This is a genomic window from Tenacibaculum sp. MAR_2009_124, assembly GCF_900105455.1.
Classification (GTDB): Bacteria; Bacteroidota; Bacteroidia; order Flavobacteriales; family Flavobacteriaceae; genus Polaribacter.
In genome coordinates, this window is sequence record NZ_FNSF01000005.1 from 519,042 (window position 1) to 576,712 (window position 57,671).

Annotated in this window: 50 protein-coding genes (2 of these 50 cut by a window edge); 25 read left to right on the forward strand and 25 right to left on the reverse strand. The window is 32.9% G+C overall.

Annotated features, from left to right (window positions below):
* Positions 1-182 carry the 5' end (the start) of a tyrosine--tRNA ligase gene (tyrS, locus tag BLW23_RS12950; protein ID WP_093670499.1) on the reverse strand. It extends 1,123 nt beyond the left edge of the window, so 182 of the gene's 1,305 nt are visible here — the first part of the coding sequence; the start codon lies at positions 180-182; its stop codon lies off the left edge, out of view.
* 61 nt (positions 183-243) lie between these two features.
* Between tyrS and BLW23_RS12955 the strand changes: the two genes are divergently transcribed.
* The gene (locus tag BLW23_RS12955; RefSeq protein WP_093670501.1) at positions 244-1,254 is read left to right on the forward strand and encodes an NAD-dependent epimerase/dehydratase family protein; all 1,011 of its coding nucleotides are present in this window, start codon (positions 244-246) and stop codon (positions 1,252-1,254) included.
* Between the two features lie 29 nt (positions 1,255-1,283).
* Here BLW23_RS12955 and BLW23_RS12960 read toward each other — a convergent pair whose 3' ends face one another.
* The 3 genes from BLW23_RS12960 to BLW23_RS12970 are packed head-to-tail and all read right to left on the reverse strand — an operon-like array spanning position 1,284 to position 3,797.
* Complete coding sequence (locus BLW23_RS12960) at positions 1,284-1,742, reverse strand: DUF4296 domain-containing protein (protein WP_093670503.1); 459 nt, start codon at positions 1,740-1,742, stop codon at positions 1,284-1,286.
* Complete coding sequence (locus tag BLW23_RS12965) at positions 1,742-3,076, reverse strand: dihydroorotase (protein ID WP_093670505.1); 1,335 nt, start codon at positions 3,074-3,076, stop codon at positions 1,742-1,744. The genes BLW23_RS12960 and BLW23_RS12965 overlap by 1 nt, the downstream gene beginning before the upstream one ends.
* Position 3,077: 1 nt before the next feature.
* A complete protein-coding gene (locus tag BLW23_RS12970; RefSeq protein ID WP_093670507.1) occupies positions 3,078-3,797 on the reverse strand; it encodes a polyprenol monophosphomannose synthase in 720 nt (239 codons plus the stop codon).
* Between the two features lie 212 nt (positions 3,798-4,009).
* Between BLW23_RS12970 and BLW23_RS23910 the strand changes: the two genes are divergently transcribed.
* From BLW23_RS23910 to arsM, 11 genes are all read left to right on the forward strand, one after another.
* Complete coding sequence (locus BLW23_RS23910; protein WP_176829823.1) at positions 4,010-4,651, forward strand: DUF4271 domain-containing protein; 642 nt, start codon at positions 4,010-4,012, stop codon at positions 4,649-4,651.
* A gap of 10 nt (positions 4,652-4,661) precedes the next feature.
* The gene (locus BLW23_RS12980) at positions 4,662-5,411 is read left to right on the forward strand and encodes a uroporphyrinogen-III synthase (RefSeq protein ID WP_093670511.1); all 750 of its coding nucleotides are present in this window, start codon (positions 4,662-4,664) and stop codon (positions 5,409-5,411) included.
* A gap of 126 nt (positions 5,412-5,537) precedes the next feature.
* A complete protein-coding gene (locus tag BLW23_RS12985) occupies positions 5,538-6,227 on the forward strand; it encodes a TIGR04282 family arsenosugar biosynthesis glycosyltransferase (RefSeq protein ID WP_093670513.1) in 690 nt (229 codons plus the stop codon).
* Between the two features lie 160 nt (positions 6,228-6,387).
* Positions 6,388-9,603, forward strand: coding sequence for a SusC/RagA family TonB-linked outer membrane protein (locus tag BLW23_RS12990; RefSeq protein WP_093670515.1), 3,216 nt, complete (start codon positions 6,388-6,390; stop codon positions 9,601-9,603).
* 12 nt (positions 9,604-9,615) lie between these two features.
* Positions 9,616-11,040 carry a SusD/RagB family nutrient-binding outer membrane lipoprotein gene (locus BLW23_RS12995; RefSeq protein ID WP_093670517.1) on the forward strand — a complete coding sequence of 475 codons (1,425 nt, stop codon included), beginning with the start codon at positions 9,616-9,618 and terminating at the stop codon, positions 11,038-11,040.
* Positions 11,041-11,133: 93 nt separating this feature from the next.
* Positions 11,134-12,483 (forward strand): sodium:solute symporter family transporter, encoded by a 1,350-nt coding sequence (locus BLW23_RS13000; protein ID WP_093670519.1) that lies wholly within the window; start codon positions 11,134-11,136, stop codon positions 12,481-12,483.
* Complete coding sequence (locus tag BLW23_RS13005; protein WP_093670521.1) at positions 12,459-13,292, forward strand: metallophosphoesterase family protein; 834 nt, start codon at positions 12,459-12,461, stop codon at positions 13,290-13,292. Before BLW23_RS13000 ends, BLW23_RS13005 begins: the two co-directional genes overlap by 25 nt.
* 40 nt (positions 13,293-13,332) lie before the next feature.
* Entirely contained in the window at positions 13,333-14,214 is an 882-nt protein-coding gene (locus BLW23_RS13010; protein WP_093670523.1) for a sterol desaturase family protein, read from the forward strand.
* Positions 14,215-14,237: 23 nt separating this feature from the next.
* On the forward strand, positions 14,238-14,846 hold the full coding sequence (locus BLW23_RS13015) for a TIGR04282 family arsenosugar biosynthesis glycosyltransferase (protein WP_093670524.1): 609 nt from the start codon (positions 14,238-14,240) through the stop codon (positions 14,844-14,846).
* A gap of 42 nt (positions 14,847-14,888) precedes the next feature.
* Positions 14,889-15,704: a purine-nucleoside phosphorylase gene (locus BLW23_RS13020; protein WP_093670525.1), complete on the forward strand. Its 816-nt coding sequence runs from the start codon at positions 14,889-14,891 to the stop codon at positions 15,702-15,704.
* A 60-nt stretch (positions 15,705-15,764) separates the two neighbouring features.
* On the forward strand, positions 15,765-16,733 hold the full coding sequence (gene arsM, locus BLW23_RS13025; RefSeq protein WP_093670526.1) for an arsenosugar biosynthesis arsenite methyltransferase ArsM: 969 nt from the start codon (positions 15,765-15,767) through the stop codon (positions 16,731-16,733).
* 110 nt (positions 16,734-16,843) lie between these two features.
* On the opposite strand, the gene BLW23_RS13030 is transcribed toward arsM, so the two are convergent.
* The 4 genes from BLW23_RS13030 to BLW23_RS13045 all read right to left on the reverse strand — a co-directional run bounded on the left by BLW23_RS13030 (position 16,844) and on the right by BLW23_RS13045 (position 21,402).
* On the reverse strand, positions 16,844-17,029 hold the full coding sequence (locus BLW23_RS13030; RefSeq protein ID WP_143032171.1) for a hypothetical protein: 186 nt from the start codon (positions 17,027-17,029) through the stop codon (positions 16,844-16,846).
* A 489-nt stretch (positions 17,030-17,518) separates the two neighbouring features.
* Positions 17,519-18,004, reverse strand: a complete 486-nt coding sequence (locus BLW23_RS13035; protein ID WP_093670530.1) for a hypothetical protein — start codon at positions 18,002-18,004, stop codon at positions 17,519-17,521.
* A gap of 366 nt (positions 18,005-18,370) precedes the next feature.
* On the reverse strand, positions 18,371-19,906 hold the full coding sequence (locus BLW23_RS13040) for a hypothetical protein (RefSeq protein ID WP_093670532.1): 1,536 nt from the start codon (positions 19,904-19,906) through the stop codon (positions 18,371-18,373).
* A gap of 11 nt (positions 19,907-19,917) precedes the next feature.
* Positions 19,918-21,402, reverse strand: coding sequence for a hypothetical protein (locus BLW23_RS13045; RefSeq protein WP_093670534.1), 1,485 nt, complete (start codon positions 21,400-21,402; stop codon positions 19,918-19,920).
* A 355-nt stretch (positions 21,403-21,757) separates the two neighbouring features.
* On the opposite strand from BLW23_RS13045, the gene BLW23_RS13050 reads away from it, so the two are divergent.
* On the forward strand, positions 21,758-22,669 hold the full coding sequence (locus BLW23_RS13050; RefSeq protein ID WP_143032172.1) for an rRNA adenine N-6-methyltransferase family protein: 912 nt from the start codon (positions 21,758-21,760) through the stop codon (positions 22,667-22,669).
* 238 nt (positions 22,670-22,907) lie between these two features.
* Here BLW23_RS13050 and BLW23_RS13055 read toward each other — a convergent pair whose 3' ends face one another.
* The 9 genes from BLW23_RS13055 to BLW23_RS13095 all read right to left on the reverse strand — a co-directional run bounded on the left by BLW23_RS13055 (position 22,908) and on the right by BLW23_RS13095 (position 32,379).
* Positions 22,908-23,819: a 2OG-Fe dioxygenase family protein gene (locus BLW23_RS13055; RefSeq protein ID WP_093670538.1), complete on the reverse strand. Its 912-nt coding sequence runs from the start codon at positions 23,817-23,819 to the stop codon at positions 22,908-22,910.
* 48 nt (positions 23,820-23,867) lie between these two features.
* Positions 23,868-24,686 carry an O-methyltransferase gene (locus BLW23_RS13060; protein WP_093670540.1) on the reverse strand — a complete coding sequence of 273 codons (819 nt, stop codon included), beginning with the start codon at positions 24,684-24,686 and terminating at the stop codon, positions 23,868-23,870.
* 42 nt (positions 24,687-24,728) lie between these two features.
* Positions 24,729-26,621 carry an AAA family ATPase gene (locus tag BLW23_RS13065; protein WP_093670542.1) on the reverse strand — a complete coding sequence of 631 codons (1,893 nt, stop codon included), beginning with the start codon at positions 26,619-26,621 and terminating at the stop codon, positions 24,729-24,731.
* An 86-nt stretch (positions 26,622-26,707) separates the two neighbouring features.
* The gene (locus BLW23_RS13070; protein ID WP_093670544.1) at positions 26,708-27,517 is read right to left on the reverse strand and encodes an ABC transporter ATP-binding protein; all 810 of its coding nucleotides are present in this window, start codon (positions 27,515-27,517) and stop codon (positions 26,708-26,710) included.
* A gap of 1 nt (position 27,518) precedes the next feature.
* Entirely contained in the window at positions 27,519-28,490 is a 972-nt protein-coding gene (locus BLW23_RS13075) for an ABC transporter permease (RefSeq protein WP_093670546.1), read from the reverse strand.
* A gap of 71 nt (positions 28,491-28,561) precedes the next feature.
* On the reverse strand, positions 28,562-30,109 hold the full coding sequence (locus tag BLW23_RS13080; protein ID WP_093670548.1) for a phosphate ABC transporter substrate-binding/OmpA family protein: 1,548 nt from the start codon (positions 30,107-30,109) through the stop codon (positions 28,562-28,564).
* A gap of 21 nt (positions 30,110-30,130) precedes the next feature.
* Positions 30,131-31,138: a PspA/IM30 family protein gene (locus tag BLW23_RS13085; RefSeq protein ID WP_218134053.1), complete on the reverse strand. Its 1,008-nt coding sequence runs from the start codon at positions 31,136-31,138 to the stop codon at positions 30,131-30,133.
* A gap of 2 nt (positions 31,139-31,140) precedes the next feature.
* Complete coding sequence (locus BLW23_RS13090; RefSeq protein WP_093670552.1) at positions 31,141-31,806, reverse strand: hypothetical protein; 666 nt, start codon at positions 31,804-31,806, stop codon at positions 31,141-31,143.
* A gap of 69 nt (positions 31,807-31,875) precedes the next feature.
* Positions 31,876-32,379, reverse strand: a complete 504-nt coding sequence (locus BLW23_RS13095) for a hypothetical protein (protein WP_093670554.1) — start codon at positions 32,377-32,379, stop codon at positions 31,876-31,878.
* A gap of 140 nt (positions 32,380-32,519) precedes the next feature.
* Here BLW23_RS13095 and BLW23_RS13100 point away from each other — a divergent pair, with 140 nt between their 5' ends.
* The gene (locus BLW23_RS13100; protein WP_093670556.1) at positions 32,520-34,295 is read left to right on the forward strand and encodes a chloride channel protein; all 1,776 of its coding nucleotides are present in this window, start codon (positions 32,520-32,522) and stop codon (positions 34,293-34,295) included.
* Positions 34,296-34,317: 22 nt separating this feature from the next.
* Here BLW23_RS13100 and radA read toward each other — a convergent pair whose 3' ends face one another.
* The 4 genes from radA to panC are packed head-to-tail and all read right to left on the reverse strand — an operon-like array spanning position 34,318 to position 37,908.
* The gene (radA, locus tag BLW23_RS13105; RefSeq protein ID WP_093670558.1) at positions 34,318-35,679 is read right to left on the reverse strand and encodes a DNA repair protein RadA; all 1,362 of its coding nucleotides are present in this window, start codon (positions 35,677-35,679) and stop codon (positions 34,318-34,320) included.
* A gap of 29 nt (positions 35,680-35,708) precedes the next feature.
* Positions 35,709-36,653: a lysylphosphatidylglycerol synthase transmembrane domain-containing protein gene (locus tag BLW23_RS13110; protein ID WP_093670560.1), complete on the reverse strand. Its 945-nt coding sequence runs from the start codon at positions 36,651-36,653 to the stop codon at positions 35,709-35,711.
* An 8-nt stretch (positions 36,654-36,661) separates the two neighbouring features.
* The gene (panD, locus tag BLW23_RS13115; RefSeq protein ID WP_093670562.1) at positions 36,662-37,012 is read right to left on the reverse strand and encodes an aspartate 1-decarboxylase; all 351 of its coding nucleotides are present in this window, start codon (positions 37,010-37,012) and stop codon (positions 36,662-36,664) included.
* Positions 37,013-37,062: 50 nt separating this feature from the next.
* The gene (gene panC, locus BLW23_RS13120) at positions 37,063-37,908 is read right to left on the reverse strand and encodes a pantoate--beta-alanine ligase (protein ID WP_093670564.1); all 846 of its coding nucleotides are present in this window, start codon (positions 37,906-37,908) and stop codon (positions 37,063-37,065) included.
* A 96-nt stretch (positions 37,909-38,004) separates the two neighbouring features.
* On the opposite strand from panC, the gene BLW23_RS13125 reads away from it, so the two are divergent.
* The 3 genes from BLW23_RS13125 to glmS are packed head-to-tail and all read left to right on the forward strand — an operon-like array spanning position 38,005 to position 42,400.
* Entirely contained in the window at positions 38,005-38,823 is an 819-nt protein-coding gene (locus BLW23_RS13125; protein WP_093670566.1) for a glycogen/starch synthase, read from the forward strand.
* Between the two features lie 9 nt (positions 38,824-38,832).
* Entirely contained in the window at positions 38,833-40,533 is a 1,701-nt protein-coding gene (locus BLW23_RS13130; RefSeq protein WP_093670568.1) for a DUF4270 family protein, read from the forward strand.
* Positions 40,534-40,543: 10 nt separating this feature from the next.
* A complete protein-coding gene (glmS, locus tag BLW23_RS13135) occupies positions 40,544-42,400 on the forward strand; it encodes a glutamine--fructose-6-phosphate transaminase (isomerizing) (protein WP_093670570.1) in 1,857 nt (618 codons plus the stop codon).
* 38 nt (positions 42,401-42,438) lie between these two features.
* Here the strand turns inward: glmS and BLW23_RS13140 are convergent, their stop codons facing one another.
* Entirely contained in the window at positions 42,439-43,407 is a 969-nt protein-coding gene (locus BLW23_RS13140; RefSeq protein WP_093670572.1) for an endonuclease/exonuclease/phosphatase family protein, read from the reverse strand.
* Positions 43,408-43,727: 320 nt separating this feature from the next.
* Here BLW23_RS13140 and BLW23_RS13145 point away from each other — a divergent pair, with 320 nt between their 5' ends.
* The 5 genes from BLW23_RS13145 (at position 43,728) to BLW23_RS13165 (ending at position 50,575) form a co-directional block, all read left to right on the forward strand.
* On the forward strand, positions 43,728-44,048 hold the full coding sequence (locus tag BLW23_RS13145) for a hypothetical protein (protein ID WP_143032173.1): 321 nt from the start codon (positions 43,728-43,730) through the stop codon (positions 44,046-44,048).
* A 235-nt stretch (positions 44,049-44,283) separates the two neighbouring features.
* Positions 44,284-45,480, forward strand: a complete 1,197-nt coding sequence (gene hflX, locus BLW23_RS13150) for a GTPase HflX (RefSeq protein ID WP_093670576.1) — start codon at positions 44,284-44,286, stop codon at positions 45,478-45,480.
* Positions 45,481-45,843: 363 nt separating this feature from the next.
* Complete coding sequence (locus BLW23_RS13155; protein WP_093670578.1) at positions 45,844-46,560, forward strand: energy transducer TonB; 717 nt, start codon at positions 45,844-45,846, stop codon at positions 46,558-46,560.
* Between the two features lie 371 nt (positions 46,561-46,931).
* Positions 46,932-47,723, forward strand: a complete 792-nt coding sequence (locus BLW23_RS13160; protein ID WP_093670580.1) for an energy transducer TonB — start codon at positions 46,932-46,934, stop codon at positions 47,721-47,723.
* Positions 47,724-47,758: 35 nt separating this feature from the next.
* Positions 47,759-50,575, forward strand: a complete 2,817-nt coding sequence (locus BLW23_RS13165) for a TonB-dependent receptor (protein WP_093670582.1) — start codon at positions 47,759-47,761, stop codon at positions 50,573-50,575.
* 66 nt (positions 50,576-50,641) lie between these two features.
* Here BLW23_RS13165 and BLW23_RS13170 read toward each other — a convergent pair.
* The 3 genes from BLW23_RS13170 to aspS form a co-directional block, all read right to left on the reverse strand.
* A protein-coding gene (locus BLW23_RS13170) for an IS3 family transposase (protein ID WP_410529754.1) occupies positions 50,642-51,870 on the reverse strand; the annotation gives its coding sequence in 2 pieces (ribosomal slippage) (positions 50,642-51,510 and positions 51,510-51,870; 1,230 coding nt in all).
* A gap of 101 nt (positions 51,871-51,971) precedes the next feature.
* Positions 51,972-52,415 carry a hypothetical protein gene (locus tag BLW23_RS13175; protein WP_093670586.1) on the reverse strand — a complete coding sequence of 148 codons (444 nt, stop codon included), beginning with the start codon at positions 52,413-52,415 and terminating at the stop codon, positions 51,972-51,974.
* Positions 52,416-52,590: 175 nt separating this feature from the next.
* On the reverse strand, positions 52,591-54,345 hold the full coding sequence (gene aspS / locus BLW23_RS13180; protein ID WP_093671798.1) for an aspartate--tRNA ligase: 1,755 nt from the start codon (positions 54,343-54,345) through the stop codon (positions 52,591-52,593).
* 161 nt (positions 54,346-54,506) lie between these two features.
* Here aspS and BLW23_RS13185 point away from each other — a divergent pair, with 161 nt between their 5' ends.
* From BLW23_RS13185 to BLW23_RS13195, 3 genes are all read left to right on the forward strand, one after another.
* A complete protein-coding gene (locus tag BLW23_RS13185; RefSeq protein ID WP_093670588.1) occupies positions 54,507-55,220 on the forward strand; it encodes a M50 family metallopeptidase in 714 nt (237 codons plus the stop codon).
* A 172-nt stretch (positions 55,221-55,392) separates the two neighbouring features.
* Positions 55,393-55,743, forward strand: coding sequence for a HopJ type III effector protein (locus tag BLW23_RS13190; RefSeq protein WP_093670590.1), 351 nt, complete (start codon positions 55,393-55,395; stop codon positions 55,741-55,743).
* A 42-nt stretch (positions 55,744-55,785) separates the two neighbouring features.
* A protein-coding gene (locus tag BLW23_RS13195) for an ATP-dependent nuclease (RefSeq protein WP_093670592.1) crosses the window boundary here: on the forward strand, positions 55,786-57,671 show its 5' portion. The gene runs 37 nt beyond the window's last position; the window shows 1,886 of its 1,923 coding nt (coding positions 1-1,886); the start codon lies at positions 55,786-55,788; its stop codon lies off the right edge, out of view.

Below are 57,671 nucleotides of genomic sequence, written 5' to 3' on the forward strand. Positions count from 1 at the left end.
GCTTTTTCAATGTGAACTAATAAAATGATAGGCACTAAACTACCGATATGCAATGAATCTGAAGTTGGATCAAAACCGATATACGCTGTCGTCATTTCCTTTTGTAATTGGTCTTCCGTTCCAGGCATAATATCGTGAATCATTCCACGCCACTGTAGTTCTTCAACTAAATTCTTGGTCATATCTTTCTGTTTTAAGTGAACAAAGATACATTTATCAAACAAAAAATTCTATTTTCGTGCTATGATTTTAGTTACCGGCGGAACAGGATTAGTTGGCTCTCATTTATTATATCATTTAGCTTTGTTAGATGAACCAATTATAGCTATTTACAGAAGTGAAGAGAAAATAAAAAGCACCAAAAATGTATTTTCTTATTATTCTGATAATACGGATACTCTTTTTGAAAAAATACAATGGGTTCAAGCCGATATTACAGACATCCCTTCCTTAAATAAAGTTTTTGAAAAACCTGTTTCTAAAGTTTATCATTGTGCCGCTTTAGTGTCTTTTGACCCGAAAGATTACAAAAAGATGCGCCGAGTAAACATAGATGGAACCGCTAATATTGTCAATTTTTGTGTTAGCCATAATGTAGAAAGACTTTGTTTTGTTAGCTCCATTGCAGCGGTGGGCGACTCGATAAATGGTCAGTTAATTCATGAAGAAAACGAATGGATAGATGCCGGGGATCAGCATGGATATGCCATTACCAAATATGGAGCTGAGATGGAAGTATGGCGAGGAAGCCAGGAAGGCCTAACTGTCGTTATTGTAAATCCAGGTGTTATTTTAGGTAGTGGGTTTTGGCAAGAAGGTTCGGGAAAGTTATTTACTCAAGTCTATAACAACTTTAAGTTTTATACAGAAGGTGTTACTGGGTTCGTAGACGTAAACGATGTGGCAAAAGTAATGATCTCTCTTATTAATTCACCCATACAAAATGAACGTTTCATTTTAGTCTCGGAAAATAAATCATTCAAAGAAGTTTTGACTGAAATTGCTCTAACTTTTGACAAAACCGCTCCTTCTATAAAAATAGGAAAATTTTTGACTGAAATTGTTTGGAGACTTGATTGGTTCCTAACCAAAGTAACCGGAAAGACACCGTTATTAACTAAAAATTCGGCAAGGTCATCGCATCATAAATCATATTATACTTCCAAAAAAATTCAGCAAACATTAAATTTTGAATTTATGTCAATTTCTAAAAGTATTACCTCGGTTTGCGAAGATTATAAAAAGGATCTCTAATGTTTTACTCATGCCCGTTAACGGTATTACTATTCTCTCCCCTCTAGCTCCTCCATTTTAGGACGATCTAGTGAAAGCGAAGGCTTTTCTTCCAATACTTTTCCATCCTTTAATTTTGTTATTTCAGGTCGGTTTAAAGAATCTTTAGCTCTTTTTGCATTGCGATAGAAGGTACTCAAACTATCAATTTTTTTCTTCACCTTCTTTAAAATTTCAGAATACTCGTCTGCCTTCGAAGTATAATACATATTGCTACGATCAAATCTTGTAGTATCAATTTTATACTTTTCATAAATTAAAAACACATAATTTGACTCCTTTTTTAAAGACTTATTTTTAATGTTTTTAGCAGAAGACGCTAAATACATATCTGTTAAAAAAGAAACCATGGTATCTTTAGGTATTAAATCTTTTGGCTTCTCGTAAATAGTATTACTTGTGCAAGAAGCCAAAAGAATTAACAAGAAAACGTATAAAATTTTATTCATTATCTATTAAATGCTAATCGTTTTCCTTTAATTTCATCGTTAAATTCACCTTTATTATAAATTAGGTTACCACTAACGAATGTGTGTGTTATTTTGTTAGAAAATTCTTGTCCTTCAAACGGTGACCATCCACATTTATAAAGAATATTCTCCTTCTCTACTTTCCAAGATTCATTAGGATCTACTAATACTAAATCTGCATAATATCCCTCTCTAATATATCCTCTTTTTTCTACTTTAAAAATGATTGATGGATTGTGGCTCATTTTTTCAACAGCCTTTTCAATTGATAAAACTCCTTCTTTTACCTTTTCTAAAATAGCAACAACAGCGTGTTGTACTAAAGGGCCTCCACTTGGTGCTTTGGTATATACATTATCCTTTTCTTCAAGAGTGTGAGGAGCATGATCTGTAGCTATAATATCAATTCGATCATCTAATAATGCTTCCCACAAAGCATCTCTATCTTTCTCGCCTTTTACCGCTGGATTCCATTTAATATGTGTTCCTTTTTTATCATAGTCTTTATCTGTAAACCATAAATGGTGCACACAAACTTCAGCTGTTATTTGCTTTTCCTCTAAAGGAATGTCATTTCTAAACAACTCCATTTCCTTTGCTGTTGATAAATGGAAAACATGTAAACGTGCTCCAGTTTTCTTAGCAAGTTCTATTGCTTTTGAAGATGATAAATAGCAAGCTTCTTCACTACGAATAACTGGATGATATTTAATAGGAATATCGTCTCCATATTTTTCAACAAATTCCTGAGTGTTTTTTCGAATCGTTCCTTCATCTTCACAATGAACTGATATTGGAAGTTTCGTAGAAGAAAAAATTCTTTCTAAAACTTCTTCATCATCTACCAACATATTCCCCGTTGAAGATCCTAAAAACAATTTTATTCCAGCTACATTCTTAGAATTGGTTTTTAACAATTCTTCCAAATTGTCGTTGGTTCCACCAAACATAAAAGAATAGTTTGCATACGATGTTTTACTAGCTATTTCAAACTTGTCTTCTAACAACTCTTGAGTTGTTGCTTGCGGAATAGTATTTGGCATTTCAATAAAAGAAGTAATACCACCAGCAACAGCTGCTTTACTTTCGGTTCCAATATTGGCTTTATGTGTTAAACCTGGTTCACGAAAATGTACTTGATCGTCTATCATTCCAGGAATTAAATACTTCCCTTCCGCGTTAATAGTTATCGCTTCATCCGATTCAATATTCTGAGCTATTTGCTTTATATAAGCTCCTTCAACTAGAACATCGCCCACAAAAACCTCATTTTCATTAACGATCTTAGCTTTTTTTATTAAGTATGATTGCATTTTATTTAGGTAATCCGTTTAATCTCATTTTTATAACTCCGAAAAGTGCTTCGTAAACAATGCCTCCGCTCATTTTAGATTCTCCTTTCGTTCTATCGGTAAATATTACCGAAACTTCATTTATTTTAAAGTTATGCTTCCAAGCTTTATATTTCATTTCAATTTGAAAAGCATATCCTACAAATTTCACTTTATCTAGTTTAATTGTTTCTAAAACCTCTCTTTTCCAACAAACAAAACCGGCGGTAGTATCATGAATAGGAATTCCTGTGATAAAACGTACATATTTCGAAGCAAAATACGACAACAGTACTCTGTTCATAGGCCAATTAACAACATTTACTCCTACAGAATATCTTGATCCTACTGATACATCACCATCCTCTTCTGCACATGATTTGTACAATCGTATTAAATCATTTGGATTATGAGAAAAATCGGCATCCATTTCAATGATGTAGTCATATCCTTTAGATAACGCCCATTTAAAACCATGAATGTAAGCAGTACCCAATCCATTTTTACCAGGTCTTTCCTCAAGGAATAGCCGTCCTTCAAACTCTCTTTGCAGTTCTTTCACAATAGAAGCGGTTCCATCGGGAGAATTGTCATCAACAACCAAAACATCAAACTTCTTTTCTTGACTAAATGTAGTTCTTATTATAGCCTCAATATTTTCTTTTTCATTATATGTAGGAATAATAACTACGGTGTCTGACATCATATATTTGTATAAATATGCGCAAAGATACACTAAAATATTCCTAATATTCTTTGCTAAAAAACTAAATTTTTCTAAAAAACACACATAATTAACAAACCTGTTCTCCTTAAATTCCCACTACTAAGTCTCTTTATTGAATCATACTATTCAATATTCTCAAGTGAAAAAAATCATGTATTTTTGTTTAAATAGATTTAAAAATATATCCCTTGCAAGCAATTGAACTTATTAATAATAAAGAAGGCTGGTTTACTATAGTCCTTTTAGTTTCCTTTGTTCTTATTGCTCTTTTAAAATTATTAAAACCAAAACAGCTTGTTGGTTATAGTATTTCTTTTTTTAGCCCAGGTTTTTTTCAAAAAAAAGCGGAGGAATTCATCAGTGTTTTTACACCTTTTAAACTCACATTACTTGCGTTTAGCATTATTATACTTTCGTTGGTATTTTACTCATCTTTTAACAAGTTACTTTTTGATAGCCAAGATTTTCAATCGTTCTTAAAAATATTAGCAACTGTTTTTTGTTATATCTTTTTTAAATACATCATAGACATTTTCCTTGCTAATGTATTAGCTCTTAAAGAGAACGTTAACTATTTTTTACAACTTAAATACGGTTATTTATTTACAGTTTGCTTATTAATTTTCCCGATACTCATAGTGAACAAATATGCCATTAAAAGTGGCTATTTTCTGCTATTCACATTCGCTATTCTTCTTATTTTCAGAACCCTTTTGATTTTATTTAATAATAAAAGGCTCATTCTAGGTAAGTTGTTTTATTTTATTTTGTACTTTTGCACACTTGAAATAGCTCCGCTATTAATTCTTTATAAAACAACAACTACGTAAAGAGAAATTTATGAAAGTGAAAACTATTTTAGTATCCCAACCAGCCCCTAAAACCGAAACTTCTCCTTATTTTGACTTAGCCGATAAGCTGAAAATTAAAGTTGATTTTCGTTCTTTTATTCATGTTGAAGGTATTCCCGGAAAAGAAGTAAGAGCGCACAAGATTGACTTAAACAATTACACAGCTATTATTTTAACGAGTAGAAATGCTGTTGATCACTTCTTCAGAATTGCTGAAGAAATGCGTTTTACAGTACCAGATGACATGAAATATTTCTGTCAATCTGAAGCGGTTGCCTACTACTTACAGAAATACGTTGTTTATAGAAAGCGTAAAATTTATGTAGGAACCAGAACTTTTCCAGAGTTAACTAAGTTAATTAAGAAGCACAAAGATGAGAAGTTCTTATTACCTTCATCAGACAAGCTAAAAGCTTTAATCCCTAACGAATTAGATAAGTTAGGTGTTACTTGGACGAGAGCTGATCTTTACAGAACGGTAGTAAGTGATCTATCGGATTTAGAAAATGTTTTTTATGATGTTTTAGTATTCTTTAGTCCTTCAGGGATTGAAAGTTTATACAGAAACTTTCCTAATTTCAAGCAAAACGATACTCGAATTGCTGTTTTTGGAAACTCTACTAAAAAAGCGGTAGAAGACAGAGGGTTAAGAGTTGACATTGCTGCTCCAGCGCCAGAAACTCCTTCTATGACCATGGCACTAGAAAAATACATTAAATCCAATAATGGGAAAAGATAGTACGATATAGTCTATCTAAGAAATTCATTAAGCCACCAAATTACTTGGTGGTTTTTTTATTTTTTAGTGTAATGATTAATTTTTGAATTCGACTCTACTTATCATAACTTTATTGAAAAGTAATTAATGTTGGAAAACACAGATAAAACAGCCATATTAATATTTGCTAATTCTTCAAAAAAAGAAATACTTCGTAAATCTTTTTTAAAAGATGAAAAGCTGGTTGATTATCTAAACTCAAAAACAGTAAAGATTGCAAAGAAGGCTTGTTCAAACGTAATTGTTTACGACGAAAACCTTCAGGTCGGCGCTAATTTTTCCGAGAAATTTGCTAATGCTATTACAGATGTTTTTAGTAAAGGTTTTAATCATATAGTAACTATTGGAAATGATAGCCCTGAACTTAAAGCAACTGACATTACCAATGCCATCATCAACTTACAAAAAGGAAAGAATGTTATCGGTCCGTCAAAAGATGGTGGAGTTTATTTAATTGGATTACACAAAAAACAATTCAACCGAGAAGAATTTACTTCTCTTTCTTGGCAAACAAACTTTTTGGGCAATGATCTGGAAGATTTATTAAAATCAAAAGGCGCCAAAATTGAAAAACTTCAGCGCCTAAAAGATATTGACTGCTATGATGATTTGATATATTTCAGTACTTGTTTTTCAGTATCAAAAAACTTAAAAAGCTTCATTACGATAATTATTGGTATTCTTAAAGAATCTATTAGGAGTAGATTCATTTTTACCTATAAATATCATTATTCAGCTCAGTTTTACAATAAAGGCTCACCTCTTAGTCCTTCATAAACTACTCCGCACAAACACGAGGGTTATCTAGTTGAAAACATTTTTAAAATCTTCGATGACAGCATCAGGAGAATTGAACTTTTGGTTATTGCTACGCGATTAAACCAACCAAAGCTATACTTCCTTAAATAAAGGAAAATTTCATTACAATATTTTACACATGAAACAAATCTTACTAGGATTGATTTTGTTTATTGTTCACAATGCCTATTCGCAACAATTGGTAAAAGGAACAGTGACATCAAAACTTGACGGAACTCCCATTCCATATATAAACGTAACACTCAAAAACACTAAAACAGGAACTGTCACCGACCTCGACGGTAGTTACTCAATCAAAACTAGTGCTTTAGAAGACATACTTGTTTTTTCATCTATTGGTTACATTACAAAAGAAGTTGAGACTCGAAACAAAACAAATATAAATGTAATCCTTTCCGAATCATCAACAGGATTGAGCGAAGTTGTTATCACAGCCCTAAATAAAAAAAGAGAATCAAAAGAGCTAGGATATGCCATTCAGAGTATTCAACAAAAAGATATCTCTGAGGTTAAAGCAGTAAACTTTTTAGACAATCTTACTGGTAAACTTGCTGGCGTTTCGATCACTTCAGGAAGTGCGACAGGTGCCGGTTCATCTTCAAAAATAGTGATAAGAGGAGAACAGTCATTTACCAATAACAATCCACTGTTTATTGTTGACGGAACACCTATCAACAACAATACTGTTTTTAATTTTACGAATGAGGCCGCTGCTGGTTTTCAGGAGGTAGATTTCGGAAATGGTGCCATGGAAGTAAATTCTGATGATATTGAATCCGTATCCGTTTTAAAAGGCGCAAGTGCTGCTGCACTTTACGGAACAAGAGCTTCTAATGGTGTTATTATTATCAATACTAAAAAAGCAAAAGATAAATTCTCAGTAAGTCTTAACTCTTCTTTATTTATCGATACTGCTTTCCAATTGCCTCAATTTCAAAATTTATATGGACAAGGAAATTCTGGGAATTTCGAGTTTGTAGATGGGCTCGGAGCTGGAATTAACGATAACATTACTTATAGTTGGGGCCCAAGGTTAGATCAAGGAGCTTTAATCCCTCAGTTCGACAGTCCCGTTACCTTACCTAATGGAACCGTTGTAAGAGGTGGAGATACTTCACTTTACAATAGCCTACCGATTACACCTACACCTTTTGTTTCAAATCCTGACAATCTTAAAAATTTCTATCAAACAGGAATCACCACCATTAATAACATTGCTATTGGCTCTGGTTTTGATAAAGGGAATTACCGACTTTCTTTTACAGATTTGAACAGTGAATCTATTATTCCTGGAGTGAATTTAAAACGTAAAACAATAACTACTAATCTTCAGTTTCTTCCATCAGATAAAACAACAGTTTCGGCTCATGTCAATTATGTAAATAGTAATAGTGACAACAGACCATCAAATGGATACGGTTCTGAAAACGTGAATTACTCGCTAGTCGCATGGGGACCCAGATCTTTAAACATTGATAACCTGAGAAATTATTGGCAACCTGGATTGGAAGGAAGACAACAATATGCATTTAACTATACTTTTTTCGATAACCCTTATTTTATTCTGCACGAGAATAGAAATGAATTTAACAGAGATCGTCTTTTTGGGAATATATCTTTAAAGCAACAAATCACTAAGAATTTATCTGCAACGTTGAGAACAGGAATGGATTACTCAACAGAAAGAAGAAGATTTTTAAGAAACTTTAGTACCAACCGATTTAGAAATGGTGCTTATGCAGAACATGATGTAAGTTATCGAGAAATTAATACAGACTTCTTACTGAACTATACCAAGAAAATAACAGATTTTGATTTTGATGTGTCTTTAGGAGGAAATCAACTTCGTCAAAAAGCGACTACAAAACAAACACAAACAACGCAATTAGCACAACCTGGAATTTTCAGTTTTAACAATGCTGCTTCTCCTATTGAAACCTTTGATTTTTCTTCTGAAAAAAGAATTAATAGTTTGTATGGATTATTAAAAGTTGGATACAAGAACACGTTGTTTATTGATATTACAGGTAGAAATGATTGGTCAAGTGCTTTGGCCACGCCTTTTTCTGCTGAGAACACCTCTTTTTTCTATCCTTCAGCTTCAACAAGTTTAATTCTTAACAATTTGTTTCAATTACCAAAAGCAATATCATTTGCAAAGTTAAGAGCTAGTATTGCTCAAGTAGGAAACGATACAAATCCATATCAAACTTCAAGAACGTTTCTTCCAACAACAAATGTGAATTCTCAGCCTAGTTTTACGAGTCAGAACTTTATTCCAAATCCTAATTTAAAACCTGAGAAAACTACTTCTTTTGAAATAGGAACAGATCTACGTTTTTTCAACGACAAACTTAACTTTGATATTACCTATTACAATGCCTTAACTGAAGATCAAATTTTATCACTCCCAATTCCAATATCATCTGGTTTTAACCAACAAGTAGTGAATGGAGGAAAAGTACGATCGGAAGGAATTGAAATTGTAATGAACAGCACTCCTGTAAAAACTGGAAACTTTAAGTGGAACACTACCGTAAACTTCAGTCGAAATATTTCAACTATCGAATCATTACCTCAAAATAGTGGTAGAGTAACTTTGGCATATTCGAGAGTATACAACAATCCTGATCAAACAGTTTGGTTTCAAGTAGAAGAAGGTGGAAGAATTGGAGATTTTTACGGTACGGGATATCTTAAAAATGAAAATGGAGATTTCGTTTTAACTCCTGAAGGAAGATTTATTGCTGATCCAACCTTGAAAAAACTAGGAAATTACAACCCTGATTTCACACTTGGTTTTAATAATGAATTTAACTACAAAAACTGGAGCCTAAGTTTTTTGTTTGACTGGCGTCAAGGCGGAGAATTAGTTTCCCGAACTTTGTCCCTTGCCGGTGTTGGCGGGCAATTAGAAGAAACTGCGTACAGACCTGAAGAAGGAATTGTTGCGCAAGGTGTTGTTAACACAGGAACCGCTCAAAACCCGATATACACTCAAAATACTACAGCGGTGACTCCTGAAAGTTATTACCGTCAGTTTTACGATAGAAACCATGAGGAAAATAATGTATACGATGCTTCATTTTTAAAGCTTCGACAGTTTTCTTTAGGCTACACTTTCCATTTAAAAAACAATGCTTTCGGCTTTGTAAAAAATGGAGCTAAGGTAAACCTTTCTCTCATCGGAAGGAATCTGTTTGCTATTAGTGATATTCCGCATTTTGATCCCGAACAATTAGCTGTTCAAGGTCAAGGTATTGTTGGTGGAGTTGAAGACATGTCTTATGCTTCTTCCAGAAGTTTTGGTTTTAAACTTGGTGTTAACTTCTAATTTAATTACAAAATGAAACGTTTTATATATATTCTTATTGTCTTTACTAGCTTTGGATGCACCAATGACTTCCAAAACATTAATACAAATCCTAATTTCCCTGTGGATGTAGAACCTAGTTTATTATTTAGAAAGGTGATTTACAACTACGGAGAAGCGATGTCGTACGAAGGTTTTGTTGCTGGTAATTTACTAAGTCAGCAACTTACTGCATTAGACTTTAACTTGTTTGACCGCCATGCTTTGAAGTCGCCACAGCTAGGCGGAAATCCTTGGTCTATTTTTTACACCAATTTACGTGACAATGAAATTGTTTTAAACAAAGCTAAGAACGAGTCTACTTTTTCAGTTTATGAAGGCCCCGCTTTAATTTTTAAGGCCTATATGACTATGGCACTAACCGATCTTTTTGGCGATGTTCCTTACAGTGAAGCTTTTTCTGGAGATCAACAAACAGTAACTCCAAAATACGATTCACAACAGAGTATTTACCTTAATGAAGAAGGCATACTCGACAACCTACAAAAAGGAATTGCTGCCATTGAAAACTATTCGGGAAGCCTGCCTCTTGAGGGAGATGTTTTGTACAATGGTAACCTTTCAAACTGGATTAAATTTGCGAACTCACTTCGAATAAAAGCTTTGTTAAGAATTTCTTCTAAACAAGATATTTCTTCAGATTTACAAGCAATTGTTTCTGATGGAAATTACATTTCTGCAAGCAATGAAAATGCGATTTTCCAATTTACAGATGGTGAACCCAATAATTTCAGAATGGCTCGTTTACGTGCCGGGGACTTCAACAATTTTGTGCTTTCCGAAACCTTAGAAGATGTGCTCAAAAACTTAAACGATCCGAGAATAGAAACATTATTTCAACCCTTTGGAAATTCCACTAACGAATACAACGGTTTAATTAACGGAATTGACGCTTCTCAAACGACCATTTCTTTAAGTGATTACTCTTTAGCAGGAACTATATTTAGAGAAGAAACAGGTAAGCTAAAGGCAAATTATATGACACATTTTGAAACTAAGTTCTTATTAGCAGAAGCTGCTTTGAAAGGATTTATTACTAATAATCCTCAAGAAATCTATAATGCAGCGTTGGTAGATGCCTTCGAATATTGGAATGTTAGTTTACCTGATGATTACTTAATGGGAACGGCGGCTTACAATACAGCCAACGCTTTAGAACAGATCATTACACAAAAATGGATTGCAAACTTTATCAATGGGTATGAAGGTTGGATTGAATACAGAAGAACAGGGTTTCCTAACTTAAAATCTGTTTCCGCAAGTTTAAATAATGAACTAATTCCGGTTCGAATGCCTTATCCAGCTGAAGAAGAGACATTAAACAACGCAAATTATTCTATCGCTGCGGAGGCCACTGATAATAACAGCATTAATTTTAAAGTTTGGTGGGCACAATAATACATAAGTCAGAAATCGAAAGTCGAAAGGCGAAAGTCAAAAGTCAAAAGGCGAAAGGCGAAAGTTGAAAGTTGAAAGTCTATATAGAAAACTATGAATGAACATATTGAAATATGGCAATGGGCATTGCTCTTAATACCGAGTTTAGCATTTATAATCTTTTCACCTTTAGCGAAAACAAAGGAAGTATTCTTTAAGGCAACTCAAAAAAACAAAACTCCTAATACCTTGTTATTAACAGGTAGTTTGGTAATCTCTTGGATTTTTGCTAAAAGTATTACAAATGCAGCTAACTTAGGTCAACAATTTGGTTTAGCTGGTGGAGTGGCGTACGCTATGTATTATCTGTCATTTGCCGTTGCAGGGGTTATTGTTTATCAATTAAGAACAAAAGGTAATTTTAAAAGTATACACCACTTTTTAGAAACACGATTTGGTCATTTCGCTATTCTTATTTTTTCCCTTTTAATAATAATCCGCCTTTTTAACGAAGTATGGTCAAACACCATGGTTATAGGTAGTTACTTTGGTGAAATAGGTAGCAATCCTTACTACTACTCCATCATTGTATTTACTGGGCTCACTTTGTTTTACGCTTTAAAAGGAGGCTTAAGTAGCAGTATATTTACAGATGCCATTCAAATGATTTTTTTTGCTGTTTTATTAATAATAATCTTATGGAAGCTTTTCTCTTTTGATAATTTTAGTTTCTCAGACATTTCAACATCAAGTGATTGGAGTATGGCTTTAGGCGGTAATTTAATTTTTGCTGCTTTTATTCAATCTTTTAGTTATCCTTTTCATGATCCTGTTTTAACCGACCGCGGATTTATCAGTAATCCAAAAACCACTTTAAAAAGTTTTCTTTGGGCTACAATTATAGGCTTTCTATGCATTCTTTTATTCAGCTTTGTTGGAATTTTTGCAAAAGCCAATGGACTTGTCGGACAAGCTACAGTAGCCATAAGTAAATTGTTTGGTACAGTAATACTGCTGTTGATTAACTTTATCATGATTAGCTCAGCTGCGTCTACATTAGATTCGACTTTTGCTTCAGCGTCAAAATTGATTGCCGTAGACTTAAACATAAAACCTACACTTTCCTTTGGTAGAATAATAATGATTGCTATTGCAGTTATTGGTACTATTCCTGTATTTTTAGACGCTTCCATTTTATCTGCTACCACCATTAGTGGTACCATGGTTATTGGATTAGCTCCTGTTTTTATTCTTTGGAAATTAAAAGCTCCAAAAACAAGTTTTTACCTATCTGTTTTTGCTGGAATTTTTTTCGGCTTTTTGTTAATCTTTAAAACCTTTCCATCATCTTTAATTCTAACAACTGGAAAATATGCCGATTTGTTATGGATTAATATCTGGGGAAGTTGTATTTGTTTCATTTTATATTTAATACCCATATGGATAAAAAAAACATTCAATTAGATTCAATAACTGGGAACACAATTCTTTTTGGAGGTGTCTATAGTAATCTCCAGGCTTTAGAGGCATTAATTCAAGTAGCGAAAGAAGAAGGTATTGCTCCCGAAAATTGCTTTTGTACAGGTGATATTGTAGGCTATTGTGCCCAACCCGAAAAAACTGTGCAAAAATTTATCGACTGGGGAGCGAATAGTATTATTGGTAATGTCGAGCTACAATTAAGAAATGGAGATGAAGATTGTGGATGCGATTTTAAAGCAGGTTCTCGCTGTGATACTTTTTCGAAGTCATGGTATCCATATGCTCAACATTTACTATCAGAAGAATCCATTAACTGGATGCAATCGTTACCTGATCACATATGCTTTACGTATGCTGAAAAAAAAATGACACTAGTGCACGGAAGTTATGAGAACATTTCCGAATTCATATTTAAATCTACTCCTTGGAAACAAAAAGAACCTTCTTTTACTATAACTGATAGTGATGTTATTATTGCAGGGCATTCTGGACTTCCGTTCGTTGACAAATTTCAAGATAAACTTTGGCTAAACCCTGGTGTTATTGGAATGCCTGCCAATGATGGCCATCCACATGTTTGGTATGCCATTCTGGATGATTCCAATGGTTTCTCTTTCGAATTTAAAACATTGAAGTACGATCATTCAAAAGCTAATAAGCTTATGATAAAAAACAACCTTCCGAAAGAGTATGCTAAAACCTTACTTACTGGTTTTTGGGATAACATGGAAATTTTACCTCAGCAAGAACAACTATGGAAAGGGCAATATTTAAATAAAATCATGTACTAATAATAATTCATTATTTTTATAATGACGATGAGAATGTAATATGACTAAATATTTAGAGCTAATAAAAAACTCCTATACTGGATATTGGAATTACTTAAAACAATCCGTTTTATTCGAAGTTCAATGGGAAAATTATTTTTACGGATTAATAATCATTTCTTTATTAGTATGGGGACTAGAATTGTTATTTCCATGGCGCAAGAATCAACCGGTTTTTAGAAAAGATTTTTGGTTAGATACCTTTTATATGTTTTTTAACTTCTTCCTTCTAAATTTGATTGTTCTTATAGCCTTGTCAAATACTACGGAGCAATTGTTAAACGATGCCTTAGCAATCTTCAATTTAGCTGTTTCAAACTTTCAATTGTTTGACATTAATACTTTTCCATATGCCGTAAAATTATTGGTATTTTTTATTTCATTAGACTTTATTCAATGGTTCACACATACTTTGCTACATCGATATGAATTTTTGTGGAATTTCCATAAAGTACATCACTCAGTAAAGCAGATGGGATTTGCAGCTCATTTACGTTACCATTGGATGGAACCAGTGCTATACAATTCAATGAAATATGTAGTTTTAGCTATCATAGGAGGGTTTACCGCTCAAGATGTTGCCATTGTTCATTTCTTTAATATTAGTATTGGCCATTTAAATCATGCAAACATTAATGTCGATTATGGCTTTTTAAAATATGTTTTTAACAATCCCAAAATGCATATTTGGCATCATGCTAAAGAACTTCCTCCTGAGAGAAAAAACGGGGTTAACTATGGAATTACGCTAAGTATTTGGGACTATCTTTTCAAAACAAACTACATCCCTTATGATGGTAGAGACATTGAAATTGGTTTTGAAGGAGATGAAAAATTTCCGAAAAATTTCTTAGGTCAAGAGCTCTATCCTTTAAAAAAATAAATTACACTTTTTTAAAAACAACTATGTCAAAAAACTTACTGTTAATATTTACGCGTAATCCTGAACTTGGTAAAGTTAAAACTCGTTTGGCGAAATCTATTGGTGATTATGCCGCCTTAGATGTTTATAAATTCTTACTAAATCACACAAAGAAGGTCACTGAAAAAGGACTTTTTGATATTGCCGTTTACTATTCTGTGAAAATTCGAGAAAACGATATTTGGGACACTCCAAAATTCAAAAAATATGCTCAACATGGTAATGATTTAGGAGAACGAATGCAACATGCTTTTGAAGAAGGATTTGAAAACAATTATGATAAAGTCGTTATTGTTGGAAGTGATTTGTATGATTTACAATTGGAACATATTGACAAAGCTTTTGACAAACTTGAAACAAACGATGTGGTTATAGGACCAGCCGAAGATGGTGGATATTATCTATTGGGATTAAAAAAGGTTATTCCAGAAATTTTCAAAAACAAAAATTGGGGTACGGAAACGGTAAGACAAGACACTTTAAATGATTTACAAAACCTTTCTGTACATTTGCTAACAACGCTTAATGATATTGATATTTTTGAAGACATTCAAAACAATCCAATATTTGATCAATTTTACAAAACCTCTTAAACATTAAAACTAACTTTATAATCATATTAAAACAGACTAACATTGAAAAAACAACAATTACAAGAAACAAAAGCATATCTTCAAAATAACGGTATTACGGATCCTGAAATTGGAATCGTATTAGGTACTGGACTTGGAAAATTGGTTAATGAAGTAAAAATAGAAAAAGAAATTCCGTATTCAGAGATCCCACATTTTCCTCAAGCTACTGTTGAGTTTCACTCGGGTAAACTAATTTACGGAACCCTATCTGATAAAAAGGTAGTAATTATGTCTGGACGTTTTCATGTATACGAAGGATACAACCTTTGGGAAGTTACTTATGGAATTCGCACCATGCATCAATTAGGAATTAAGAACTTGTTAATTTCAAATGCAGCAGGAGCTATAAATCTGAATTACAAAAAAGGAACCCTAATGCTTATTGAAGATCATTTAAACCTTCAAGGAGGTTCTCCTTTAGCCTTCAAAGGTTCAGGGGAATTTGGTGATTTATTTGCGGACATGCTTGAACCATATTCGAAAGATTTGAACGGGAAAATGAAAGCAATTGCAAAAGCAAACGACATAGATTTGAAGGAAGGAGTATATGCAAGTGTCGTTGGTCCTCAATTGGAAACCAGAGCAGAGTATAGAATGCTTCAAATTTTAGAAGTTGATGCCGTTGGAATGAGCACAGTACCAGAAGTTATTGTAGCGAAACATTTGCAATTACCATGTGCTGCTATTTCCGTTTTAACGGACGAATGTGATCCTAAAAACTTGCAACCTGTAAATATTGAAGAAATCATTGAAGTAGCTGGTAAAGCAGAACCAAAAATGATTACACTTTTTAAAGAATTAATAAAAACAATTTAGTTCGCAGTCATTTTCTGAAAAGTAATTGAACACTGAAAACTGATTAATGATAATTGATATATGAGTTATTTAGATACCACCAAAGATGTATATAAACAGGCGGCTTTAACGCCAGATGTAGGACTTTGTTGCACCACCAATCCTATTTGGGAATTGCCCGGTTTGAAAATTCCGAAAATCATGCAAGAAATGAACTATGGCTGTGGGTCTACGGTACATGCAAGGGACTTAACCAATAATCCGAATGTTTTGTATGTTGGTGTTGGTGGCGGTATGGAATTATTACAATTTTCCTATTTCTCTCGTCAAAAAAATGGTGTTATTGGTATTGATGTTGTTGATGAAATGTTAGATGCTTCCAAAAAGAATTTCGTGGAAGCCGAAGCCCAAAACGATTGGTTTAAGAGTGACTTTGTTGATTTACGAAAAGGAGACGCCTTAAACTTACCTGTTGAAGATAACTCCATTGATGTTGCGGCTCAAAACTGTCTGTTTAATATTTTTAAAGCCGAAGAGTTAAAAAAGGCTATTGCCGAAATGTACCGTGTATTAAAACCTCATGGTCGTTTGGTAATGAGTGATCCTACTTGTGAACAACCGATGAATGACACTTTGAGAAATGACGAACGATTGCGTGCTTTATGTTTAAGTGGTAGTTTACCTATTACTGAATATGTAAAAATGTTAACGGACGCAGGCTTCGGAACTATTGAAATACGCGCCAGAAAACCGTATCGAATATTAGATCCAAAGAACTACCCTACTGATGAGTTAATATATATTGAATCAATAGAGGTCGCTGCGATTAAAGATCCGATGCCAGAGGATGGGCCGTGTATATTTACAGGAAAAGCAGCTATTTATTTTGGAGAGGAAGAATACTTTGATGATAAAAAAGGCCATACACTATTAAAAAACCAACCCTTAGCTATCTGCGACAAGACAGCAAAGGCTTTAGCTGATTTAGGAAGAGATGATATTTACATCAGTGAATCTACCTTTCATTACGATGGTGGTGGATGCTGTTAAGCTCTTCATTTAAATTAAAAAAGAATAGGCTCAATTAATAGATAAAAAACACCCCAGTAAATTAAAATTCACTGGGGATTTTTTAATTCATAAATATGAATATGCTTTGATTAATACCAAAAGCATCCAAATCTACCACATCGTCCAGCATCACAGAACTCTCCGTAACCTTGAACATTGTGACAGCATCGAGAACCTTGTTGTCGGCAATATCCATTCCATCTACCTCCTCCATTGATTTCTTTTTGATCTTCTTTCTTGATGATTTTTCCAAGATTTAAAATTTGTTTTTTCATAATATGTAAGTTAAAATTGGTTAATCCTTGAATTATTTATAGACACTCAAGTGATATGTCTGTTCTTTTCTAGAAAAGTCGTATTTTAATACTACCAATCGATTTTAAGACTGATAATATTTTTAATGATTATCAGTAATTGACAACAAAAAGTAACTGTCAACCTGAAACAAGTTCGGGATGACGCTACTACTATAATTGCGGCCAATAATGGACAATCAACTATTTTTTAACAAACGAGCTCAATTATTTAGGGTAAATCAATTAACTGTTTGTTCTCATAGAAAGCATTTGCTTTAACTATACACCAAAATGTACTTCATTCAACGGAAAATATCCAGCAACAATTTTATTAATGAGAAAATAGTACCTCTCATAATTCACTTCCTCAGCAAATTACAATAATTTTACGAAACAAAAAACCTCAAAGATTTTAAAATCTTTGAGGTTTTTTCGCATTATTTCTCAAATACCTGTAATCTTCTAGTATTATTTTGAGTTTTTTGTTTTCTTACTTTCTTTTTCTATTTCTTTCGAAGTTTCTTTTATTCGTTTTTCTAGTTCAATAATATTATTGCTAATACTTTGCAATTTCTCAGTATTCTTAGCAACCTTATCATTTATTTTCGCTAAAGTTTTAAGCAGTTTTTTCTTCTTCTTTTGCTGCTTTTTATCCAACTTCACATCAGTATTTTGTAGTGAACGCAGATCTTCTTTAGTTGTTGACAATTCTTTTTTTAGATTACGAATCTTACTCTCTATTCTTACTTTCTTCCCATTGGCTTTATCTAACTTTTGTTGATCTGTCACAAAGTTTCTTTGTAACATTCTCATCATTTGCTGTTGTTGCATCATCATCTGATGGTGCTGTGATGCAATATTATTGATTTGAGCGGCACTAGGTGGACTCGGAAAACTCTGAGAAAACACCACTAATGGGAATAACAATAAATAAAATAGTAGTTTATTTTTCATATAATCATTAATTTAAAAAAACCTATTCTTACCATTTGTAACACTATTTTTAGGTTTTCGTGTATTTCTATTGTAGAAATGTCAGTTCGAGTGTTTTTTACTAAGTGTTAACGAAGTGAAAAATGTATCGAGAACAGCATATAGTATTAGGGAGCACTTCTCGATACAAAATCATTCTTCATTTTATTTCAAATAATTTTACTCGAAGTGACAACCCTAATTACCCTAAATCAATATTTTAAAATGGTATAACACTAACATAATAACCTGAGTTCGATTTAACTTTAACTCATTCCGATGTTTCACTCACAAGTAGACAAAACTTATGAGAGTTAGATCAAGGGGATGAATCCCTTGGCTATATATTTAGTTTTTATTTATCAATTTCTCCAATTGATTCACTTTTTCTAACAAGGTTTTTAAAATCTTGTTCTCTTTTTCAAGTTTATCAATTCTTTCTTCTTGAGATTTTAATGATTTAATTTCCTTATTCTGATTATTGATTTTCTTTTCTTGCTCAATGGTATACAAGGTTAACTCTTCAATTTTCTGTAATAGTTTTGCATCCATTTCACCTAAATAGAAACCATTTTTTTCAACCTCTTTAGCACTAGGAATATCTTTTAAATGCCCTTTTTCTTTGATATGATTTTCTACTTCAGTTAAGGATGGTAATTGATAATCTTCATAAAAAACAAAATCAGACCAGTTCGGAAATGCTTCTACCTTAATTTCTCTTGCTCCAATTGAACCTTCAACGGCTAGTTTATGATTCCCCATGGTGTTTGTACCTATACCAACTTGACCACCATTAAAAACAACGTTTCTATTTGCTCGGTTAACATTCATAACATCATAATACACTCCAGAATATTGGACTCTATGTACTACATTAATATTTTCATTTGCCCATTTGATCTCATAAGATGCAGCATCTTCACTTGTTGGCATTGATAATCTTAAGGCGACCTTATCAGTTTTTGATAATATATCTAATTTCGCATTCGGGCTTGTTGTACCAATACCAATATCTCCTCCAGTAAAAATTACATTTCTATTTGTTCGGTTCATTGTCATCACGTCATAATAAGTATTGGCGTATTGAACTCGATGGACTATATTATTATTCTGATTAGCCCACTTAATCTCATAAGAAGCTGCGTCTTCACTTGTTGGCATTGATAGTCTCAAAGCAACCTTATCAGTTCTTGATAATATATCTAATTTCGCATTCGGGCTTATTGTTCCTATCCCTAAATTGCCATCAATTATTACACCATGTTCAGTTTTACCATTACTATGTGAGGCATTTTTAAAATATGTAGTTTGTTTTGCAATACCACTTCCTGGCATAGTTTTCGGGATAATTTCAAATACACCGTTTGTCCCAGAAAACGGCGTTCCAGTTTTAAAGATTAAATCATTATAAACCCCACCATTTCCAATTCTAAAATCACCTTTTACTTCTAATTTTGAACTAGGATTTGGAACTCCAATACCAACATTACCATTCGCTAAAATCCCTACTTTTTCCGAAAGAACACCATTTAAGGCTGTATGGAATTTAAGATCAAAAGAAGCACTTTGATTTTGTCTAGCAGCCTCAATTCTCGCCGTAGCCCCCCAAGGAAATCCAGAAGCACCTGCAAAATACCAGTCTAATCCCATTGCATTATCACCATTGTTACTTAATTCTTTAAAACTTAATAAAGATTTATAACCTACAATAGAACTCGCTATTGTTAGTTTTTCAGTAGGAGAATTAGTTCCTATCCCAATTTCCCCGTTCTTATAAATAAAATCGGATTTCGATCCGTTTTCAGTTGTAATTTTCTCTTGTGCTGACACTAAGGAATTAATCCCCAACACAGCTAGTACTGCAATTTTTATCCTTGTTTTCATAATCTTTTATTTTAGTTGTTTTTGTTAAGTTCTAATACTTTTTTCAATAGACTTTTCAACTCTTTAATTTCTTTTGCTTGACTATCTAACTGGGTTTTATATTTTTTTAGGTCTTCGATTTTCTTTTCTTGCTCAATCGTATACAAGGTTAACTCTTCAATTTTCTGTAATAGTTTTGCATCCATTTCACCTAAATAGAAACCATTTTTTTCAACCTCTTTAGCACTCGGAATATCTTTTAAATGACCTTTTGCTTTGATATGATTTTCTACTTCAGTTAAGGTTGGTAGTTGGTAATCGTCATAAAAAACAAAATCAGACCAGTTTGGAAATGCTTCTACCTTAATTTCTCTTGCTCCAATTGAACCTTCTACGGCTAGTTTGTGGTTGCCCATAGTGTTTGTTCCTATTCCAATTTTACCATCAGTATTAACTACAAAATCATTCTCACTACTAACTTGAAGTTTTAGTATTTGCGGTGTATTATCAAGTTTTCTACTATAAATAATATTTCTGTTTGTTACAGCTCCTAAAATCATCTTTGAGTTTCCTCCAGTATTCTCTATTGTACTATATGTAGAAGTACTTCCTTTAATATGTAATTTTGAATCAGGATTTTGTTCTCCAATTCCAACATGACCGTTCTTTAAAACATTCAATAAATTACTAAAAGCACCATTATATCCCTCTAAAGAGAAGCGATCATCACGTGCTGTAAATTGCCATCCAGATTTTGCAGTATCAAAAATCTCACCAGTTTTAACACTTCTATTAAAACCAACTCCTACCCAATCGTCACTTGCATCAAAACTTATCCCATCATTTCCATTCATCAATTGAAGTTTAGAACTTGGATTTGGCACACCAATCCCTACTCTTCCAGCACTTGAGATGATCATTTTATCTGTTCCATTCGTTTGGAGTTTTAAATTTTCATCTGCATTAATTTTGAAATTATAATGACTAACTCCATCTGTACCTAAATAATGGCTCGAGTTTAGTCCTGTTGTTCTTTTCCCTTGAAAAAGGATCCCAGTAGAACCCGTAGTCGAAGTAGTTACTACCTTAATTTTGGTCCCTTCATCACTTGACAAATGTAGTTTTTCATTAGGCCCATTCGTTCCAATTCCGACATTACCTTCAGCGTTAATTCTCATTCTTATTTGTGCTATGGAGTTTAAGCCATCCCATGTAAGTAAACTAATTCCTTTATTATAATTTCTTCCATGTGATGTTCCTTGAATCATTAACTCACCATATTCGTTAAAGGGGAAAACTCCATTTGATTCTCTTTTAGATCTATAAATTAAGGGCGAAGCCCAATAAGCGTTAGTAGAAGACCAACCACCATCGTTATCAATACCAGAAGGAATTTTATTTGAAGCACCACTTATCGCATTCACAGAATTATCTGGTGATGAAGAAATTTGACTATAGAGGTTACTAGTGATAATTACTGAAATAGCAATAACCGCAATTTTAATTTTTGATTTCATAATAATTCAGTTTTTAATGATATTAAATAGATAGATTCAAGCAATTGCAAAAGAAAACAAACCAAGTGGAGAGTAATTCACATAGCAACATTAGTAGGTTTTCTTAACAATTAATTTTTGGCAAAGTTAAAAAAATTGTGATACTAATTTTTGATTTTTCTGGGATGTAGATAAACTTCTCTTTTCTATGGACTCTTCGTCACTGCGAAGCAAATACTTTTGCTGTGGCAGTCTCTTTTTAATAGGTAGATTGCTTCATCATTACATTCTTCGCAATGACATTGTAAGAAATCTTCCTTACACCTATAAGTTCTGAAAACTATGGGGTTATATAAAGAATTCTAAAATTGTACCTTTGAGAAAACTCAGATTCTATTTACTCATGGATAAAAAATTGTTCGCATCTATTATTGATAATTATGAAAATTTAAAATACGGTCTCTTAAACGCTCAAACCTTTGATGAAAATCATTTCGGTTTCCCTGAAATCTATTATAAAATCATGGAAAGCGACGAGCAACGTGTGAATGCCTTTAAAAAAGCTTTTGAACTTCATAACAACTTTAAAGATGCCGTTGTTTGTGAAATAGGAGTCGGAACTTTGCCTTTAACCAAATTGTATATGCCTTATGTAAAAAAGGCGTATTTAATAGAGAATAATCCCGATTTGATTCCTTTTATCAAAGAAGAAGTTGCCAAATATGATTGGGCAGATAAGGTTGAAGTCCTTTTTGCAGATGCGCTAACTGTTGAACTTCCTGAAAAAGTAGATCATATTATTGGCGAGTTAATGAGTATTTATTGTGCGAATGAATTTCAGGTTCAAATTTTTCAGCACATGCGAAATTATTTGAAACCTGATGGACACTTATTTCCTAATAGAATTGTAAACTTTGCGCGACTTTGCGAAGCGGAAATAGATACTGATATTCATCATTATCCTGTAATGTTTACGAGACACCAACCGATGTTTCTATCACAACAATTTTTGGTAAACGAAATTGAATTGTTAAAAGAGAAAAAACAAGGTGTGAAACTAAGTTTTTCGGTACCAGTTCTTTTTTCAGGAACCATCAATGCTTTGTATTTAGAATCGTATGTTGAAGTTAGTGAAGGAGCCAACTTTACTGGAACCGATAGTTTAATGCCTCCTACTGTATTAAAAACAACGAATACTTTGGAAGTAAAAGCAGGAGATCTTATTCATATAGATTTTAGCTTCAATTATGGCTGTTCTTTGGATAAGATTAGTTGTGTATTGTCTTAAAATAAGTTCGATGTAAGAATTATTAAACTTAAAAAGTGTCAATGAATTAGTTAACCTTTACAGAAATGACAAAGAACACAAAATTAAACACTAAACATTGATCATTGAACACTTAAAATTCCAGTTGCGTCATTTCAAAGGAGGTAACGACTGAGAAATCTGAAACCAATATTGATTTCTATCTGAAATATTATAATCGTTATTTACAAGGGGGTGAATCCCCTTGGTTTTTTTCAATCTATAAGGAATCTAAAAGCTGAATATCAAAACCGATAATATCTCTAACACCTATTTCCGTCTTATTTATAGATTGGATAGGTGTTACATAGTGCCATAAATCGTTTCCAAAAGTCTTTTCTTCTCCTGTATCCGCCTGAAAAGCAAATTCCCCTACTTCGAGTTCTTTCTGAAAAATGAGCTCATTTTCATCGTTTCTTTTTTCAAAAATTTGTGTTTCACCTCCTGTTATATTCCTTCGATTCACCACCAATGCAGAAATAATATAGTTTGCACCATCTTCATGGACTCCTTCAGGCGAATTTTCACCTTTTACTATTCCTGCGGCAATAGTTCTCATAAAATGAGAAGTAATTTTAAGCTTTTGAATACTTGGATGGATTACAGCCACCATTTTAAAAGCTTCCTGAAGTAATTGGTTAAAAATTGAACGCTTTAATACTTTTTCATCTGCTTCTTTAAAAACACGTTGCCAGCTTCTAAAATCATCTACATTTTGCTCAAAACTACTCTCGGATATTCTTTCGATAACAAATTCATTATCCTTCTTTTCAATTGTAAAAGAGGCTATACTCCTTTGACGAGTGACCATTGAGCTATTTTCAAATTGAGTTTTTTGTTCGCGACCTAATTGCCTTATCCAAGGTTCAAGAATCTCGGCGGTTACTTTTCCGTAGAAATAAGCTTTTCGAATTTCGTTAATCGCGACTACATCTTCCGGAAAAGCAGTTTTAAGATACTTTATCTGATTTTCTCTCACCAAATAACAATCATCTTCAAGGTTTTCAAAAAAAGGCTGAAAACACTTTAAAAAAGCTTTTGTATCAATATTTAAATCGACAAGATTTCCAATTCGAATGGGAGATTTTATTTCTCTCTTTAATTGTTGAGATATTTGTTTTTCGGTGATCATCAATTTTTAAATGGCATCACATAAAATGGTTCAAACTTATGCTCCTTTTTAATATGTGAGATGTAAACTAAATTTCCTGTTCTTTTGAGTTTCTTCTTTATCTATTATAGCAATACCTTGTTGGTACATATCAATTGAAAAATTAACATCTTTATCATTCGTTATAACTTCCCAAGCTTCCTTCATTCCTTCATTCCAATAAATATCATCAAAAATAAATACTGCCTTATTTTCCATTTTTAGTTTTAGTTCATGAAAGTATTCAAGTGTCGGATCTTTTTGATGATTTCCATCGATAAAAAATAAATTATATGTTTCTTCTCGTTCTTTGATGTCCGAAAATGTATCGTCATATAAGCCCTGAACTATTTCATATTTAGAATTAGAAACAATCTCAGAGAACTTGTTTCTAGATATTTCACACAACTTAGGCAATCCTTCCATGGTTGTTAACTTCCCTTCCTTCGTTTTTAAAGCTTCTAGTATATAGGCCCCTGAAACACCTAAGTTTGTTCCTATTTCCAAAACTTTTGGGGAATCCGTTTTATTGACAATATGATATATTAATCTGCACCATTTTGATTTAGAAGAAGCTTTTTTACAAATATCCTTAACGGTACTTTTTGTATCTAATGAAAATATCTCGTATGTAATTTCAGTCGTATCTTCTAATAATTTTTTTCGATAGTTTTCACAATTCCTAAACGAATCTACATCTACTTTTTGATGAGAGTTTGTTTTTACAGATATAAATGCGGTTAATATCTGTTGAAGCGTTTTATTTTCTATTTGAGATAGTTGTTTTAATACAGAAGACTGACGTAGTCTTCTATTTAAAATTAAAAGATGTTTAATAATCTTATTCATTTTCAAATTTGAGTTGTTTCTTTTCTGTAGTTTAAATTGAATTTATTCTTCCTGAAACTGTAAATATTTCTCAACTGTTTTATTTATGGGTGGAATATCTTCTTCTTGAATTGTTTTCAAAATTTCAGCCGTTATTGGCGTGATACTCACAATTCTGTTTGCTTGATATTCGATAATTTTTTCAAACAAATTCCTCGCTACTCTAGCATTTCCAAAATGAGCATCCTTTTTTTCATAAAATTTATCAAATATAAAGTGTAGCTTTTCACGAGCATCTTCGGTTAGAATAAAATCATTCTTCTTGCAGAATAACTCAAATATTCCAAGAAGCTCCGAAGGCTTATAGTGATCAAACGTAAAATAGCGATTAAAACGTGATTGCAACCCTGGATTTGATGTGATAAAGTCTTTCATTTCATCTGGATATCCCGCTACAATAACCACCAGTTCCTTTCGATGATCTTCCATCTTTTTAAGTAACACTTCAATGGCCTCGTTCCCAAAATCTTGTTTATTTTCTTTTGCAAGCGCGTATGCTTCATCAATAAATAACACTCCATTTAGCGAAGTATTAATTATTTCTTCAACTTTTAATGCTGTTTGTCCGACATATCCTGCTACCATTCCACTTCTATCAGTCTCTACCAAATGCCCTTTTTCAAGGTAACCTAAATGCTTGTATATTTTAGAAACCAAACGAGCAACCGTTGTTTTTCCAGTTCCTGGAGGTCCCATGAATACAGAATGTAGTGAATTGTTTACTGTTTTTAATCCTTCCTTTTCACGAAGCTTTTGTACTTTTAAAAAGTTAGTCAACTCTTCTATAGCCGTCTTTATCGGTTCCAACCCAATTAACTCATTTAACTCTTCTAAAACATCATCTAAAGTTTCATTTTCATCAACCTCCGTTTGCTTTACACCTTGAAGTTTTTGCTTAGGATGTAATACATTATCATTAATTTCTTTAAGAGTGCTTTGTTCTTCATCTGAAATGGTTCCATCTGCTTTCGCTATCAATGAAGCTATTCGATATAAAAATGCTCCTGAATTTGTGAAGTGCTTATTATCTAACTTTTTTAGAATGAGCGGTAATAAAAACTCATCCTTAAATTCATTTCCTAAATTGAACAGTGAAGCCTGTTGGATGATTTCAATATTTTTATCGAAGCTTTGCGTTGTCACAAAGCTATTTATGCGTTCAATGGTTAAACTACTGATAATATCGTTCCCTTGTAACTTTTCAAATAAAAAGGCCAGTAAAAACTTTACTCTTAAAGTTGCCTCTTCATTCTTAATATCATGTAAAACAGCAATTTTATTATATACTTTAATGATGTCCTGCAATACAACATGCTCTGCTTTAAATTCGATAGCATCATCGGTTTTCTGAACAATGGTATTGATTACATTTGAAAAGTGTTTATTGCGATTTAAATCTTCAATCAAATCTTGGATTTTCTCCCCTTCATCTTTTAAAATTCCCAAAAACCCATGGTTTATGGCATATTCTTTTTCGGAATTTTCTTTTTGATTTACAAAATCTTTAAACTTATTGGTAAAATCATCTAAGTTCTTTTTCTCTTTGTTGTTCTGAAGTGTTAAATCTTCTATTACAGATTTAAAAATCTCTAAATGATTTTCTATTGTTTTTCTCAGATTAGAATCCCTTAAGGAATCCAAATGAAGAGGTAATGAGTTTGTTTTACTATGTATCTTTTTAGAAGTAACCAAAACATCTATTTCATCTATCGTTCTTTTGGAACTATATATTAATAATACATCTTCCTCTTTCAATTTTAATTGAGGAAAGTTTTTAGATAATTGAAATATTCTAATAGGGTTGATGGTTTTTCCTTTAAAGAAAAACTGACGATCTTCTTGCTTCAGTTTAACTAAAAACTGATCGATCAATCTGTATTGTTTTGCGTTGTACATAGCTGTTTTAATCGTTGTTTAAACCGTTTCGACACTAGACCTCACAGATTTAAAAACCTGTCAGATTTATTCTTTCATTTGAAATATTAACTCCCAGTATCTATCTGCATCATAGAGTCTTCAACATGGTGCACTAATTCATCAAAATGAGCCAATCTCTTGGTTTCTCTGTTTCGATTAAACGGTAAATCAACATTAATATGTTTTACAAAATTAGAAGGTGCATGCTTCATGATGTAAATATCATCTGCCAAATAAACCGCCTCTTGAATGTCATGAGTTACAAATAAAATAGTAGGACTAAACTTTTCCCAAATACCAATCAATAAATCCTGCATTTGCAACCTTGTTTTAACATCTAGTGCTCCAAAAGGTTCATCCATTAATAAAATCTCTGGATTCGACATTAAACTTCTGGCAATAGCAACTCGTTGCAACTGACCTCCTGATAAGTTCGGATATTGAGCATATTTCTTTTCGTGCCCGTCCAAGCCTACCAATTGGATCATTTCCATTGCTTTTTCATCTCTTTCCTTCTTAGAAACTCCCTGAAACTGCAATCCTAAACCTACGTTTTCTAATACAGTCATCCATGGTAAAGATGAGTATTGTTGAAATACCATACTCACTCTATTCTCTTTACTTACAGGTTTCCCTTTTACCAAAACCGTACCCGAAGTTGGTTCTTGCAATCCAGCAATATATCGAAGCACTGTAGATTTACCACAACCAGACATTCCAAGAATAACAGCAAATTGCCCTTGCATTGGTTTATCTTCAATTAGCAAATCTAAGTTTTCTATAATTTGAGTTTTTCCATTATTATACGACTGATGCACTCCACGGAGTTCAATAATATTTTGCGATTGTGGGTTATCAAAAAAATCTAGTGCCATGCTAATGTTTGTTGCCTTTATTTATGTGTTTATATGGAAAAAGCACTTTATCAATCATTACAAATAAACGATCTTGTAGTACTCCTATGATAACTATGATAATTAAAATAGCAAACGCCTTATCTATTCTACTTTGTCTTTTAGCGGTCCATATTAATTCTCCGATACCTCCACCTTTATTCAACATTTCAACAATGGTTATATAGGTCCAAGAAATTGCTGTTAAAACGCGAATATCATCAATCAATTTTGACAATACATATGGGATATAAACTGTTTTTATTGTTTGCCAAGGAGAAGCTCCTAGTGTAAAGACTGTATTTAAATATACCTTTTGAACCTCATCTATTCTTTGAACCACAACAGGAATAAGGTATACAATAATTCCAAAGGCCAGAAAAGATACTTTCATTTGACTTCCTAATCCTAACCACATAATAAAAATACCGGTAACTGCTGTAAGAGGTATAAAACGATAAGAATCGATAATTTTACTAAACAAGCCTCTAAATAAAGGAACTAACCCAAGTAAGAAACCAATTGGAATAGCAATAGCAATTGCCAATAAATAACCGAACACATTTAACTTTATTGAAAAAAAGGTATTTCCAATAACATCGTCGTCTTTGTTTAGTTCTGGAAAAGCTTTAATTACCTTAATAGGAGAAGGTAATAATGGATAAACCTTGTTTTTTACTAAGCCAAAGTCGTTCAATTCTTCCTTACTTAAAAGCTCTAGCTTATCGTAATTCGCTACTAAAATCGAATCATTTTCATAATACGACCTATTTTCTTCTTTTAGCGATGAGGGTTGAATTGTATCATTTTGTGTAACCACATTTTTCGACAAAACTTCCGCCATTAAAAACCATACTAAAACAAGAATTACGCTTCCCAAAACGGTAAGCGTAATTTTTTGTTTAGATTCAAGCTCACCGCGTAACTCGAATAATTTTTTGAAATTATCTTTCACTTGTTTAATTTTTTATAATTCCACACAAAACTCTCTTCATGCAAGAATCAAAGCCCTTTAAAAGGGGTTTATTAGTCTACAACTAATTCAAAATCTGTTCTTCTATTCTTTGCTTTACAATCAGCATTTTGATTGCGTGCACATCCAGGAACAGGTTTGTCTGGACCATTACCAATAATGATAAATCTATTTTTTGGCATGCTATGTTCCGATATCAAATAATTAGCCACTGCTTGTGCTCTTTTCTTTGAAAGTGTTATGTTAGAGTTTCTGTTTCCTACATTATCTGTATTCCCTTCTATTCTAATTCTAGCATTCGCAAATGCTCTGGCTATAGATGTAAACTGAATATCAATCAATTGCTTCGCGTTTTCACCTAGTTGGTACTCACCAGTATTAAATGAAATACTTACTTTTTTTGATGATAACGACTCTTTATCAACCAATTCAGGGTTAACAGCTGTAAACACTTTTTGCTTTTCTGGTGTGTGATTAGCTCCTGTTAACGACTTTGTTTTCGTAACTAAATCTTTTGTAGAAAGTAATCTCCAACTCTTTGCACCCGCTGTACTATACCCTAAATTATTGTACTTAACTTTCATTTTGTTATATAAGTCCTCACCAGTAACACCGTTATAACTTTGATTTAAGCCAAAGAAATTTTCATTATCACCATGAGTTGCTAAACGAACATTGTTAATAGCATCATAACAAAAGTCTTCTGGCTGTGATAATCCTTCCGCCAAAATTTTGGCTGCTTTTCTTTTATTTGCATCAGAAGCATTTAACTCTGAAGCGCCGATCATCCAACCTTCATATAAATCTTTCAACTGATCTTTATGAGTTTCCACAAACTCTTTTTTAGCCACAAAAACATCAGCAATAATATGCGTAGCGTTTTTAGTACTTTCTAATACTCTTGCTCCTGCAACTTTACTTACACAGTCAGCATCATCCGGACTCCAAACTACAGCAGCATCAACAGTTCCACTTTTAAAGGCATCAGCAGCATCAATTGCACTTGGCACCTCAACAATAGTAACATCTTTCGGAGTTAAATCTCCAGCTTCTAATAACCAAATTAAAAATGAGTGTGATGGCGTCATTGGTGCTACCGCAATTTTTTTACCTTTCAAATCACGCACCTTATTGATTCCTCTTCTCGAAACAATAGCATCTCCACCACGACTCCAATCTGCTTGGAATACAACTTGAGGTTGATACTGAGCTAATCCAGCTACTTCTGTTGGAAACGCATCTATCGTTGCCCACATTAAATCTATATCTCCATTTTTAAAAGCATCACGCGAGGCATCAAAATCATCAATTACCTTAAAATTTACTTTGAATCCATAATCTTTATAAAATCTCGATTGCGCGTTTTCTTTAAAACCTTCATTGAAATACTGTCCTCCGGCATAACCACCCCAAGTTACTACTCCAATGTTTAAAACATTGTTGTACCCTTTTTTAGGGGCTTCCATTTCTTCCGTTATTTCCTCTAATTTTTCTTTCACTTTAGGATTTGCGACCAAATTTGTCAGCAAATAATATCCTAATCCCAGAATAGCTCCTACGATCAGTAATTTAGATAATGGAGTTAACCTTTTTCCTGCCATAATTAATAGTTTGATATTTTGTTAAAAATTGAATAAATCTGAATATTGATTATTTTGGTTATTTCTGTTTTGTTTTAGTATTGGTGCATCTAAATCAACACTATGACTATCATTAACTAGTAAGTCTTTTTGATTTCCAAGAATTAAAGAAACGCCTTCTTTTTCCCATTTATCTAATAACTCAAGCCCTTCTTCTTCAAAAACACCATTTTGTAAGTCAATTGAATCCATAAAATTATTTGACATTTCCATAAAACGTTCCATTTCGCCAATTTTCATGCTCACATCATCTGCAATTGCTTCTAAAGCTCTGTCGAACATTTCCTTTTTATCAGAATTCCCTGCTATAATATTCATCGCTGACTTCATTGCCGAATGACTTGCTCGAATTGCTTTTCTTTCTTGCTCTTTTACCATTACTTGATCTTCGATATCCTCCAGTAAAATTTCTGAATTTTCGTACATTTTAGTAAGAACTCTGTATAAAATTTCCATTTTTCTATACAGTTCGTCTAACTTCATATTCGACTCTTGCAAACGTCCAGCTTTTCTAGATTTAAGGATCATAATTCCCTTCTTATCCTTTTCCTTCGCGGCACTTGCGAGTTTAAGATTGTTATTGATACTTTTTTTGTTATCGTTCATGATTTGTTGCAACCTTCTCATCTGCCCCTTTAAAACAGCAATCTGTTTGTTCATCTTCTTTAAGTTGCTCTTTAAATCATCTACATAACTCTTTAAAATACCTATTGGATCTATTTGAATAAAAAGACCCGTAATCCATCTCATAAAGGATTTATACATATAGAAAATAAGGCTGCGCATTTTAGGATCTAGAATCATGTAAATTAACGCCCCTAAGACCGCCAATAAAACACCTAAATACAACGTGTTTTCAACTATCGTAATTAAGTAAGGAAGCACTTTATATAATCCATACAAAGCTCCAGCTCCTAATAACCCAGTAAACAACATTCCAGTTTTACCTTCGGGTCTTTCCCAAAACGATTTTGGTGTTAAGTTTTCCATTTTTATTTTAAATATTGTTTCATTTTTTCAACATCCTGCTCAAGTTGAGTTCGCAAATGTAGATATGATAATTTAAAGTCGTTTCTTGTTTTATCTATCTTTGTTTTACTCTCATCTACCACTTTTCTTAGCTCTGTTATTTGAACCTGATGCTTGGTAATTTCTTCGGTTAATTGCTTAATCTTTTCAGATTTTTCTTTAATGATTGCATCAAATTGAACGATTTCTTTCTCTTTGTTACCAACTTTAGATGTTAACTGTCCTTCAAAAGCTTTCGTGAATGTATTATTCTCTTTATCTAAGACTTTTATATAATGAGTTGTCGATTCAATAAGATTCTCTAATGTAACTCCCATTGTTGAAGCCGTTGCAAAAGTAGAACGATATTTAGTTGATTCATCCATCGGTATTTTTTCCAAAGCCTTTAGTGCTTTTTTAAATTCCAGATAATCAAATCCATCTAAATTATTCTTTTCTATCGCTCCTAATAACTTATCGATAATACCATTATCAACCTTTCCTGCATTTGTTGTTGGTTGTTGATTTGTGATATTCTGTTTATTAGCAACTACTTCTTTTTTCGGTTGCTCTTTCTTTTTTTCTGTAGGCTCTTTCTTTTCATCAGTCGAATCATCTACAATAAATAGTGATTTTAGGTTTTTAAGCATAATATATTAATCGAGTTTCAACAAATTTAATAAAAATAAGCAATTGCTTATTCCTTCTTTATACATAAGCTATTTCACAAGCCTTTTCCAACCTATTTTTAAAACAATTAGCAACACCACAAAAAGTCCAATTAAATAGGTTACGCTTCCAATAAAAAACACTCCAATAAATATTTTTTGCACAAAATATGTAATGATCAATGTCACGAAAATCAGCAAAAACAATCCAGAAAGTCTATCGAAACCTGGAATTCGTTTCAATGTAACTGTCTTTTTTATAATCATTAAAAGCACAAGCATTGCCGCTACAGGTAAGTAATAAGTCATTACAGGTAAGCTTAAAAGGTTTACCTTCAAAAAAAACAGATTGTAAACTATTAACATCAAAGACAACAAACCAGGTATAACAGCAGCGTAGATTAAAAAAGTGTATACATAGCGAATTGGGTTCTTGAAATTGTCTTCATTTACAATCAACAACCCCACTAACGAAATAACTCCAAGGATAATATAATAATTAAGAATAGCACTTGAATTATTCGCTATAAGATCAATGATATCCTGTACTGTCATTGTTTTTCTTTTTTATTTACCATAATAGTAACACTTATATGTGTACTTTTGACATATTTTGTTACTTTTATTTTGTTATAAATTTAACTTTTTTCGAACTTTTCGTTTATTCGCAGTTTTTCCGAAAGAAATCAAGGAATATGCCCAACACCAAGAAAATATTTAAAAAAATTCTTATTTGGAGATATAAAAACATCTCTGAACGCCAATTTGTTTATTTACTCAGTATCCTAGTAGGATTTCTATCTGGATTAGGAACCCTGCTTTTAAAAAACTTGACGTTCTTTTTTCATTATATTCTGGAAGGTAAATTTATTAAGGATCTACATCACTCCTTGTATTTTATTTTTCCTATTATCGGGTTGGTTATTGTCTTTTATTTGAAGAAAAAAATAATTAAAAAAGATATTGGCCATGGTATTTCAACAACCCTGCATGCTATTTCACAACGAAGCGGAATTATTGAACGTTATAAAATTTATGCTTCTTTATTAACTGCTCCAATTACCGTTGGTTTTGGTGGTTCTGCCGGATTGCAAGGACCTGCCGTTAGTACTGGAGCTGCACTCGGATCGGGTGTTGCTCAATTATTTCATATGAACACCAAAACGCGTATGCTTTTAATTGGTTGCGCAACTGCTGGTGCTATGTCGTCAATGTTTAAGGCTCCTGTTGCCGCCATTATTTTTGCTGTAGAAATATTTAGTTTAGATTTAGCTTTTGCTTCATTAGTTCCTCTTTTATTGGCGTCGGTTTCGGCTGTAATCACTTCTTACTTCTTTTTAGGAAAAGATATTCTATTGGGTTTTGAATTACAAGACGACTTTATTATTAAAGACATTGTTTTTTATATATTTTTAGGTATTGGAACGGGAATTGCCTCTGTTTACTTCTCAAAAATGTACTTTAAAATCACTCGATTTTTCAACCTTTTTAAAGACCCTTTCCATCGTCTTATTTTGGGAGCTATAGCTATTGGTATTATGCTCTATTTTATTCCGCCTTTGTATGGTGAAGGATATGACATTATTAATAATTTATTAGAAGGAAATGAAGAAAAAGCTTTAGAAGGTATTCACTACTCAGTGAACTTTAATAATGTTTGGATGGTTATTCTCTTTTTATTGTTAATTACCATTTTTAAAGCTATTGCCATGACCACAACTTTTGCAGCTGGAGGAGTCGGGGGAATATTCATTCCTACTTTGGTAATGGGAAGTGCCTTAGGAAATGTATTTGCTAAAATAATCAATCAGTTTGGAGGTAGTGTTTCTGAAAGTAACTTTACCTTAATTGGAATGAGTGGATTAATGGCAGGTGTGCTACATGCTCCTTTAACCGCTATATTCTTGATCGCTGAAATTACTGGTGGTTATGATTTATTCGTTCCCCTTATGCTAGTAGTTGCCATATCGTATGCTTTTACAAAATACTTTATTTCAAATTCCATCTACACCATTGAACTAGCCAAAAGAGGAGAGCTTATTACGCATAACAAAGACAAAAATGTGATGATGATGATGCGAATTGACAAACTCATTGAAACCAATTTTAAAATCATTCACCCAGAAATGACTTTAGGCAAAATGTTGAAAGGCTCAGTTGCAAAATCTTCACGTAATATATTTCCAGTAGTTGACGATAAAAATCGCTTTTTAGGAATTGTTTTATTAGACGATATCAGACCTTTAATGTTCGAGCAAGAGTTATACGATAAATTAACCATTCAGGTTTTAATGAAAAGTGCTCCTGCTATTATTTTCCATGACGATTCCATTGAAACTGTTATGAAAAAGTTTAAAGAAAGTGGCGCTTGGAACCTACCAGTAATTAAGCACAAAAGGTATGTTGGATTTATTTCCAAATCGAAGTTACTTTCAGCTTACCGAACAAAACTTATTGAGTTGACTAGTTAGCATCATTTATCAATCGAAACTACTAAGCAAACAATGTTGCAAATGCCTCCTCAATTTTACTTACTAAAATAAGTTTAATCGAATGATTTTTTGAGGTGATTTTATTATATTTAGAAGTAACAAACGTTTTATAACCAAGCTTTTCTGCCTCAATAATACGTTGATCTATTTTCGAAACGGGTCTTATTTCCCCAGCCAAACCAACTTCAGCAGCAAAACAAGCATCTGGATTAATAGCTAAATCTTGATTTGATGACAAAATTGCGGCCACTACAGCCAAATCTATTGCAGGATCGTCCACATGAATTCCTCCGGTAATATTTAAAAAAACATCTTTCGCTCCTAGTTTAAATCCTGCTCTCTTTTCAAGAACAGCCAAAATCATATGCAGTCTTTTTAAATTATACCCAGTAGTTGTTCTTTGAGGAGTTCCATAAACCGCGGTACTTACCAAGGCCTGTATTTCAATCATTAGCGGACGAACGCCTTCTAAAGTTGAAGCAATAGCGGTTCCACTTAGATCTGCATCTTTCTTAGAAATTAATATTTCTGAAGGATTTGATACTTGTCGTAATCCGTCAGATAACATCTCATAAATACCTAACTCAGCAGTGGAACCGAACCTGTTTTTCTGAGAACGTAATATTCGATAGGTATGATTTCTATCACCTTCAAATTGCAATACCACATCAACCATATGTTCTAATATTTTCGGACCTGCAATATGTCCTTCTTTATTAATATGTCCGATTAGTAAAACAGGCGTAGAAGTTTCTTTTGCAAATTTGATAAGCTCTGCAGAAGTTTCACGGATTTGAGAAATACTACCTGGTGAGGCTTCTATTGAATTTGTATATAAGGTTTGAATAGAATCGATAACCAGAACATCTGGTTGCACTTCTTCTATATTCTTAAAAATTTGTTGTGTATTCGTCTCCGTTAAAATCAAACAGTTTGAAGAACTTGCATTCAATCGTTCAGCTCTCATTTTAATCTGAGACTGACTTTCTTCTCCCGAAACATACAACACTTTCTGAGGAATTTGTAATGCTATTTGAAGTAACAACGTAGATTTTCCAATTCCTGGTTCACCGCCTAATAACACAACAGCTCCCTTTACCAATCCTCCCCCTAAAACATTATCGAGTTCGTTGTTTCTACTGAAAATTCTTTCCTCAGGATTTAACTCAATATCTTCAACTTTTAAGGGTTTTGATACCTTTTTTTCAGATTTCGATGGCGTTTTCCAACTTCTTTTTTCTTCCTTTTGAATAACCTCTTCAACAATAGTATTCCATTGCTTACAAACATTACACTGCCCCACCCATTGCGCATGTTGGGTTCCACAATTTTGACAGAAAAAAGTAGTTTTGGTTTTTGACATCTATAAAAAAGTATTGAATAACAACAAAGCTATTTATTTTTATTGTAAATCGGTAACAACACAAAAGCTAAACCACCAAAAACAATAATCATTACCGTTTGCGCGGTCCACATAATCCAACCAAAAGCATTGGCAGGTTCTTCTGGTATACCAAATAAAGCAAATGCTCCTGCAACCGCTATTGGATACAACCCAATACCGCCATTTGTTGCGGCAATACTGAATCCTCCAGCAATAAAACCAATCAACACAGCTCCTAATGGAACGTTTAAATTATCTATGGCAGGTATCGTTGCCCAAAACATAGCAACGTACATTACCCATATAAAAACTGTATGAAAAATGAACGCCCATTTATTTTTCATTTTGAAAATACTGGTAGCACCTTCAATAAGTCCAGAAACAAAATTCTTAATTTTTAACCCAAATCCTTTCGTTGCCTTTTTTACATATCTCGAAAAAATGAAGAAACCAACAACAAGAACAGTGATAATAATCCCTATCTTTTCTAAAGAAAAATTGTTAGTAAGCAATTCATAAATAAAATCAAATTGTACAAAAAGTGTAATGCAAATAATCAGTAGCATCATCAATAAATCAGCAATACGTTCGGCAACGATTGTTCCAAAACCTTTTTCAAAAGGAATTCCTTCATAATTTGTCATTACAGCGGCACGAGAAACTTCCCCTGCCCTTGGAACAGCGTAGTTTACTAAATAGGCTACTAGTACGGCCATTGTGCTATTACCGAAATCAGGTTTATACCCCATCGGCTCCAGCAAATACTTCCATCGATAAGCTCTCGACAAATGACTCAAAATCCCAAAGGAAAGCCCTAATACAATCCACCAATAATTAGCATTCTGAAAATACTTTAATAAGGTCTCAATTGAAACCTTTGATAAAGAATACCAAACTAAAAAACCTCCCAAAATGAGAGGTAATATTATTTTTAGAGTTTTTTTTAAATTCAAAACTAAATTTATGTTAACGTGTTATCGGCTTCGTTTGGGAATACCAGTTTCGGTTTAAAATTTTTAGCTTCTTCTAATTCCATAAAGGCATATACAATCAAAATAAGCACATCTCCTTTTTGAACTCTTCTAGCCGCTGCACCATTCAAGGTTATTTCTCCGCTGCCTCTTGGCCCTGGAATTGCATATGTTTCCAAACGCTCTCCATTATTGTTATTTACAATTTGAACACGCTCTCCTTCAATAATTCCGGCAGCATCCATCAAATCCTCATCAATGGTAATACTTCCAATATAATTTAAATCAGCACCAGTAACTTTTACACGGTGGATTTTTGATTTTACAACTTGTACTAACATACTGCAAAAATAGGTCTTTTTTAATGAATACTAATTTCTTTATGATGAATTTATTGCAATCCTATATTATCAATTAATCTGATATCTCCAGCAAAAACAGCTATAAATGCTCTGTATCTGATTCCAGACTCAATACTCTCAGGTGTTTTCAATGTTTTCTCATCTGCAATGGTAAAGTATTCCAGTCGAAGTAACTCTTGTTTCCTAAACTTTTTCTCCACCCATTGTGTTAACTCTTCAACATCTTTCATGCCAAATTTACGTTTGGCTTTTTTTAGTGTTTTATAAATAAAAGGCGCCACTTTTCGATGCTCTTCAGAAAGTCTTGTATTTCTCGAACTCATGGCTAAACCATCCTCTTCTCTAAAAATCGGTCTCCCTTTTACTTTTACTGGAATATTATATTTCTCTACTAACTTTTTTATAATTTGTAATTGCTGAAAATCTTTTCTACCAAAGTATGCTGTATCAGGTTCAACAATTTCAAAGAACGCTTTCACAATGGTTCCAACCCCATCAAAATGACCATCTCTAAACTTTCCTTCCATTTGAAACTCCAATCCATCAAAATCAAACTTTTGAGAAACAACAGTATCTGAATAAATTTCTTTTACTGATGGAGTAAACAAAACATCACATTCTATTTTAGTCAATAATTGTATATCATTGTCAAGTGGTTGGGGGTATTTTTCTAAATCTTGTTTATTATCGAACTGTGTTGGGTTTACAAATATACTAACCACAACTAAGTCATTTTTTTTCTTAGCTCTTTTGATTAATGACAGGTGCCCTTCATGCAAAGCCCCCATAGTTGGAACAAAACCAATTGTTTTTCCTTCTTTTCTCTGAAGACTTAAAAAGGCTTTTAATTCGGATTTTAATTTAAATATATTCATTAGCTATTCATTGAAAATCGTGCTAAATTAGGAATTTAACACGATTTTAGCATAAAAATTCGTATTTTTGCATCCTCATACTAAGAGTTCGATTTAATGAAGGATAAGAGAATACTATATGTTTCTTCGGAGGTAACACCTTATTTACCAGAAACAGAATTAGCATCAACCTCGTTCAATGTAGCGAAACAAGCACATTCTAAAGGAGTTCAAACACGTATATTCATGCCGCGTTTTGGGGTGATAAATGAAAGAAGACACCAGTTACACGAAGTAATTCGTTTGTCTGGTATGAACCTTATAATTAATGACATGGACATGCCACTGATTATTAAGGTCGCTTCGATTCCAAAAGAAAGAATGCAGGTTTATTTTATTGATAATGATGAGTATTTTAAGCGTAAAGCAATGTACTCAGATGAAGATGATCAACTTTTTAACGATAATGATGAGCGCATGATTTTCTTTGCAAAGGGGGTTGTTGAAACCGTAAAGAAATTAAACTGGGCTCCAGACATTATCCACGTTCACGGATGGATGGCTTCTTTATTACCTCTATATTTAAGAGAATTTTATAAGGAAGAACCTCTATTTAATCAAAGTAAGATTGTAACTTCGCTTTATAGTAATGGTTTTGAAGGCGAGTTAAATAACGGACTAGCCGATAAAGTGCGCTTTGATAAAGTAGGTGACAATAAAGTTTCAAATTTAGAAATACCAAATCATACTAATATTTTAAAAAGCGCTATAGAAAATTCTGATGCAGTTGTAAAGGGTAGCGAAATTATTCCAGAAGAAATCGAAGAATTTATCGCCAAAAGCGACACCAAAGTTCTAGAGTTTCAACAGGAAGAAAACCTTACAGAAGCGTATTTAGAGTTTTATAAAGAAAATGTTTTAGAATTAAGCGAGTAAACGTAAAGGATGATTAGAAAAATTGGTATTTTAGGGGTGGGACTATTCTGTTTAGTCTCAATACTTTCATGTGAAGAAGATTTTAACGATATTGGGAGTAATGTAGTAAAAAACACGAAGTTTGACACAAACGAGGTTGAACTTGAAATAGAGATTACTCCAATTGACTTAGAAAGCGTAAGAGCTGATAATGTAAGTTTAGGAAATGGAATTTCTGAATATTGGCTGGGAGTATATAATAGTGGAAACTATAAAACCTTAGAATCTTCATTTTTAAGTCAACTAGGACTTGCAACAAACCTAAGAACTGTAGATGTTGAAGCGGCATCGGACGATTACCCTATTGATTCTATTTATTCTCTCGATGATGTAATTTTAAAACTACCATATACTTCAACAAGAAATGGTAATCATGACGATGGGTCTCCTAAATTTATTCTAGACTCATTATTAGGGAATCCTGATATTGCAACAAATATTAAAGTTTACAGAAACGGAACGTACTTAAATCTTCTAGATCCGAGTAATCCATCAGAGTCAAATTCATATATGTCTAATGAGACTTATATTGAGGAAGAGTTATTGAATAATGATGCTTCTTTTAGTTTCAAGCCTGTTGACACAGACACTATGTATACAATTACTAGAACTAGGACAACAGATTTTACAAGCAACGCTACTGAAACTTTCGACACCGAAGAAAAATTAAGTACAACAGGACCTTTTATAACTATTCCTTTAGATAAAAATAGAATGAAAGAATTGTTTTGGGATAAATTTGGAGATTCTGAATTTACATCAACGCAAGAGTTCGCTAACTATTTCAGAGGTGTATATGTAAAAGCTGAAGGTACTGATGGTTCTTTATTACCATTTAACCTTTCTAGCAGTAACCCAGCTGCGGCCGTTGAATTTCACTATACAATATCAAGATTTGAGAAAGAAGAAGGAAATGACAACCTAGTATATAAAGATACTATAGCATCAAAATATTCATTCCCTTTAAATGGAATCCGAAATGCTTCTTACAAAATGACACCAGCCAGTAACGCTATTCCAAATGATAATTTTGTTATTCAAGGAACAGCAGGAACCATGGCTCAAGTTAAAGTTTTGGGAGTAAACTTAGCCAAAATAAGACAGAATGATCCTAATAATGCTATTTTGAAATATGAAGAGTTCGATAACAATCCTCAGGACGACTACTTGAGCTTAGAAGAATTAGCTACGGTTAGAGATACAGCAAATGACAGCTTTGGTCTTTTAATTAGTGACGCCGCTCTTACATTCTACATAAACCAAGCTATAAATACGGATAAAGATATTGTGCCTCAACGTTTATTCATTTATACAAATGAAGATGACGACAGTGGTAACTCTTTACCTAAACACGTAATTGATGCTTACAGTGAAAGTCAGTTCTTCAATGGAAACTTAGTATCAACTGACGACGATCAACCAGAAAAATATACAATTAGAATTACCGACTACATATCTAACCTTCTTGATAGAAGCTCTACTAACTTTGCTCCTTTAATTTTAAAGGCTTACAATAACCCAACTGATAATCCGTTTTTAACCGGTGCATTAAACACTAATGTATTTACCTACAATTGGAACCCTAGGGGTGTAACCTTATTAAATCAAAACGAATCTACACACGGAGCAAAAAAAGCAGTTTTGAAACTAACATATTCAGAAAAAAGATAAAGAATTTATTATGTGTGGTATTACAGGTTACATAGGCTACAGAGATGCCTACCCAATTGTAATTAATGGGTTAAAACGATTAGAATATCGAGGCTACGATAGTGCCGGAATTATGATGTATGATGGTGAAAACATACATCTCTCAAAAACCAAAGGAAAGGTGAGTGATCTTGAAAAGATCACGAACAAAGATGAACATCGAAAAACAGGAAACATAGGAATTGGTCATACCAGATGGGCTACTCATGGAGTCCCAAATGATTCCAATTCACATCCTCATTTTTCAGAATCTGGTGATTTAGTAATAGTACATAACGGTATTATTGAAAACTATGACACCATTAAAAAAGAATTAACTTCAAGAGGTTATACTTTTAAGAGTGATACCGATACCGAAGTTTTAATTAACCTTATTGAAGAGGTTAAAAAAAATGAAGGCTGTAAATTAGGAAAAGCAGTTCAATTAGCATTAAACAATGTAATTGGAGCTTACGCCATTGCAGTATTTGACAAAACTAAGCCAAATGAACTTGTTGTAGCAAGACTTGGAAGTCCTATTGCTATTGGTGTAGGAAAAGAAAACAAAGAGTTTTTTATCGCCTCTGACGCTTCGCCTTTTATCGAGTTCACAAAAGATGCAATTTATTTAGAAGATGGCGAGTTAGCCATTATCAAAAGAGATAAAGGAATAAAAGTTCGTCAGATCGAAACCGACAAAGAAGTAGATGCCGATATTCAAGAGTTACAATTAAATCTTGAACAAATTGAAAAAGGTGGTTTTGATCATTTCATGATTAAAGAAATACACGAGCAACCTAAAGCTATTTTAGACACCTACCGAGGCAGAATGCTTCCTAATGAAGGAATTATAAAAATGGCGGGAATTGACGATAATTTACCTAAGTTTTTAAATGCTGAAAGAATAATTATTGTTGCCTGTGGTACTTCATGGCATGCTGGTTTAGTTGCGGAATATCTTTTCGAAGATATGGCAAGAATCCCTGTAGAAGTTGAATACGCTTCTGAATTCAGATATAGAAATCCAGTCATTACGTCAAAAGACATTGTTATAGCAATATCTCAATCAGGAGAAACAGCAGATACCCTTGCCGCTATTAAATTAGCAAAATCGAAAGGAGCCTTTGTTTTTGGTGTATGTAATGTCGTTGGATCATCGATTGCAAGAGAAACTCATGCAGGTGCTTACACTCATGCTGGACCAGAAATTGGAGTAGCATCAACAAAAGCATTTACTACCCAAATTACGGTACTTTCTTTAATTGCTTTAAAATTAGCTCAAGAAAAAGGTACACTATCAAAAACGGCAGTAAACAATTATCTACAAACACTTCAACAAATTCCTAAACAGATTGAGAAGTTATTAGAGATCGACCCTCTTGTTCAGCATATTTCAGAGGTTTATATGAATGCTACGAACTGTTTGTACTTAGGTCGAGGATTTAACTTTCCTGTTGCCTTAGAAGGTGCTTTAAAGCTTAAAGAGATCTCTTATATTCATGCTGAAGGATATCCGGCAGCAGAAATGAAACATGGACCTATTGCTTTAATTGATGAAAACATGCCTGTTTTTGTTATTGCCACGAACAAAGGGCATTACGAAAAAGTTGTTAGTAATATTCAAGAGATAAAATCTAGAAGTGGAAAAATAATTGCCATTGTTACTGAAGGTGACGTGACTGTAAAAGAAATTGCAGACCATGTTATTGAAATTCCAGAAACAGAAGAAGCTTTTACTCCACTACTTACTACAATACCTTTACAGTTATTGTCTTATCATATTGCTGTAATGTTAGGTAAAAACGTAGATCAACCTAGAAACTTAGCTAAATCTGTTACTGTAGAGTAAAGATTTTACTACATATTATATAAAAAGAAAGCTAGTTATCAATAACTAGCTTTTTTCTTTTTTAATTTTATGTATACTGGAAAATGATCCGAAAAACCTCCCTCATACCATGGTCCTATAAACGTTCTAAAAGGACTTCCTTTTAACTTACCTTTATAGACCCTCATCCAAGGTTTTTTAAATATTTTCGCTTCTATAAATCGTAAACTACTACTATCGTCAAAAAAGTTATTAGAAAGGATAATTTGATCAAACAGATGCCACTTTCCGTAATACGTCAACGTCCCATTGTTCTCTTTATGTAATGCTTCCATTGGATTGTAAAACGTATCGTCCACTAAATACTCTTTCAAACTGCTCGATGTTGGGTTATCATTAAAATCACCCATTACTATAAACTTAGGCTCATGACGTTCTTCAGCTCTTATTCTTTCTATTGTTTCAGAAACCACTTTTGCCGCATTTACCCTTTTATACTCACTCTTTTCTTGTCCTTCAGCTCTTGAGGGCCAATGATTGACTATTACATACACCAAATCACCATGCAAAACGCCCTTAACTACCAAAATATCTCGTGTATAATCAACAGATCCATCCTCATCCGAAATACCAACGTAAACAGATTCCGACGAAAGAACAGTAAACAATTTAGGATTATAAAGCAGCGCAACATCGATACCTCTTTCATCCGGTGATTCATAATGAATAAACCTATAATTATGTCTTATTAAATTTTTATGAGTAATTAAATCGCTTAACACTTTAGAGTTTTCAACTTCTACTAATCCAATCATAGCCGGGGCATGATAGGACTCATGTTCACCAATCATGGATAAGACCGATGTAATTTTCTTAATCTTCTGCCTATATTTACTTTTGTTCCATTTAAACTTACCACTCGGAGTAAAATCCCCGTCGTCTTTTCCTGAATCCTTAATAGTATCAAACAGATTCTCAACATTGTAAAACCCAACGGTGAGTGTATTTTTTAATTTATCCTTGCTCATTTCAGTATTAACCTACTTTAATTTACTAATATTTAACAACCTATAACTTACTCCTAACATAGAACATTAACAATTATACATTAAGCCACTTATAAAAACTTTGAATATATAAAATTTAAAAGCTATAACTTCATTTCTTTTAAAAAAGCACCCCGTTATTCTGAAAACTACCAATATTAAGTATATGTAAACGCAATAAAGAACACTACATAAAACACTATTAGACAATGTTTTAATAACACAAAACAAAACAAATAACCCACATAAAACTATTATTTTTACATCAGTAAAACACCAAGTTATAATCAAAACATAAAAAGATGAGAAAGCTAGTTTTATTCGTATTATTTGCAATGATTAACATTTCAGTATTTGCAATCAATGAAAAACCAACTAAACAGGAAATTAGAACCACAATTGTAAAGTTGTTAGGAAAGACAGACTTTAAAATTAAAAAAGAACTTAAAACAACCGTTGAGTTCATTATCAATAAAAAAGGTGAGTTAGTTATTTTAGACATTACTTGCTCTAATCCTTTGATCTGCGAGTTTATAAAAAACAAACTTAATTACAAGAAAGTACACAGCAATAGTACTGATGTACAATTCTTTAAAATGCCTTTAAGAATTCTTAAAAGCTAAACCTTCGTTCTGTGTAGTTAAAAGCCTTGCTTTCAGCAGGGCTTTTTTGGTTTTACCCGTCGACTCATAACATGCTCAATTATAAAAAAGGCGTGCACTTTTTCCCGATAAATAGTACTGGCTTCAATTCATATCTCTATCTAAAGACCAACTATAAATAATCATACTTGAAAAGTACTACAACGCATAGTTCAGCCCTTAAAGAACCGTCAGAATTTTGTACTTTTGCCACCGTATGATAGAAACCAGAGAATCCATTTCGGAACGAGTAGTATTAATTGGTATTATTACTCAACATCAAGACGAGAAACAATCGGAAGAATATTTAGATGAGCTAGAATTTCTTACCCTTACTGCTGGTGGTAAAACAGCGAAGCGATTTGTTCAAAAACTCGACAGGCCGAATCCAAAAACGTTTCTCGGGACTGGAAAGTTAGATGATGTTAAGGCATATATCGAATCTCATGACATTGGTACCGCTATCTTCGATGATGAACTTTCACCAGCTCAATTACGAAATATTGAACGCATTTTAGATTGTAAGATTTTAGATCGAACAAATCTTATTCTCGATATTTTTGCCAATCGCGCTCAAACGAGTTCTGCCAAAGCTCAAGTAGAACTTGCTCAATATCAATATTTATTACCTCGATTAACACGAATGTGGACTCACTTAGATAAGCAAAAAGGTGGTATTGGTATGCGTGGTCCTGGTGAAACGGAAATTGAAACTGACCGTCGTATCATTAGAGATAAAATTACGCTATTAAAGAAAAAACTTGCGACTATTGATAAGCAAATGTCAGTTCAACGAAAAAATCGTGGAAAAATGGTTCGTGTTGCACTTGTTGGCTATACCAATGTAGGTAAATCAACATTGATGAATGTTGTAAGTAAAAGTGACGTTTTTGCCGAAAACAAGCTCTTCGCAACACTCGATACTACGGTAAGAAAAGTGGTTATTAAAAATATTCCATTTCTAATGACAGATACTGTTGGTTTTATCAGAAAACTTCCAACGCAATTAGTAGAATCCTTTAAATCCACATTGGACGAAGTTAGAGAGGCGGATTTACTATTGCATGTAGTTGACATATCTCATCCGAATTTTGAAGACCACATTTCCTCTGTAAATAATATACTTGATGAAATAGACAGTGCTGACAAACCAACTGTGATGGTATTCAACAAAATTGATGCATATACGCATAAAACCATAGAAGAAGATGATTTAGTTACAGAGAAAACAAAAGAACACTATTCTTTAGATGATTGGAAGAAAACATGGATGAACGATATAGAAACGCAGAATATTTTTATCTCAGCGCTAAACAAAAGTAACCTAGAAGAGTTTCGAGAAAAAGTATACGATGAAGTTAAAAAAATACATGTACAACGCTTCCCGTATAACGATTTCTTATACTATGAATAACAATATTTTACCATTTCTAAATGATTAGTTAACCAAAATAGAACAGTTTATATTGCTTATTCCCTTTTTTTTTGTTAACTTTAAATTCGAATAGTACAAAATATTATTCACTAGTTATTAACACTTTAATTCCCCCTAAAGATGAAAAAAACGTACATTATACCACAAGTCAGAATTTTCAATTCTATTGTACTTACAGAAAGTAGCTATAACGCTTCAAGTAATTATGCTGTTTAATTATTAATTTTCCTGCGTAATAGTTAACACACCGCCAACTACATTTTTAAGTGCATTCAATTAGAGTTATTTTAATTCTCTAATGTATTCACAGCTCTATTACTTAGGAAGCAAAAGATAAGCATCATGAGAAAGCTAGCTATATTCTTGCAATTTGTACTAATGGTTCAGATCGCAGTTTCTCAAGAAGTCTGCGAAACTAAAGAAACCATTGAAAACGACAATGATATCTCAAGTATTACCAAGTGCTCAGTTACTGGTAAGCTAAATGATAATGGCACTAACTCAAAGTCGAAAGTTACTGTTGTGTCTTCAAGAAGCCGTCAAAAAAGACGTTCGAATGAAACAAAACAACGATTTAACAACCACGTTAGTAAACAAGCTAAAATAAACGATAGTATTCAGCAATTAAAACTGAATCATGTGCATGAAAACATCACAGCTATTAATACTGCCTTGGAAGAAAAACTCCTGAACGAACAGGTATCGTTCAATGATGTTGAGTACATTCCACAGTTTAGAAATTGCTCTGAAGATTTAGATGTATTTGAATGTTTCAATTATGAAATGCAAAAGCATTTAATAGACAATATCATTTACCCGGAAAAAGCACTTAAAAAAAGAATTGAAGGTGATGTTTGGGTGAGCTTCATAATCACAAAATCAGGAGAAATAAAAAATATCATTGCTACTGGTCCTGAGAATAGTGAAATGTTGAAAAAAGAAGCGATTAGGGTTATATCAATTCTTCCTTCATTTATACCTGGAAAACAAAATAACCAAAATGTAAACGTTACCTATACTTTTCCAATTAGTTTTAATTTGGACAACGTATTCGAATAACATAGCATGTAAAAAATAAATAAGATATCATATTTGACGTTTTCACAATCCTAAACACTAATAAAATGGCATAAATAAGGCCGTAATTTTATCCCTATTGCAAAAAATGCAAAAAAAATTCATGTTTTTTTTGCATATTCATAATTCACTTCAAATTTCGCATGACCTCATTATTTCTCAGGGCTTAACGAAACATTCACTTCTCAAACGACAAGAGTTTTTACCATAAAACCAACTCAAAAGTCGTCAATATTCGACTAAAAAAAACCAAGTTCGTTTTTTATACTCTTTTTTTTTATACTTTTGCGGCAAGAAAAACTACTAACCCGCTAAAATACAGTTGAATAATAATTTTTCTTAACCCCTTATAAATGAAAAGAATAATTGTATTGATAGTATTATTAATATTATCATTAGAAACTTCTGCACAGGAAGTTTGTGAGACCCCTAAAGAAGATGCTGCTGATTTAAACAGTATTACCAAATGTTCGATTAAACCTTCGAAAAATTCGAAGAACAAAAGATCGAGACAAATTACTGTAAAAGTATCAGCTAGTAAACGTTTCCTTAAGAAACGAGAAACTATAAAAAAACAAAAATCCTCAGGCCTTGGTAATTTAAGTACCGCTGGAGTTTCTAGTTTAAACACTACTGGTCAAGGAATAGAAAACAACCAAATAGCAACTTCGTCATTAGCAAACGAAGAAACCACTGCTATAAGTTCAAGTGAATCTAAGTCTAAAAACTTAAAAAACAATCTAGAATCATTAACTGAAAAGTTATCTAGGGAGGAAGTTAAAAAAGCAGAGCGTTTTAGCACTGTTGGAGAACTACCTTCTTTTGACGCATGTGATGGATCTAGTGACGATGAGCGATTAGACTGTTTCAATTTAGAAATGATAAAACATATTCAAAAGCACTTCCGTTATCCTAGTGAGGCCGTACGCGGTCAAATAGAAGGTGAAGTTTGGGTTCGTTTTATTATTGATAAAAACGGTTATGTCAAAAACATTAAAACTTTAGGTCCTAAAGGAGGAGAACTTCTAAATGAGGAGGCGAAAAGAGTAGTTACTAAACTACCTCGTTTTGCTCCTGCAAAGAAAAACGGAAGATCTGTATCTGTTAAATATGGTTTCCCTATTAACTTCTCTCTCGAAGAATAAATCAATAATTACGCACATATTAAAAACCCCAGAAAATGGTAAAAAAACAATTAACACTAATTGTTTTTACTTTGCTGGCAATAACTTCTATTGCCCAAGTAAAAATAAGTGGAACTGTTTATGACGAGTATTTAGAACCTTTCTATGGTGCTAAAATTTCTCAAGACAACAATTTTAAGCTTTCAGATACTTCTGGAGAATTTACAATTAGTCTTGTAGGGCAACTTCCTACATCAATAACAGTATCTTCATTCGGATACAAAACCGAGATCATTGAAATCACAACTCACAATCAAGAAATTAATGTGATTTTAAAAGAAAACCTTCTGTTAGAACAGGTTGTAATTTCTGCATCGCGTGTTCCTGAACGAATCATTGAATCTCCTGTTACAATTGAAAGATTGGGCTTAAGTGAAATTAGAAAGAATACTTCTAACTCCTTTTATGACGGATTGGCCAACTTAAAGGGTATTAACTCTAATGAAACTAGTTACGGATTTAAATCGATAAATACTCGTGGTTTTGCTGATTTTAGCAACTCTCGTTTCGTACAATTAGTGGACGGTATGGACACAGCTGCACCTGCATTAAACTTTAGTGCTGGAAATCTTTCAGGAGTATCTGAGTTAGATATTCAGAGTGTTGAGATATTACCAGGAGCATCTTCTGCCTTATATGGAGCCAATGCTTATAATGGTATTATGATTTTAAATACCAAAAACCCCTTCGATTTCACAGGGATTAGCACCATTTTCAAAACGGGGGCTACTCAACAAGAAGCTGGTGGTGTAAATGCATTTTATGATTTCTCTATGAGAATGGCATATCGTTTTAGTGACTCTTTCGCCGCTAAAGTAAATGTTTCTTACTTCGATGCAGAAGAATGGCATGCCACTGACTTCCGTAACAGAGAAGTTGATACTAATGAATTAATTGATGGAGATATCAATTCAACAGTTAATTATGATGGTGTAAACACTTATGGTGATGAATTGTTCTACGACCTATCTTTAAATAATCAATTTTTACCGCCAACCGATCAAATTCCAGTGGGAACTTTATTAAGACGAACTGGATATAAAGAAAGAGAGCTTATTGATTCTTATAAATCAAATAACTTAAAATTCTCAGGATCTTTACACTATAGACCCTTCAAAGACGACAGATTAGAAATACAGTTGACTTCAAGACTAGCGATGGGAGATAATACTTTCCAAGGAACAAGTAGATTCTTACAACGTGATTATTATATTGGTCAGTCTAAATTAGAAATAAAAGGTAGAAATTTCTACGTTAGAGGATATTATACAAGAAACGATGCTGGAAACAGTTATGATTTAACTCGTTCGGGAGTAGCATTAAACGAAGCTTACAGTCCTTTCAGAACTTGGGTTGAAGACTTTTTTAACACCCGCTACGGTCAAGGTTTAAGCATTCAAGAAGCAAGAGCATATGCTGACAGAAATAGACTTCAACCGGGAACGGAGGCTTTTAATACTGCTTTAAACACTATTAAAACTACTCGAATTACTGAAGGTGGTAGTGGTATTTATGACAGAAGTGCCTACACTCATGCAGATGGTAATTATAACTTTAAAAGTCTTTTAAACAATTGGGCAGACATACAAATAGGTGGATCATACCGTAAATATTCTCCTGATTCACAAGGAACTATTTTCAACGATCAAAACGAACCTATTAGTGTTGAAGAATATGGTATATATTCTCAGATTCAAAAGAAATTTTTCGATGATCGTTTAAAATTTACAGGATCTGTTCGTTATGACAAGTCTCAAAATTTTGAAGGAAACTTCTCTCCTCGTTTTGCAGTGAACTATGCTTTAGGAGAAAGTAAAACTCATATTTTAAGAGCATCATATCAAACTGGTTTCAGAAATCCAACAATTCAAGAACAATATTTGTTGTTGAACACTGGTGTTAAAACTAATGTCGGCTCAACAAGAGACAACTTAAGAAGAATTTTCTACGACTATGGAAATGGTTTTGAGGTATCTGGTGATGACATCATCAATAATTCTCTATTAACTAGATCTGTATATGACGCTAATTTTGGTCAACAATATGTTAAGTCTTCATATAAAGAAATTCAACCAGAAGTTGTTCAAACAATTGAAACTGGTTACCGTGGTTTAATTCGTTTAAACAACAACAATAACCTTGATTTAGACATTAATGGATTTGTAAGTAGACACACCGACTTTGTATTTGCTCAAGATGTTGTAGTTCCAATGCTTGGAGAGGTTTATCCAAATGGAAACCAAGCACTAAGTGATGCCGATGCCGTTCAAGCTCAAAACCAAGGGGCACTTGTTTTAGATAACGTTGTTGTTTTAAGTCCAAATGCTAACTATGCACTCTCACAAGGATTTGCGCAAGAGTTCTTCTTAACTACAAATGCTAATTCAATCGTACATTCTTACGGAATTGGTGTAGGATTACACACTAAATTATTTAAGAACTTTGATTTTGGCTTAAACTATAACTACATAGACTTTAACTTTGATGATAACGATTATGGTTCTTTCGAGCCTAACTTCAACACTCCAAAACATACAGTTAAAGCTCAGTTTGGAAACGAAACTTTATTTAAGAATTTCGGATTTAACGTAAGTGCAAGATGGCAAGATCAATTTAGATGGGTTTCTCCATTTGTTAGAGGAAATGTTGATGCCCGAACTGTAATTGATGCTCAGCTAAACTATCGTATTCCTTCATTCAAATCTAAAATAAAAGTGGGTGGAACGAACTTATTCGGAAAAGAATATTTTGCAGCTCCTGGAACAGGACAAATTGGCCAATTATATTATATCTCTTGGATCATTAATAACTAAGATTATATAGTTCCATTATTCACTGAGTCGTCCTAAAATAGGTTGACAGTTATTTATAAAATTTAATTAAACCAGAGAAGTTAACTTCTCTGGTTTTTTATTGTGTACAAAGTTAGGAGTTTTCATATTAAGACTTAAATGTGGTCTTTTGTTATTATAAGTATTTATAGATTCTTTAATTAACTGTTTCAACTCGTTCTGATTATTACACTTATATATTAAAAACTCTTGTTTTAATATACCATTTATACGTTCTGCTAAGGCATTTTGATAACAATCATACCCATCAGTCATAGATGGTCTTACTTTGTTTTTTAATAATGCCTTTTGATAAATATTTGAACAATATTGTAGCCCTCTATCAGAATGATGGATTAACTCTTTATCACTATTCCTGTTTTTGACAGCCATATTAAAAGCTTGTACCACATTATCTGCTCCCATATCATCACTAAGTTTATGGCCTACTATTTTTCTACTATAAGCATCTGTAACTAACGATAAATAATGCGTTTTTTCTCTACTTTTTATATATGTTATATCACTAACATAAACATGTTCTGGTCTTTCGGGAACGATGTCTTTTAATAAATTAGGATGTTTTCTTAACCAATGTTTTGAGTGTGTTGTTTTTATATAATTCTTTTTAGCCTTTATTAATAAATGTTCGGATTTTAAATAAGCAAATAAGGCATCTCTCCCTATTTTTATTTGCATTCTATCAAAGTCTTCTTTTAGTAAGTAATAGAGTTTACGAGTTCCGATTCTAGGCATTTCTCTTCGAATGGACAGTACTAGTAGCTTTATTTGTGATAAAACTTTCGCTCGATTCTCTTTACGTTTGATTCCTTGATAAACAGCTTGTCTACTAATTCCTAACAATCTACAAGAACATGAAAGGGTTATTTCTTTATTCTGTCGGATGATTTGGATTGTTGGGATAAAAGCTTTTTTCTGATAGTAGTACCAAATTGTTTGTCTGAAACATCTATCATGGTGTTTAGTAGAAGGTTTCTTAGTTTTTCATCTTCTAACTCTTTCTCTAATCGTTTTATTTTTTGTGCTGGTGTTTCTTTTGATTTTGGCATATGATGAAGATTTGGAGTATTCCAATCTAATGTACCATATTTTCGTAACCATACCAAAACGGTACTTCTACCTTGAATTCCATAAGCTTTTTGTATCTGTTTGTAAGTATAATTGCCTTTTTCTACTTCCGCTACTAATGCTAATTTAAAGCCTAGATTGTAATCACGTTGGGTACGCTTAACCCGCTTGTTTGTTTGATCTCTCATTATAAGTCGATTTTGTGTCAACTTATTTCAGGACGGGACACACATATAGAAAAAGCCGTAAACATCTGTTTACGGCTTTGTTACATAATAAAATGTAATAACTAACCAAGTATACTGTTTTTAAGCTCTATTAAAGTGTTTTTCGTATCAATTTTATTCTTAGATAGTATTGACTTAGAATTAACGATTAGAAATTTTTCATGAGTAGTACCTTCGTTTTCCATTTTAACAGAGGTATAAACAGTATTTTTTATTCTTATTGACTTCGGCTCTCCTATTTTATCGAATGTATATTCTTTAGCCGGACGAAATAACTTTTTCATAAACAAAGCACCATTTTCTACTTTGGCAGAACAAACAAATCGAAAAAGATAAATTTGCAATGCTATCATTCCCAAGAAAAAGATTCCAACAAATAACATTAAGCTCATAGATCCATTTTGAGCCACTCTATTATATGCCACAGGCATCATTGCTATCGTTACTACTGCACTTAAAAAAACACCGGGAAATGTTAGGTTTGATGATAACTTTTTTGTTTTCATATGAGGGTAAATTTTAATTATAGTTTATTTCTAATCATAAAAATCCCCAAAATATATTTAAATATTGAAAGCAACTATTATCTGTTAACATCTATCTATTAATTGATTTAAAAAGAAGAAGCCCCATGATTGAAAACCATGGGACTTCTTTATATATATTATTGAATAACTGTCTTTATTCCTTTACATCAAGCTTTATACTCAATTCTCCTAATTGTTCGCTATCAATAGTCGCAGGAGCATCAATCATTACATCCCTTCCTGAATTATTCTTTGGAAAAGCAATAAAATCCCTAATTGTTTCTTGTCCTCCCAAAATTGCTACCAAACGATCCAAACCAAAAGCTAAACCTCCGTGTGGCGGTGCACCATATTCAAAAGCATCCATTAAAAAACCAAACTGTGCTTTCGCTTCCTCAGGAGTAAACCCTAAATGTTTAAACATAATAGCTTGTGTTTCTTTATCATGAATTCTAATAGACCCACCTCCAATTTCATTTCCATTCAGCACCAAATCATATGCATTGGCCTTCACCGCTCCAGGATCCGTATCTAATAATTCCATTTGACCTGGCTTCGGAGAAGTAAATGGATGGTGCATTGCATGATAATGCCCCGTTTCTTCATCCAGCTCTAACAATGGAAAATCAACTACCCATAACGGTGCAAACTCATCAGCTTTTCTCAAACCTAAACGTTCAGCCATTTCCATACGTAAAGCACTTAATTGAGCTCTTACTTTCGAAGTATTTCCTGAAAGCACACAAATTAAATCTCCAGCTTTAGCTCCTGTTGTCTTCGCCCAATTTGCTAAATCCTCTTGATCATAGAATTTATCTACTGACGATTTATAGCTTCCGTCTTCATTACACTTCACATATACCATTCCTAAAGCACCAACTTGAGGACGCTTTACCCAATCAATTAACTTATCAATTTCTTTTCGTGTATAAGAAGCTCCTCCTGGCACAGCGATACCTACAACTAATTCAGCCTCGTTAAAAACTTTGAATTCTTTGTGTTTCGCTACTTCATTTAACTCACCAAACTCCATCCCAAAACGGATATCTGGTTTATCATTTCCATACCTACGCATAGCTTCGTCAAACGTAATTCTAGGAAATTTTTCCACCTCAACATTGTTAATCTCTTTTAACAAGTGACGTGTCATCCCTTCGAAAATCTCTAAAATATCTTCTTGCTCAACAAACGCCATTTCACAGTCTATTTGTGTAAACTCAGGTTGACGGTCAGCTCTTAAATCTTCATCTCTAAAACACTTTACAATCTGGAAATACTTATCCATTCCCCCTACCATAAGTAACTGCTTAAAGGTTTGAGGAGATTGTGGTAATGCATAAAACTGTCCTGCATTCATTCTTGAAGGAACTACAAAGTCTCTTGCTCCCTCAGGTGTAGATTTAATCAAATATGGAGTTTCTACATCAATAAAACCTTTATCTGAAAGATACTTACGTACTTCCATTGATACTTTATGACGGAAAACTAAACTTTCTTTTACTGGATTACGACGAATATCTAAATAACGATACTTCATACGTAAATCTTCTCCTCCATCCGTTTCATCCTCGATCGTAAATGGAGGGAGCTTAGCATTGTTTAACACAGTTAACTCAGACACTAACACCTCAACATCACCTGTAGGAATATTTCCATTTTTAGAAGCTCTTTCAATCACAGAACCTTTTACCTGAACTACGAACTCACGCCCTAAAGTTTTAGCTTTTTCCATCAACTCTTTTGGTGTGCGCTCTTCATCAAAAATTAACTGAGTAATTCCATAACGATCACGTAAATCCACCCAAATCATAAATCCTTTATCTCGTGACTTTTGCACCCATCCTGCTAGGGTTACTTCGGTATTAATATGCGATGCTCTTAACTCACCACAAGTATGCGTTCTGTACATTTCTTGAATTTTTAGCTGGGCAAATTTAACCATAAATGTCAGTATGCAAAAAATTACCGTAAGTTCATTTTTTTTTAATCGTTAATCTTTGTATAATTCACCCGAAATAGAGTTTCGTATTAATACACCATCTATTCTAATAGTTAGTTAATTCAGACCATATGAAGAGAAAACAACATTATATACCATTACTGTTAACTTTGCTAGTTTTTATATTATTACAGTTACCAGGCTTAACTTTTATTCAATACCCTTTTAGATTGTTAGGAACTTGGTTTCATGAAATGGGACATGGCATTTCTGCTCTATTGGTGGGCGGCCAATTCATGCATTTAGAAATTTATGAAAACGGAGGAGGAGTAGCTTATTCCAACGTATCCAACTCTTATTTACCATATCATATTGCTAGAGCGATTACCGCTGCAGGCGGTCTTCTAGGTGCAACGATTACTGGATCTATATGCATTGTTGCGGCTAAAAAACCCAGGTCAACTACTTATGCACTCGCTACCCTACTTTTTATTATTATTCTTTCACTAATTTTATGGATACGATCATTTTGGGGAATTCTTATCCTAAGTGCTTTCGCTGTTGGACTCCTTATTGTTTTTAAATTACAAAATAAAAATCTTCAGAAATCGGTTCTTTTATTTTTGGGACTTCAGGCTGCATTAAGTAGTTATTACGAATTGGGATATGTTTTTACCAAACAATTTGAGAGGTTTGGAAAAATCAATTACTCTGATACAGAAACCATTGCGCAGAACACCTTTGGAACGTATTGGTTTTGGGGAATAATTATTAGTGCTATCAATCTTTACATTATTACTAAAGCTATTGTTATCTATTTTGAAAATAAAAAGAGTGGTCATTAAGATATTCTTATGATCGACTTGTATTCAAGGGGATTAATCCCCTTGGCTAATTTTTCGCCAACCTTACTTTGAAAAGCGAGGTTCTTAACGAAAACAACAAGTCTGTTAAAAATTCAAAATAATTGGTTATGACGAATCCTTCCTCGTTTATTTGTTATTCAAAACAACACGAATGACATTAATAGATTTTACAGCCAAATTAAACAACACTCCTGATCAAATTGAGTTTTCTGAAACGATTGCAACAATTGACGCTAATTATGACTTTACTCCTACAGCTTTTAAAAATGGAGAAACCAACAACAATGCTAACGAAAACAACGGTTCTTGCAAAGTATTTGCATTCGCATTAGATCAAAATTTTACCCAAGAAGAAGCGTTAGCATCCTTCGGGCAATTTTATTTCAAAGATATTTTAGAAAATCCAGAAGGCATCGACCATCAGAATATCCGCAACTTTATCAAATTTGGATTTGACGGATTAGCCTTTCAAGGTATAGCACTTACTCCAAAAAAACAATGATTTTCATTCAATAAATCATATTTTTGAGTTAAACAAAAATTCATGAAATTAATTCTACAGAAAAACAGTTTACTTGATTTCCCTCAAGAAACAAAATACCCCGAATACTTTATAGACAGTTTAGATAATAATTTTATTAGGCCTAATATCAATGAGACCGACCAAATTCATACTGCTGAAATCCAAATTAACCAAATAAACCTCCTCATAGGAGCAAATAACTCAGGAAAAAGCCGATTCATGCGAGGTTTATTAAAGGCCAACAATCATCTATCGACAATTTCTAACAAATCTTCCTATTTGAAACTTTATCAACAATTAGAAAGAATAGAATTTAAGTCTCAAAATATAAAAGAAGGAGGACCCAATTATGAATATTGGAAAAACGCATTTGCTGACTTAACAAAAATTAATATTTCAGCCATCGAAAATTTTGGTACAACTCGAAGAAAAGATTTCGAAGATAAAATCGAAGATATAAAACAACAAATTCCTGATATTAGCGACAGCGATTTAAAAAATAGAATAAAGAGTTATTTGGACTTGGCTTCTGACTTTCTGAAAGAAATTGAGTTCACAATTAATAATAGGATCAAAAAAAAGACATACATCCCAGTATTAAGAAGTTTATTGAAAAACTCAAATCTAACTTCCGAACAACTCAAAATTGTCGCTAAAGAACTTACCTTAAACACTGACAAAGAGAGCCAAACTATAAATATTCATACGGGATCCGATATATGGCAAAAACTATTCGATCTGACTCTTAGCCGGAAAAGAAGAGGTATTAAAAAATTCGAAAGTTTCTTAAGTAAAAATTTCTTTGAATCAAAAGAAGTTGAAATTTTTGCCGACAATACAAATAACGGACAGGTGTCAATTGGAATAGACGGCGGTGATTTTCTGGGAATAAATGAAATAGGAGATGGAATCCAAGCTATAATTAACTTAATGTTTCCAATTTTCTTTTCTGAGAAAAATGAACTGTTTTTCATTGAAGAACCAGAACAAAATCTACACCCTGCTTTCCAACGCATTTTTATCGAAACGTTATTAACAAATGAATTTATTATAGAGAAAAACCTGAAGTTCTTCTTTACAACGCACTCCAATCATTTCCTTGACCTTACTCTAAAAAGTAATAAAGTTTCTTTTTTCCAATTCCAGAAAATTGAAGAGGGTAAACATTTGATCAAGGCTAATATAAAGCCGGATCGAGAGACATTAGATATTCTCGGTGTAAACAACAGCTCAATTTTTCTTGCTAATACTTTAATATGGGTAGAAGGTCCAACCGATAGAAAATACCTATCAAAATTCTTAAAACTTTACTGCAAGCATTATCACAAACCACTTTTAAAAGAAGATCTTGACTTCGCTTTTTTAGAATACGGAGGTAATTTAATTTCACATTACCTTTTCAAAGAAGATGAAAATTTCGATGAAAATGAAGTTAAAGAAAAAATCAACGCTTTTAGCATTTCAAACAAAATATATCTGCTCGCGGATAATGATAATGCAATCGAAGGGAGCAAAAAATTTCAAAGACATCAAGATCTTAAAAAATTATCTAGTGGAAGTAATAATTTTTATTATCAAGATACAGGAGTAAAGGAAATTGAAAATCTACTACCAGAGATAGTATTAAAGGATTTTCTTCCTGAATTAATTAATAAAACGAATAAAAGAAACACCAAAAATATAAAGCTCAAAGTATCTTCGTCTCAAGGTATCGGTGAGGTGTTTGAACAAGCATTAGTCGCCTCAGGAATAAAAAACTATAGAAAATTCAAGGAAACTAGCCCTTCCACTACTTTAAAACCAAACTACAAGAATAAACTAGCGGATTTTTTTAGTGATAATAATTACGTCTACCAAGATTTAATTGAGAACAACCCTAATTTAGAAAAGATCATAGTAAATCTTTA

Excerpts from the sequence above, each read along its gene's own strand:
- BLW23_RS13065 (WP_093670542.1), bottom strand. The coding sequence starts at position 26,621 with ATGTACAACGCAAAACAATACAGATTGATCGATCAGTTTTTAGTTAAA.
- BLW23_RS13015 (WP_093670524.1), top strand. The coding sequence starts at position 14,238 with ATGTCAAAAAACTTACTGTTAATATTTACGCGTAATCCTGAACTTGGT.
- BLW23_RS13085 (WP_218134053.1), bottom strand. The coding sequence starts at position 31,138 with ATGGAAAACTTAACACCAAAATCGTTTTGGGAAAGACCCGAAGGTAAA.
- BLW23_RS12970 (WP_093670507.1), bottom strand. The coding sequence starts at position 3,797 with ATGTCAGACACCGTAGTTATTATTCCTACATATAATGAAAAAGAAAAT.
- BLW23_RS13190 (WP_093670590.1), top strand. The coding sequence starts at position 55,393 with ATGACATTAATAGATTTTACAGCCAAATTAAACAACACTCCTGATCAA.
- BLW23_RS13125 (WP_093670566.1), top strand. The coding sequence starts at position 38,005 with ATGAAGGATAAGAGAATACTATATGTTTCTTCGGAGGTAACACCTTAT.
- BLW23_RS12990 (WP_093670515.1), top strand. The coding sequence starts at position 6,388 with ATGAAACAAATCTTACTAGGATTGATTTTGTTTATTGTTCACAATGCC.
- glmS (WP_093670570.1), top strand. The coding sequence starts at position 40,544 with ATGTGTGGTATTACAGGTTACATAGGCTACAGAGATGCCTACCCAATT.
- BLW23_RS13070 (WP_093670544.1), bottom strand. The coding sequence starts at position 27,517 with ATGGCACTAGATTTTTTTGATAACCCACAATCGCAAAATATTATTGAA.
- BLW23_RS13140 (WP_093670572.1), bottom strand. The coding sequence starts at position 43,407 with ATGAGCAAGGATAAATTAAAAAATACACTCACCGTTGGGTTTTACAAT.
- BLW23_RS13045 (WP_093670534.1), bottom strand. The coding sequence starts at position 21,402 with ATGAAATCAAAAATTAAAATTGCGGTTATTGCTATTTCAGTAATTATC.
- BLW23_RS13040 (WP_093670532.1), bottom strand. The coding sequence starts at position 19,906 with ATGAAAACAAGGATAAAAATTGCAGTACTAGCTGTGTTGGGGATTAAT.
- BLW23_RS12980 (WP_093670511.1), top strand. The coding sequence starts at position 4,662 with ATGAAAGTGAAAACTATTTTAGTATCCCAACCAGCCCCTAAAACCGAA.
- BLW23_RS13130 (WP_093670568.1), top strand. The coding sequence starts at position 38,833 with ATGATTAGAAAAATTGGTATTTTAGGGGTGGGACTATTCTGTTTAGTC.
- BLW23_RS13090 (WP_093670552.1), bottom strand. The coding sequence starts at position 31,806 with ATGCTTAAAAACCTAAAATCACTATTTATTGTAGATGATTCGACTGAT.
- BLW23_RS13100 (WP_093670556.1), top strand. The coding sequence starts at position 32,520 with ATGCCCAACACCAAGAAAATATTTAAAAAAATTCTTATTTGGAGATAT.
- BLW23_RS13005 (WP_093670521.1), top strand. The coding sequence starts at position 12,459 with ATGGATAAAAAAAACATTCAATTAGATTCAATAACTGGGAACACAATT.
- BLW23_RS13185 (WP_093670588.1), top strand. The coding sequence starts at position 54,507 with ATGAAGAGAAAACAACATTATATACCATTACTGTTAACTTTGCTAGTT.
- BLW23_RS13060 (WP_093670540.1), bottom strand. The coding sequence starts at position 24,686 with ATGAATAAGATTATTAAACATCTTTTAATTTTAAATAGAAGACTACGT.
- BLW23_RS13095 (WP_093670554.1), bottom strand. The coding sequence starts at position 32,379 with ATGACAGTACAGGATATCATTGATCTTATAGCGAATAATTCAAGTGCT.
- arsM (WP_093670526.1), top strand. The coding sequence starts at position 15,765 with ATGAGTTATTTAGATACCACCAAAGATGTATATAAACAGGCGGCTTTA.
- BLW23_RS12995 (WP_093670517.1), top strand. The coding sequence starts at position 9,616 with ATGAAACGTTTTATATATATTCTTATTGTCTTTACTAGCTTTGGATGC.
- BLW23_RS13035 (WP_093670530.1), bottom strand. The coding sequence starts at position 18,004 with ATGAAAAATAAACTACTATTTTATTTATTGTTATTCCCATTAGTGGTG.
- BLW23_RS13080 (WP_093670548.1), bottom strand. The coding sequence starts at position 30,109 with ATGGCAGGAAAAAGGTTAACTCCATTATCTAAATTACTGATCGTAGGA.
- panC (WP_093670564.1), bottom strand. The coding sequence starts at position 37,908 with ATGAATATATTTAAATTAAAATCCGAATTAAAAGCCTTTTTAAGTCTT.
- BLW23_RS12965 (WP_093670505.1), bottom strand. The coding sequence starts at position 3,076 with ATGCAATCATACTTAATAAAAAAAGCTAAGATCGTTAATGAAAATGAG.
- hflX (WP_093670576.1), top strand. The coding sequence starts at position 44,284 with ATGATAGAAACCAGAGAATCCATTTCGGAACGAGTAGTATTAATTGGT.
- BLW23_RS13160 (WP_093670580.1), top strand. The coding sequence starts at position 46,932 with ATGAAAAGAATAATTGTATTGATAGTATTATTAATATTATCATTAGAA.
- BLW23_RS13010 (WP_093670523.1), top strand. The coding sequence starts at position 13,333 with ATGACTAAATATTTAGAGCTAATAAAAAACTCCTATACTGGATATTGG.
- panD (WP_093670562.1), bottom strand. The coding sequence starts at position 37,012 with ATGTTAGTACAAGTTGTAAAATCAAAAATCCACCGTGTAAAAGTTACT.
- BLW23_RS13000 (WP_093670519.1), top strand. The coding sequence starts at position 11,134 with ATGAATGAACATATTGAAATATGGCAATGGGCATTGCTCTTAATACCG.
- radA (WP_093670558.1), bottom strand. The coding sequence starts at position 35,679 with ATGTCAAAAACCAAAACTACTTTTTTCTGTCAAAATTGTGGAACCCAA.
- BLW23_RS13175 (WP_093670586.1), bottom strand. The coding sequence starts at position 52,415 with ATGAAAACAAAAAAGTTATCATCAAACCTAACATTTCCCGGTGTTTTT.
- BLW23_RS13155 (WP_093670578.1), top strand. The coding sequence starts at position 45,844 with ATGAGAAAGCTAGCTATATTCTTGCAATTTGTACTAATGGTTCAGATC.
- BLW23_RS13165 (WP_093670582.1), top strand. The coding sequence starts at position 47,759 with ATGGTAAAAAAACAATTAACACTAATTGTTTTTACTTTGCTGGCAATA.
- aspS (WP_093671798.1), bottom strand. The coding sequence starts at position 54,345 with ATGTACAGAACGCATACTTGTGGTGAGTTAAGAGCATCGCATATTAAT.
- BLW23_RS13145 (WP_143032173.1), top strand. The coding sequence starts at position 43,728 with ATGAGAAAGCTAGTTTTATTCGTATTATTTGCAATGATTAACATTTCA.
- BLW23_RS13055 (WP_093670538.1), bottom strand. The coding sequence starts at position 23,819 with ATGATCACCGAAAAACAAATATCTCAACAATTAAAGAGAGAAATAAAA.
- BLW23_RS12985 (WP_093670513.1), top strand. The coding sequence starts at position 5,538 with ATGTTGGAAAACACAGATAAAACAGCCATATTAATATTTGCTAATTCT.
- BLW23_RS12960 (WP_093670503.1), bottom strand. The coding sequence starts at position 1,742 with ATGAATAAAATTTTATACGTTTTCTTGTTAATTCTTTTGGCTTCTTGC.
- BLW23_RS12955 (WP_093670501.1), top strand. The coding sequence starts at position 244 with ATGATTTTAGTTACCGGCGGAACAGGATTAGTTGGCTCTCATTTATTA.
- BLW23_RS13030 (WP_143032171.1), bottom strand. The coding sequence starts at position 17,029 with ATGAAAAAACAAATTTTAAATCTTGGAAAAATCATCAAGAAAGAAGAT.